This window comes from Phycisphaerae bacterium, from assembly GCA_018003015.1.
Classification (GTDB): domain Bacteria; phylum Planctomycetota; class Phycisphaerae; order UBA1845; family PWPN01; genus JAGNEZ01.
Map to the genome: position 1 here is coordinate 1 of JAGNEZ010000025.1, position 57,671 is coordinate 57,671.

Sequence of the window (57,671 nt, forward strand, 5' to 3'; positions counted from 1 at the left end):
ATGGTGAAATACTCGCTGTTGAGTCTAGTGCACTACTAACAGACGGAAGGCGCCGACCCTGTCGGGCGTGTGGAATCTCCGCCGCGGGTGTTAAGCCCGCAGGGTTCCGTGGGAATCAAGGCTAGGTCAACCCGCCGGGACCGCCAGGCAAACCCGCCAAGACCACCAGGCAAATGAGTCCAGCGCCCCTAACCAGGCCCGCCAAGCGCGTGTCTAATCCAATAAGGCATGCTCCGTGCTCGCGATTATGACCCCAGGAGATCCACATGAGAACTGTCACACGATTTATTACTACATTGATGACAGTCGCCACGGTCATACCCGCATTCGCCCAGGTCGACACCACTGCGGCTGAGAACAAGCTGCTGAGCATGCGGGCCGCCCAGGCGGACGCCTACCGCAAGCTGGCCGAGGCGATCAAGGGTCTCAAGATCACGTCCGACACCTACGTCAAGGACTTCGTCGCCGAGAGCGACTTCATCCAGGCGGCCATGGACACGTTCATCCGAGGCGTGAAGCTGGGCCAGCCGAGGTGGCTCAGCGACCAGTCCTGTGAGGTGCCGGCCGAGGTGACCGTCTCGCGGCTGATCCAGGAGATCAAGCAAGTCCACGCCCGGCACTACAAGGGTGACCGGATCAAGGGTCACGACATCGAGCACATGAATCAGCACGTTCGGACGGAGGTCATCAAGGTCGTGGGCACCGGCGCCCCGCGCCCGGATCTGCCGCCGAACCTGCCGGCCGGCGTCGAACAAGTGATCGAGAAGGGTCCTCCTCCCCCGCCGACCCCGCCGCTCCCGCCGCTCTGGCAGAAACTGGGTCCTCAGGCCCGGATGATGGCTGTCCGGGCGGCCCGACTCGTCGCCTTGAGGAATCTCGCCGAGCGGATTGGCGGCCTGCGGGTCACCTCGAACACCCTGGTTCGCGATTTCGTGACCCAGTCGGACGAGATCACCGCCGTCACCGAGCAGATGTTGGTCGGGTTCAAGGTCACCTGCGAGTACCTCCATTCCAACGAACCGATCGCCGAGGTCACGATCGAGGTGCCGATGGAGTCGGTGATCAACGTGATCAAGGAGCTGCACAGCCGCAGCATCCAGGGAGACCGCATCAAGGGAACGGACGTCACCGAGGTGACCAAGCAAATCCAGCGCCAGGTCTTCGAGGCCTCCGGCATGGGTATACCCCCGCCGCAGTGCGTGAAGCAGGCGGAGGCCGCGTTGCAGACCACCTATCCTCCGTGGGCGACCGGGTGGATCACGATGGACGGCCAAGGCATGGCTCCGAATGACAAGCGGGGCACGCCGCAGGGCAGACTGCTCGCGGCCCGGGCCGCGGAACTGGAGGCCAAACGCAAGCTGGCGGAACACGTGATGGGCCTGCGCATCGAATCGAACCTCGTGGTCGAGGACTTCATCGCCCAGCACGACGAAATCCGGAGTTCGGTCGATGCGGTGATCGTGAACTCGCGGGTCGAAAGGACGACCTTCGACGGCGACATCGCCACGGTGACGGTGGTCGTTCCGGGCATGCAGGTCTGGGAACTGATTGACGGACGGATGCGGGCCGGCCAGGGCGGCTAGTCGGCAAACGGGACGGACGGTCGAGCAGGAAGGAGAGTCTGACATGCAGCGTTTCACGATCGCCCTGGCGTTGGCGGTCCCGGCCTGGACACTGGCCACCTTGACCGGCTGCGGGAGCGAAGTTCGGAGCTACCAGAGCAGCGAGCGAATTGAGCAGGCCGAGCCGAGGATGGTATCTCCCGGCAGCGAAGCGCTGGTGCCTGATCGCGTTGAGCAGACTGAACCGAGGATGGTGTCGCCGGGGACGGAGGTTCTGGTGCCCGACCGAGTGGAATGACTCGGGCAGTTGACGCGTGGTCAGCGACGGCGTGGGGCGGGTGTTGGCGAGCGGCCGGCACCCGCGTTTTCATGCGCCGGCGGCTGGAGTATGATGCGATCATGTCGGTTTCCGGGTCCATGGTTGACCGCTCTCGGCAGAACTCTGGGGCTGAGGGCCGGTCGGGGTGTGGGCGTGTCGTCGCCCTGAGCCTGCTGGGCTGGGCCGCCCTGGTCATGGTCGGCACCGTGGCCCTGGCACAGGAGCCGGAGAGCCAGCCGGCCAGCGTCGCCCAGAGGGCGAGTGACCAGGCGTTCCAGCAGCTGGTCGACGAAGTCATGGCCATCCACCTGGCGGGTGGATGGACCGTGGGTGGCCTGCTTGGCGTGGTGCCCGACGCCGATCGCGGACTCCGAGAGAGCCTTTTGGAATCCCGGGTAGAGCGCCGGGCCAGGCCCCTTCCAGGGAACCTGGTCGAGGTCGAGGTCTCGCTGCCGATGGAGCGGCTGGCGGAGATGCTCCAGGACATTGCCGCCCGGTTCTTTCCGAAGGCGGACCGGTCGGTGGTCGAGATCGAGAGCCGCGGCCGGGCGCGTCTCGCGGGCGTCGGCCGGGTCAGGGCTGACGGGAGCGCGGTCGGGCTGCCGGTCGGGTGGCGGCACTGCGACGAGCACCAGTTGGCCCTGGTTCGAGCGGCGGCGGAGACCGATCTGCGGCAGCATCTGCTGGAGCGTATGGGGCAGTGGCGACTGACGCCGACGCAGACCGTGGGGCAGTTGTGGGGCCGGTTTCCGGCGTTTCGCCGGGCGGTTGGGCGGCGGGTTTGCGCCGTGGCGTTGCCCAAGGCGGTCTATGAGCCGGCAGGCATCTGTCGCGTGTCGGACGAGATCGGCCGGACCGACGTGCTCCAGATCCTGATCCGAGGGGCGGAGGACTCGGGCGATCCGATCGAGGCGGATCTGACGCGGGCGGTGGACCCGGAGTTCCAGGATCCGCTGATTCTGGACGGGTTTGCGGTCGCCCCGGGGATCGCGTGGAGTCTGGCGGGGGCGACCGAGGTTGAGTCGATGACCGGGCGGCCGGTCTGGGTGGAGCGCACGCTGAGCGTCAAGGTCACGGGTCAGCCGCCGGTGAACGTCGCCGGTCGCGAGATCCGGCGCCGGCTGGCGGCGGGGGCTGCCGGGATCGAGGCCAGGCGCCAGCTCTGGCTTCAGATCGAGCAGTTACCTCTTCCAGGTGGCATAGCCCTCGATGGCCTGCTCGCCCACCTGGGCAGGCCGGCGGACGCGCTGTTGGCCATCGAGAACGCCATTCAGCAGACCGAGGGGCCGAGCTTCGACGAGCAGGACAATGCCACGGTCGCGTTCACCGCCCGGCTGGACATTGTCTGGGAGGTAGTCCGAGGCATCTGGCCCGCCAAGGACGCTGGTCGCAAGGCCGGTTGACAAGCCCCCCTGCCCGGCTAGCATGGTTCGCCGGCGACGCGAAGCACCCGCCGAGTGCTTGATTTCACGACTGATGATCGAACGATCGAGGAGGATCGATGGCCGGTTTGAAGGTACGCCAGGACGCATGTGATCTGGACTTTCTTGCCCTTGGGGCGGTGGTTCATCGGCTTGATCCCGGGGTGATTCCGTTCCGCAAGGCCCGCTCGGTGGCCATTCACGTCTCTGGTGGGGAGTACAACGTGGCGGCCGGGCTTGCGGACTGCTTCCGGCTGCGGACGGGGATTGCGACGGCGATGGTCGACTACGGGATCGGCGAGTTGGTCCAGGGCCGGGTGCGTGAGATGGGGGTCAAGCCGTTCTACAAGTGGTTCGAGCACGACGGCGTGCGTGGGCCGAACATCGCGACGGTGTACAGTGACCGCGGCCAGGGTGTTCGCCCGCCGGTGGTGTTCTACAACCGCTCGAACGAAGCCGGGGCGTTGCTGAAGCCGGGCGATTTCGACTGGGTGAAGATTCACGCCGGAGGGGTTCGCTGGTTCCATTCGGGAGGCATTTTCGCGGCCCTGTCGGAGACGACATCGGAGCTGATCCTCGAGGGGATGCAGGCTGCCAGGGCTGCGGGGGCGATCAACTCGTTCGATCTCAACTACCGGGCGAAGCTGTGGGCCCCGATCGGCGGTCTGCCGCGTGCTCAGCAGGTTTTGCGGAAGATCGTCGGCAACGTGGACGCCCTGATCGGCAACGAGGAGGACTTGCAGAAAGGTTTGGGCATCCAGGGACCTGAGGTTGCCTCCAAGTCGAAGCTGGATGCGGACACGTTCTTCACGATGATCGAGCGGGTCGTCGAGCGGTTCCCGAACGTGAAGATGGTGGCGACCACGCTGCGGGAGGTTCACTCGACCAATCGGCATGATTGGGCGGCGGTGTTGTGGTTGGACGGCCGGCGGTACGTCACCCCCACCTGCCAGCTTGACGTTATTGACCGGATCGGGGGCGGCGACGGTTTCGCGGCGGGCCTGCTGTACGGTCTGCTGGCCGGCCGCCCACCGGAGGAAGCCCTGCGGCTGGGCTGGGCTCACGGTGCCCTGCTGACCACGTTCCCCGGCGACGTGACCATGGCGAAGCTCGAGGAGGTCGAGGCGTTCGCCAAAGGCTGTTCGGCGCGAGTGCAGAGGTGAGGTGGAGCGGTCAGGGGTCGGCGGTCAGCGGCCGGCGGTCAGCGGTCAGCGATCAGCGGTCGGCTGCCTGAGCGGCTGAAGGGAGCTTCATAGCCCTGAGTTGGACGGGGGGGCACGGGGCCAAAGCACGCACATCCTTGCGGTTTCCCGGACCAGTTCATCTCACCGTGGCGTCTGCCGGCCAGATCGGAGGAGGGCTTGTCGGGCGGATGGGCGTCAGGGTTTGGGGCGAAACGAACCCAATCGAAGCCTGGTTGTCGGTCGTCGAACCGCGTTATTGATGCCGCCAGAGCGGTTCCTGCCCGGGATCCATGAAAAGCCCGGCGCCAAACGAAGCCAATGTTGCCCCCCCGATGTTGACCTCAAGTGCACCCTGGGAAGCAGGATGTCCGCTTTTGAGGATGTCAAAGAACGCGTTGCGTGGTCGGGGCACGGCCTGGTTACCGGCGGAGGCCGCAGGCACCGCTCGCCATGAAGAACACGGCGGGTGTTCCGAAGGAAGGTCGGAAGCCGGATCGGGGCTCCGCCCTGGCCGGGGTGATGCCTGCCGGCGGGTGGTGGTTGCTGATTGCGACTCACGTTCGCAGGACGGTCTTTCCGTAGGCTCGCGACTCGATGATTTGGTGGTGAGCCTGGGGGGCCTCGGGGAGAGGGATTTGCCAGCCGATCACCGGCGTCAGGGCGCCGTTGGCCAATCCGGCCCGGATGGCCGCGTGGAGCGTGATCTGGTCGGCCTCGGGTATATTGAGCAGGGCCATACCGAGGATAGCGCTGTCGCGGCCCATCGTGGTGCGGGGGTCGATCTCGATTCGGCCGCGGCTGCCGACGACCACGACTCGCCCGTTCTTGGCCAGCAGGGGCAGATCGCGGTCGAGGTTGACGTTGGCCGGTCGTTGTCGCGGGTTCTGTCCTATGGTAGACAATTGCCGGCTCCGGACCAGGGTCATAGAATAGCTCTCGTTTGCCGCCCGGCGCGGCGGGGAGTTGCCCGTGATTCGTCCGGCGACCATGGTCGATGTGCCTGCGATCCACCGGTTGATTACCGGTCATGCCGAGTTCAATCGGATGCTGTTTCGTTCGCACGCCGATCTGTACGAGCACTTGCGGGATTTCTTCGTGGCGGTGGAGAACGTGGACGGGGCGGAGCGGGTGGTGGGTTGTGCGGCATTAGAGCTGGCCTGGCGTGATCTGGCGGAAGTCAAGAGCCTGGCTGTGGCCGAGGGCTGGCAGGGTCGGGGGATTGGCTCGGCCCTGGTCCGGGCGGTGGTAGCGGAGGGTCGCCGGCTGGGCTTGGCCAGGGTGTTTGCCCTGACCCGCGAGGATCGTTTTTTCGGGAAGCTGGGATTCGCTCAGGTTCCCAAGGAGACGCTGCCGCACAAGGTCTGGACGGACTGTGTTCGCTGCCCGCTCCAGGCGAACTGTGACGAGATTGCCGTTGTGTTGAGTGTTGAGTCTTGAATCATGAAGCATGTCCACAAGCGTCGCGGTCGTGTGAAGGCCATCGGGATCGGCATTGCCGCCTTGCTGGTGGGCATCGGCCTGGTGGTTCTGAGTTTCATGATTGCGCCGTCGCCGCAGGAGGCCGGGGCCACTTCTCCGGCAGCCACGGCCCCGGCGAGTTCCGCGCCGGCGACGACCCAGCCCACACGGGAGTCGCAGGAGGAAAACCGGCGTCGGGCCTCGGCCCAGAACATGAGCAACCTGGTCTTCATGTTCGGCACACTCAGTTTCGGGGTGGCCGCGATCTGTGCCGGCTGGGTGGTTTATGACATCCGCCGCTCCCGACCGGCCTGGATGACGCAGACGAAGTTTCCGCGCAAGCGATAGGCTGCGGACGAAGCCGGAAGGCGGACCGGTCTTCAGTGACCGGTCCAGGGATGCGCCTTGAGCGGGAGAGGTTGCCGAGGCGACCTCAGGGTGTCGCGCCCCTCATTGACGTCCGCTGGGCGAGGTTGACCGTCTCAGAGCCTATCTGAGCAGATTTGGTGAGACGGGGAAGCGGCTTGAATCAGCGCCGGCGAGATGCCGGTCGCACACCTACTGAGACAGGGACGAAGGTGTCACGGGCCCGGTTTTGGCCTCCGGGGTTTCGAGTGATGCGGTCGTTCTCTATAATTCCCCCCCGATGAGTCGATTCATCGCTTCCCAGCATTTCGATGACCCGGTGTCGCTGCACATGCGGGCCTGGAGCACTGCCCTTCGCCAAGACATGACCGTGAGCGAGGCGTTGACGGAGCTGCGCACACGTGATCTGAGCGACAAGGTCGTCTACTTGTATGTTACCGATGCTGACCAGCGGCTGGTCGGCGTGGTCTCGACCCGCCGATTGCTGATCAGCCCGCCCTCGGAGTGTGTCCAGGCGATCATGGATACCCAGGTGGTTGCGATCGAGGCGACGGCGACGGTGTTGGAGGCGTGCGAGTCGTTCGGCCAGCACCGGTTTCTCGCCCTGCCCGTCGTTGATTCAGAAGGGCGGCTGGCCGGGGCCATCGACATCGGCCTGTTCACCGACGAGGCGGTCACGGGCTTCGAGCGCCGGCAGGCGGAGCGTGTGTTCCAGCTCATGGGCGTGCACGTGGCCCTTGGGCGCAAGGTATCTCCGTGGCGCAGCTTCGTGGACCGGTTTCCCTGGCTGTTGTGCAACATCATTGGCGGGATTCTCTGTGCTCTGATTGCCGGGCGCTACGAGGCGTTTCTCGACACGGTGATTGTGCTGGCCCTGTTCATTCCGGTGGTGCTGGCCCTGGCCGAGAGCGTGAGCATGCAATCCATGACCCTGACGCTGGTGGGGCTGGAGTCCCAGCGGATTCACTGGCTGCGGTTATGGGGCAATTTACGCAAGGAGTTTGCCACCGCGGCGATGCTGGGTACGGGATGCGGGCTGGTTGTGGGGCTGGTCGCGTTTGTCTGGAAGGGATCGGGTTTGGTTTCGCTCTCCATCGGTGCGAGCATCGCCCTGGCGATGCTCACGGCATGCCTGCTGGGGGTGCTCATTCCGACGACCATTCGCCGGTTCAACCGTGATCCGCGGATTGCCGCCGGCCCGATCGTGCTTGCCTCCGCCGACATCGCCACGCTGGCTTTCTACTTCAGCCTCTCCGGCTGGCTCCTGGGTCGATGACTTGCCCTTCCGGACGGCCGGTTCTCCGCAGGGGTGGGGGGCGCGCATGGCGGACGGGCCGCGGATCAATCGCCAGGCGGGGTCTCGGGAGGTGGATCGTCGCCTGCCGGGGGCGGCAGCTCTGGTCGCATTTCGGTCGCCTGGAGTGTTCGGGGGGTTCGTTCCAAGGGTTCGAGGAGGTTGACATCGGTGCCGGCGGGTGCGGCGTGCAGGTCCTTGAACCGTCGGGCGCAGGGCAGCACCTTGGCTTCCAGTGAGCCGACGGCGTCGTTGTAGGCCCCGACAGCGGTTCCGAGGTTGCGGCCGAGCTTGTCGAAATGTGCGCTCATGGTGCAGATCCGCTTGTAGAGGTCTTTGCCCAACTCGCTGATGTCCTGGGCATTTCGGGCGAGGCTTTCCTGGCGCCAGCCGTAGGAGACGGCCCTTAGCAGGGCGATCAAGGTGGTCGGAGTGGCCAGGATCACGCGTTGATCGACGCCGAACTCGATGAGGGCGGGGTCCTGCTCGAGGGCGGCGCTGAAGAAGGTTTCGCCTGGCAGGAAGAGGACGACGAACTCCGGGGCGGGCTGGAGGTGCTCCCAGTAGGACTTGCGTGCCAGGGCGGTGACGTGGTTGCGGATCTGGCGGGCATGCTCGGCCATTTTCGCCTTGCGTTGTTCGTCGTCGCCGGTCTCGATGGCCTCGAGGTAGGCGGCCAGGGGGGCCTTGGCATCCACCACGATGCTCTTCTCGCCCGGCAGGCGGACCAGGAGATCGGGGCGGAGGCGGCCTTCATCGCCCTCGACGATCTGTTGTTCATAGAAGTCGCAGTGATCGACCATGCCGGCCATTTCGACCACGCGTTTGAGCTGAATCTCGCCCCATCGCCCGCGGACCACGGGGGAGCGGAGGGCCTTGACCAGGTTTGACGTCTCGGACCGAAGCTGGTTCTGGGTATCGATGAGCGACCGGACCTGGCTGCGTAGTGACTCGTAGGCCCCGACTCGCTCCTTCTCGATGCCTTGGATTCGGGTGTTGAATTCCTTGAGCGATTCGGCGACTGGCTTGACCAACTCCCCGATAGCCGCCTGTCGCTTCTCGAGATCGCCTTTGGCGCTTTCCTGGAACTTCTCCAATGAGGCCCGGGCCAGTTCGAGAAAGGACTGATTGTTGCTGAGCATGGCTTCCGACGCCAGGGCCTTGAAGGCGTCGGAGAGCCGGACGCGGGCCTCTTCGAGCAGCTTGAGCTTCTCCTCGGCGAGGCGAGCTTGTTCGGCCAGTCTGGTTTCGAGTTCTGCCTGGGCTGCCTTGAGGGCCTTCTCGGTTTCCTGCAGGCCGGTGACCTGGGCCTCCTTCTCCTTGAGGACGGCCTCGAGTCTGGGGATCTGGCGGCACTGTTCTTCGGCGGCGGATCGTTTGGCGGTTTCCACCTGGGCCTGTTCGCGCATGAGGCCGATGTCGCCGTTCAATCGCTGTGATTCGGCGGCGAGCTCGGCCAGACGCCGTTCGTGGCCCTGGAGTCGCTCCTGGAGGGCGGCGCGTTGGGCTTCCGATTCGGCGCGGCCCAGCTGGATGGCGTCGGCGATGCGGCCGCGGAGCACGAGCCACAGGGCGGCGGCACCGAGGACCAGACCCAGGATCAATGCGAAGACCGGGAGCGTGGAGCCCATGATGCAGACAAGTGTAACTTCGTTGGCCGTCGATACAAGCAGGGTCGGCCGGGCGGGTTTGCCTGGAGGGCATCTGTCCGCGTGGCGATTGGCGTCGAGAGGTATCGCCTGATGACGGTTGCAGCGGATGGGAGCACGTTCCGACCGGGCGATTCGGGTTTCGTTGACATCGTTGCGGCCTGGTTTGTACGATCAAGGAGTGTTTTCCAGAAAGAGGAACGGACGGGTCTCGTCTATCCTCCTGGATGGCCGGTGTGGATCGTCCGCGTGTTTTGAAGGAGGCCTCGCCATGCAACGCCCCAACGGGGAACCCGTGTTTATCGGCATTGCCGGAACGGTTCTGGCCCTGGACCGATCGACGGGTGAGGAGATCTGGCGTACGCCGCTGAAGGGCAGCGACTTCGTCAATCTGGCCCTCGACGGCAACCAGTTGCTGGCCTCGGTGCGAGGGGAGGTATTCTGTCTCGATCCGGCCACGGGCGAGATTCTGTGGCACAATGGGCTGAAGGGTCTGGGTTGGGGGCTGGTGTCTTTCACGAGCCGGTCGATGTCCAGTTCTACGGGATGCGTTATGGCAGCCGAAGGCAGTCGAAGGCAGCAACGAGCGGCGACGGCCACGTGAATCGTGCCCGGCTCGTGCCGACCGACCCGCTTCACGACTTGGTGCGAGGCCATTTGTGCCTGACCGGCGAACCCATCGCGGCCGACATCCCGAGGATGATCGCTTGTTCGCGCCGACGGTCTGGCCGACGCTCTGCCGCGCGGTCGAGGATCTTTCCTGGCTGCTGACGGGCGGATACGCGGAGAAGTCCGCCCTCAAGCTGGTTGGTGATCATTTCCAGCTCAACGAGCGGCAGCGTACGGCGGTGATGCGCTGCGCGTGCAGCGACGCGTCGCTGGCGCATCGGCGCCGGACGGAGGCGGCGGAGGTGGAGGTAGGAGACCAGCCGCTGCTGATTGACGGCTACAACGTTCTGACCAGCATCGAGGCGGCCCTGGCCGGGGGGGTAGTCCTCGAGGGCCGAGACGGCTGCTACCGGGATATGGCCAGCATGCACGGCACGTTCCGGCAGGTGAAGGAGACGATGCCGGCCAGCGAGCTCATCGGGCGGGTGCTGGCCCACCTTGGGGTCGCACGGGTGGTGTGGTACCTGGATCGGCCGGTCTCGAACAGCGGCCGGCTCAGGACGATGCTGCTCGCGGCCGCGGGGCGTCAAGGCTGGTCCTGGCAGGTGGAGTTGGTGGCCAATCCGGATGCGGTTCTGGCGGCCAGCGAGGCGATGATCGCGACGGCCGACAGCGTGGTCCTCGACCGGTGCAGACGCTGGTTCAATCTGGTTCGCCGGGCCATCGCCATCGGGCTGCCGAGTTGCCCGATTGTGCGTCTGCACGCGTGACGCCGGATTTGCCGCGCAGGCCCGATGCCTGGAGAGCGGGCGGAGGCGGTCTCTTTGCCGGTCGGGGATGGGCGGAAGGCGATGGCCCGCCTGCGAAGGGGAGCCGAGCGGGGTGGGAGTTCAGGCGAGGTACCGGGCGCGGACCTGCGTGGTGATCGAGGTTGTTCGGAAAGGGCACGGCAGGCAACAGGGCTCGTCGTGCAGACCCTCAGTGTGGTCCGCAAGGCGAGCCCTGCCAACTGGAAAGGAGCACGGAAACGCTGTGTGGTTACGCCCGGGGGGGGCGAAGCTCTGGTTATCAGACCGATGGTACGGTTCCGCCGCCCATGGTGGTGCTGGCCGGCTGGGTCCCGGAGGTGAACATCGCCTGGATGGCCTGGAAAGCCGTCTCGGTGATGCCCTGGCTGGCGGCGACGGCGGTCTCACCCAGCCCGTTGATCAGGGCGTCGGACACGTCGGGGTCGCAACCTGGGATGGAGAACGCCGCTCCCAGGCCCATCGTCATCAGCGCGATTTCGAGTTTGCGAACCATGGCACGGAGTCTCATACTGTTCCTCCCGGTCTAATTCACCGTGTGGCAATAGGTTATAATGTGCCCGCGAACCGGCGGGCCACAAGCTCCGGGGCTCAGGGTGCGTCGTGGGAAGCCTGGTTGCCGAGCGGCCGGAAGCCGGTCCACGCAGGATTCGCCGTGCGCTCTTGCCCTGGTCCATCCGGTTTATCGGTTGGCGGGGTTATCGGGTTGAGTTAACCGTGGAATGGAGGTGTGACCATGCGAATTCTGACCGTCAACGGCAGTCCCCGGCCTCATGGCAACACGGGCGTCATGCTCAAGCGGGTCTCCTCGGTGCTGGTCGAGGCGGGCCACGAGGTCGACGATCTGTTTCTGGAGGCGTACGACCTGCGACCCTGCGGGGCGTGCATGGCCTGCGCCCGGGAGCGGGACGGGAAGTGTCATGGTCGAAATGACGACGGCAACGCGATCATCGCCCGGACCGTAGCCGCGGACGTGATCCTGCTGGGCTCGCCGGTTTATTTTGGCTCGTTGACCGGTCAGATGAAGGCGTACCTGGATCGGGTTGGCTTCGTCAGCCGGGTGAGCACCCAGTTTCTCAACCGCAAGATCGGGGCGGCGGTGGTTCCCGCCCGCCGGGCGGGGCAGCTGTTGACCTTCGCGGAGCTGAACATGTGGTTTTTGATCAACGGCATGATTGTTCCGGGCAGCACGTACTGGAACGTGGGTCAGGGCATGAAGGAGGGGGACGTGGCCGGGGATGCGGAAGCGATGACGACGCTGGATGAGCTGGCCAAGAATCTGCTCTGGCTGATGGAGAAGACGGCTTGAGGGAGCGGAGGGAGGCGAATCGAGGTGGAACGTGTAGCCACGTTGACGGGCAAGGCCTAGGATCCTACCCTTCCACCGTGAATGAGGGATCACGACCGACGGAAGAGCGATCGCGCTCGACGGAGTCCGGTGCGTCCGAATCGTTCAACGCCTCGGGTCCGTGGGATGCGCGGAAAGTCATTGCGCTGCTTCGTCATCTGGGTCCAGCGGGTGTGCTGGCGGTGATCTCGGCCACGCTTCCGGCGCTGGGCGGTTTTGTGTTGCTGGGGTCTTTGAGCTGGACGGGGAACTGGCTGCGTGGCCAAGGCGACCAGGGGGTGTTCATTTACGTGGTCGGCTACTCGCTGCTGGCGGGTCTTGCCTTGCTGCCGACTTACGCCCAGTCGATCACCGGCGGTTTCTGCTTTGGCCGGTTCACGGGGTCGCTGGCCGCCCTGGGGGGGATTCTCGGGGCCGCGACGCTGGCCTACGTGATTGCCCGCCGGGCCTCGGGCGAGCGGGTGGTGAGGCTCATCGAGGAGCAGCCGAAGTGGAAAGCAGTATATACGGCTCTGGTTGGTGGTGGTTTTTGGAAGACTCTGCTGATTGTCGCGCTGCTGCGCGTCCCGCCGAATTCCCCGTTTGCGATCACCAATCTGGTGATGGCTGCCACCAAGGTGAGCTGGCCGGTCTACGCCCTGGGCACGGTGGTGGGTATTGCCCCGCGGACGGTCTTCGCGGTGTATGTCGGGGCCCAGGTGACCGAGCTGAGCACGGGCAGTTTCTCGTCAACTGGGCAGTGGCTCATCACCCTGGTGGTCGGACTGGTGGTTCTGGCGATCATCGGGGCCATCGCCAACCGGGCGTTGAGGACGGTGACTACGGGCAGCTGTCCGGAGCGATCTGACCGACGTTGAGACGGACGCGGGTGAGGTCCAGGACATTGATTCGCCCGTCTGCGGAGAGATCGGATCGGAAGTTGGCGGCGTTCACCGGCTCGCCCAGGGTGGAGCGTACCTTTCCCATGTCCAGGGTGTTGACGCGACGGTCCGCGTTGACGTCGCCGGACATGACCGTGAAGCAGAGGGTTGCGGAAACCGGGCTTCCCTCCTCTGAATTCACTATACCAGGGAATACCACCTTGAGAGTCTCGCCGTCGTTGACCCCGCTCAGCAGAATGGTGGCCGTGGTTTCGGCGACGACGAGGGCGTCCACCCGGCCGCTGGAGAGGCCCACGCTGGCCACATCGAGGCCGTTGACCGTCTGCACCGGCCGGTCGAACGAGACGATCAGCAGGCTCGGTCCGCCGGCCCGGGGCTCGATCGCGTCTCCGGCCGTCACATCGATGCCGAAATCACCTGCCCCGCCGTGGGTCTTCACCGAGACGGCGCTGGTCAGCTTGGGGGTTGCCGCGTGCACACAGCCCCCGGTCTGGGGGTCGCAGTGGTCCTCGGTTCCGGGATTGCCGTCATCGCAGTAGACGGCTTGGTGAAGACACGCGGACTGCGGGTCGCAGCGGTCGATCGTGCACAGGTCGCCGTCGTCGCAGGATTTGGGCGCGTTCACGCACTCGCCGACTTGAGGATCGCAGCTGTCGTCGGTGCAGACATCGTGGTCGTCGCAATCCTTGGCGATATGGATGCAGCCGTTCTGGGGGTCGTAGCCGTCGGCGGTGCAGGCATCGTGGTCATCGCAGCCGATGTTGACCGTGGGCTCGGCTTCGACGGCATCGCGATAGAAATACCAATCGACGCCCATGGTCACGCTTGGGGCATCGGTGCGGGCGATCTGCCAGGTCAGATCATCCGCGTTGTCCGAGCCGAGCACCTCGAACGGGCCGGGGGGCAGCTCGCCGCCATCCCACCAAAAACGCCCCACGTTTCCGACCCGCCGGAACCGCACGGAGTGGAACGCGTTGATGTCGCCCAGGGGGACTGGCCCGGCGACGGGCACATACCGGGAGCCCCAGCGAAACTGCACTCCACTCTGGGGAGGGAGGCCGCTGTGGTACGAATCGATCCAGGGGCCGTACGAGCCGGAAGCCTGAAGGGCCACGTAGCTGTCTGGATCGACCTTCAAGCGCATGTGGTATTCGTGATCGCGAGGACGAAGGAAGTTGGAGTCCACCCTGGCCCTGGGAATCACCGGCGACTGGGATGCGAATGCCAGGAGATTCGCGACCGAGAGGAGGGTGGTGGCATTCTGGCTGTCGTCGATTGTGAACCAGGGGTGGGGCCACTGGGCGGCGTTGGAGACGAAGTCCCGGGCGCTGCCCCAGAACACGGTTGAGATGGCCGGTGCAGACCGGGGCAGATGGGGGTTCCAGCCGGCGTCGAACCATCGACCCGTGCCGCCGACACCGGGGGTGCTGGATTCGCGGGCGTTGCAGCCGACGTAGATTTCCAGACCCTCGCCCGGCACGTAGAGCATGGACGGGCGATAGGCTCCGATGCCGAACCAGCCGGACGCCGGCTCCAGAACGGTGGGCAGCAGGAGGCTGAAATGCAGCCCGTCCTCCGACCGCAGCATGTAGACGTCGTGTTTGCTGGTCTTGTTCTCCCGGAACGCTCCGAAACTGCCCATCAGCCAGTAGACTCCGCCCTCCCTGATCACGTCGAAATGCCAGGGTCCCCAGAGGCCTTTCGGCAGCCCCATGTCGGCCGTGCCCAGCGTGGTCCAGGTCACCCCGTCCTGAGAGCTGTAAGCGACCATGACCACGGTGTTCGTGCCCAGCAAGTTCATCGCCCACATTCTCAAGCTGCCGTCGGGTTCCTGAATCACGGTCGGGCTGGTGAAGCTGTTGTAGGGGCCCACCAGGCTGGTGGGGTTGAAGGCCGAGATCTGGACGCCCGTCCAGGCCCCGTCGGTCGAGGTCAGGTCGTCAAAGAAGACCGCGTGCCCGACGGAGTTGGTGCGGTGGTACACGCGGAGCGTATCGGTTGCAGGCCCGCCGCTGGGCAATGAGCCCGCCCTCAGGAAGACCGCCTCGGGATCCGAGTTGTTGCCTCCGTCGGGACCCGAGGGCGGGCCGACAATCCAGTTGTTGTGGTACTTCCATGCGGGATTTGTGGCCACGTCCGGTGGCCAATCCCAGGTCAGTCCCCGGTCAGCACTGAGCCAGACCTCGGGGTTCTCGAGTTCGTTGGCGCTCAGGGCCGGGCTGGGATTCTGGGGGAACATGGTGTCCACGAGCACGCGGTTCACCGTCGGCGGCGTCTCAGGGGACAACCGACACATCCAACCTTCGGCCGGTACCACTGTCGGGTGGGTCGTGGTCTTGCCCGGCGGGTCGGTACGGAGAGCGAGACGTATGCCCTCGCTTGCGAGCAGGCGGGCGGTCAGCGTGGAAGGCTCATAGCGTGGTCCTCCAGGCGGCTCGCAACTGTAGGTGATGAAGCCCGAACCCAAAGGCAGCCGCGGCACACGAACCCAGAAGGTGGCGGAGACGCCAGGCTGTTCATCCATCATCCAGAAGGGAATCGGTGTGGCTGCATCCAACCCCTGATAGAACCTCACGCTACCGAAATCAGGAGGAAAACCCCCGAGCTGGACCTGCTCGGCCGTCAGCGTGATCAGCACGGTGTGCTCGACCAGGGGAACGGGGCCGCTGTTCCGGATCTCGACCACCTCGGTTCTCGAGGCCCCGTGGACCGCGAGGCACAAGAGGCCCACCAGCGCGGCGGGCATCAGCACCCCGCAACGGACGCCGACCCGTGCCCAGCCGGGTTCCAGCCGCCAAGCCGTCAGTCGTTTCAGCCAGACGGTCAAGCTCTGAAGATCCATTGACTCCCCGGCACAGAGATATCGCCTAACGCGTCATGGTGCACACCGTGACCTGATACCCTCAGACTCTAGCCCAAGCGCATGAAAAGAAGATGAGGCGAGCATGAAGTTGCCTTTATTGTCTCGAGCCTTCCCGGAGCCTCGCCTTGTGGAATGCCAAGTGCTTTGTTATCGGACTCACGTCATGCAACGACGCGGGCTTCGCAGGACCCACCCGCTGCGCGTTCTCACGGCATCCGAGAAGAGCATCGTCCGCGTACCTCGGCGGGCGTGGTGGGCCTTTGGACCGACCCTCGCATCGTCCAGGGCTCGCGGCGTACGATCCGAGGGGCAGCAGGCCGCGGCCGGGCCGGCGGCCATCTGTTCCGTTCGGCTCCGTGTGCCGATAACACGTGGGGAGCGTTGTTCTCCGAGACGATGACGAGGAACCGTGTTCGATGGACCATGACAAGAGCATTGTCCGGACGTTCTACGAGCATTTCGGCTGGAGCCGGGACGCGACCGGCGTCTACAACGACGTCGTGCTCTTCGAGGACGGCCGGCAAGTGGTCCAATGGTACTACCTGCAGACCAACCGGCGCGTGCAGAGGTACATCCCGGCCAAGGGTCGCTTCTTCCTGGATGCCGGCTCGGGACCGATTCCCCACCCGGAGTACCTTGAGCAATCCGCGGGCTATGATCGCCGGGTGTGCGCGGATTTCTCGTTCGAGGCCCTGAAGCAGGCCCGCGAGAAGCTTGGTGGTTTTGGGTTCTACGTGCAGGCGGACATCACGCGCCTGCCTTTCAAGGACGGTGCTTTCGACGCGGTCGTGGCGGCCCACATCCTCTACCACGTGCCGGCCACCGAGCAGGCCAGGGCGGTTCGGGAGCTGCATCGGGCCACGGCCCCCGACGGTGGCTGCGTCATTCTGTACACACGGAAATACCCGCTCCTGGCGAAAATCAAGCGGCTGTTTCGCGCGGAGCGGTGGTGTGCCACGATTCCGGGCTTCTATCGCCTGCACAAGGGGTGGTCGAGGCGACGGTCGGCCAAGGAGCAAGCCGGCGGGCAAACCGCGACCGCCCGGCCGCCCCTCTACGCCCACGCCTATCCCTATCGCTGGTTTGAGCAGTCATTCCCGAAGAGCTGGCGGCTGCAGGTTCGTGCGTGGCGGGTGATGGGCACGGCGTTCTCGCGACGATTCGTGCCCGACAATCTGCTTGGGGGGCTCTTCGTGAGACTCCTCTACCGCATCGAAGACCTCTTCCCGCGGCTGTTGCTCCGCGTCGGGCGATACCCGATGATCGTCATTCAGAAGTGAACAGCCTGGCGACGTCGGCCGCGGTGACCCCGGTGATCCGCAGGGATTTCCGCGGCGAGCCGTGACCGCTGTCGACGTTCACCTGCTGAGCGCGGATCCCCAGGGTCCTGGCAACGAGGGTGCAGACCGCCTTGTTGGCCGCGCCCTTCTCCGGCGGAGCCGACACCGCGATCTTGAGGGCCCCGTCAAGCTCGCCGACGATCCGGTCGCGTGACGCCTTAGGCACCACCTTCACCGGAAGCAGCACGTCGCCGCCTTGTTGCCTCAACTCGATCACGGGTGTTACCTCGCCCATTCCCGCCAGGGAATCTCGATGCTCACCGACGGCTTATGCCGAGCCCGGCGTCGGCAGACCAGCGTGACCGGGCGGTTCATGGGTAACGGGGCGATTGGCCAGACATGCCCGAAGTTGCCGATTCGCACGATCGGCGTTCGCCGTTCCGGCAGATGGTAGCGCAGCACCCTGCAGGCCGCAGCGGTCAAGTTGTCGTCCTTGTTGTGGAAATCGCCGAGGATGACGCCCTGGGCCCGCTCAAACAGGCCGGCCAGCTTCAGGGCCGCGATCATGCGGTCGATCTTGTCGGCGGGTTCGTTCAGATCCTCGATCGCCAGCCATTTGCCGCGGGTATCGATCGCTCCGGCGAACCGCGAACCGAGCAAGGGCATCAGCAGACTGAGGTTGCCGCCGGTGATGGTGATGCGGCTGCGTGAAGGCAGTGAGCCGGCCAGCAACTCCCCGGCCGGCACGCGCGGCATGCCCCTGCCCTCGACGGCACCGGCGACTTCGCCGAAGAACTCGGTGAACTTCCGGGGGAACTCGGCGGTGGCCCAGCCGGCGGCGAATCCCTGTTGCTCGTCGGCGGACATCTTGGTCGGGTCGACCAGGGTGCTGATGTTCTGGAGGGCCCAGCGTTTCATTCCCGCGAAGATGAAGATCGGTCCCAGATCATACAGACCGACCGCCCGGGGATACTGACCGGCGATGGCCACCAGTGTGGTCATCTCACTGAAGCCGAAGATGTGGATCATGTTCCGGCGGCGTCTGAGCACGTTCCAGTCGATCTGATCGAGCAGCCGGGTGAACCACGCCCCGCCACGGATCGTGACCAGGGCGGCGACGCGGTCATCGGCCAGGACGGACTCGATTTCCCTGGCTCGGGCATCATCGTCCGAACGACCACCCTGGTTATCGACTTCGCTGGCCAGGATCATCCTCGCGTTGGCGGTGACTTCGTACTGGTCGCCGGCACCGGCCTGGGCCAGCTTCGCGAGCCCGGCCACGTTCCTGACGCCCAGGCGCTGGAGGGCATCGGGAGCCGGGCTGCCGACCGCGGTGATGTGAATGCGGGGCTTGACCATGCTATCGACTCCTGGCGGCCTGGACCACCGCTCGGGCCCGGGACGGATCGACCGGAGCGGTGGTCCGGCCATCCTGCTTGATGGCCGTACCGATGATCGCGCCGTCCGCAAGTTGGAGGAGGTCCCTGATGCTGGCAGCGGATGCGCCGCTGCCGACGTAGATCGGGCGATCGGGGACCGCCTGGCGTACGGCCCGAAGGTCCTCCAGACGGGTGGGCTTGCCGGTGGCCGTTCCGCTCACGATCAAGCCGTCGGCCTTGCCGCGATAGGCGGCCTCTTCCGCCGCCTCGGCGATACTCGGATTGGACACGGGCAGGGCGTGTTTGACGTGGACGTCGGCAAGAATGGCGACGTCGGCGTTCAGCCGGCGGCGATAGCGGAGGGTTTCATCCGCTTGGCCCGCGATGATGCCCTGGTCGGTGGCATACACGCCGGTGTGCACGTTGACGCGCACGAAGGCCGCCTCGGTGGCGGTGGCGACCGCCAGGGCGGCCCGGGCGTCGTTGCGAAGCACGTTGATTCCCAGTGGCAGCTCGACCGCGCGGCGCACGCAACGGGCGACGACGGTCATGGCCGCCACGGTGTGCGGATCGGCCTCGGTCGCCCGGAAGGGTGCATCGCCGAAGTTCTCGATCATCAGGGCGTCGAAGCCCGCATCGGCGAGGGCCTTGGCGTCGGCGACGGCCAGGCGGACGATCTCGTCGAGATGATGTGATTCCGAAGGGCTGCCCGGCAGGGGGCACAGATGGACCATCCCGATCAGCGCTCGAGGGGGAAGCGGTCGCGGGGATGTGCGCATGGATGCCTGTCGCGTCAAGAGCGATGCCGGAAGACCGCGACCACGTCGTCAATCGGAACGACGAAGAGTTGGTTGCCCGGTTCGAAGTCCACGGGCACGGAGCCCTTGGGGTTGAACAGCACCTTGTCGTACTGGCGAATCGGGAAGTTGTCGTCCGCCGCAATCTGGGCGGAGACCGAGACCACGCGTCCGGTGATGGTCGGGATCTCGATGTTGTCCGGCAAGGCGATGCCGCCCTTGGTTGCCTTTTTGTCTTCGTCCTTGCGTATCAAGACTCGTTTGCCGAGCGGTTCCACCGTCTCGAACTTGGCCCTCTGGCGACGGATATCCCGCTGCATGTCCTCTCCTTGCGGTTGAAGGTTGGATGCACCGTAGCAATGTCGCGGATTATACCGAGCGATGGGCACAATGCCAGTGAAAAATGTGGATATTGCGATCTCAGGGCTGCCGATCCGGTGACGCTGCCGGATCGCGCGGTGGCGAGCGAGGCGTGCTCTGCGTGCCGCCGGCCCGCGCCTTTCTGATGAAGTCGATGAAACGATCCTTGGGGATGTAGCCGACCTCCATCCGATAACTGCCGTCCGGCTTGACGATCACGAAGGCCGGCGTGCTGTTGACGCCGTACTTGCTGAGGTACTGGGCATACTCGGCCGAGGAGTCCTTCTCCAGAAGGAGATTGATGGTATCCTGCAGCAGGGCTCCGACTTCCGGGGCGGCCACGACTTCGCCGTGCATTCGGTTGGAGTCCTCGTTCATCCACCACTTGTAGAAGATGAACAGGTCCTTGCCCTGCTCGCGAGCCTGGTTTTCGGCGGTTTGATAGTCCCATCGCCAGCGGTAGTCCTGGCAGCCGGCCGCGAGCAGGAGGCTGCAAGCCAGGACTCCGCGCAGCCGGACGGACGCGGCGGCCATGGGTGAACAGATCGCGGAGCCGTGATCACGGGAGACGGTCCTAGGCATCTGGATTCTCATCTGAGGAATGACGTTGGTGCGCGGGTGTCCGCCTACGCAGCCACAATCCGCTGAGAGGGCTGCGACTGCGGGCGGTTGGTAATGAATACGATCTGGAACAGGTCCACCTGGTCCAGCTTGTAACGGAAATCGACTTCCAGGCCGGTCTCCTGGATCAGCTCCTGCAGGCACAGATCGCTCCGCCATCCGAGGTGCTGACAGAGGGGGCAGAGCCACTTCTCGATCAAGCCGATGATGCGGTTGCTGGAGCGGAAGTGGTTGATGATGACCATCTGGCCGCCCGGCCGGGTGACGCGCCGGGTTTCCTCGACCAGTTTCACCGGATCGCTGACCACGGTGATGACGTGGCTGAGGAGTACATGGTCAAAGGCATGGTCAGGGAACGGTAGGACCAGGGCGTTGCCCAGGCAGAGGTTGACGAAATCGAGGTTGTGCTGTTCGATTCGCCGACTCGCCCGGCGGAGCATGCCCTCGCTGAGATCGATCCCAGTGACCTTGGCATGCCGGGGATAGGAGGGCAGGGCCAAGCCGGTGCCGACGCCGATGTCGAGGACCTTCTCACCGGGGCGGATATGCATCTGCTCGATGGCTCGGGTGGTGCGGCGATGGACGATCCCGGGCCAGAGCATGTCGTAAAAATAGGCCCAGACGTTGTAAATGCTGCGCGTCGTTTTTTCTTGCATGGGGCAGCGCCCTCAAGTCCTTGCCATGACCAGAAACTAGCTTAGCCATGGATCGCGGGCCACGCAAGCCGCCGGTCTACCCCGGCGGGGGCGTTTTTCGGGCGGCGAGAACGCGGGTGTCGGTCCCCCGGCAGCGGCCCGGCGGCAAGAAACGGGCTTCGCAATGGGGCGCGCATGGGGGTGTGGCGCTGCTTATCGGACATCAGGCCGGGGGCTGGGGGGGGTAACCGACTCACCGGGCATACTTGACAGTGCAACCATACGGTTCGGTGCGGCTCTTAGCCACATCCCGGCCGGCGAGCAAGTCTTCGACAGCCGCCCCGACGAAGTTCTTTTCGCCCTGGTCGTCGATTGCCCCGGTGTAGGCCAGCTTTCCGGTCTTGTCGATGACGAAGAGATGGGGCGTTTTCGTGGCGACGAAGGCGTGTCCGGTTTTTCCGTCCGGGTCGAGGAGCACGGGGAAGTTGAGTCCGGTTTCGGCGGCATAGACGCGGTTGGCCTCGGCCTTCTGGCCGGCGGTCGAGTCCACGCCGAGCCAGATGACGCCCTTGGCGGCGTACTTGGCGTAGGTTTTCTGCATCACCTGGTCGACCTGTTTGCCCCGGCTTACCGGACAGCCGGGATTCATCCACTCCAGGACGACGATCTTGCCCTTGAACTCGGATAGGGTAAATGCCTTGCCGTAAGCATCTTTCAGGTTGAAGTCCGGCGCCGGCTTTCCGATCTCGGCGGTTTTGGCCACCTCGGCTTTGGGCTGGTTCTCACCAGCGGACGCCGCCATGCTCGCCGCGAAAGCTGCAGCGGCTGCCAGGGCGATCCCGAGCGGTCCGTAGAGACGCATTGTGTTCACGTTTGATCTCCTTTCGTTCTGGTCAGTGATCGTTTGACTCATCGTCCGATAGCTTATAGTCACGGGGAGGATTCCCGACCAGGAACAGAGCTAACTCGGAAGACTGGTTGCTGTCGTGTTTATTGATGCGTGATGGCCCGAAGCGTTCGCGGAATCGTGGTTTCGCTGATTGAACGCCCCGGCTATCGGGCCTATGATTGAATGGGGAGCGCGAGTTCTAGGGTCTGACGAGGAATCAGGCCGTACTACCAGGCGTGAAGACGGGCAGGGTGTACCATGGCAGCCAAGGATCTCAAGTGGGTGACTGACGGCTGGCCCTATGTGTCGGGCCAAGTCAGCGTCCGCCGTGTCCGCGGCTCGGACAACCGCATCAAGATTCAGATGCGCGTGGACCTGGGCGTCCTGCAGATGGAGACGTTCGGGCGCCCGGACGGCAGTCGCCCGTACGACCACGAATCGCTTCTGGAGTATCACCGGGATCGACTTGAAGCCTCTCGGCGAGCGAACGGCAACGATCTGGGTTTCGCCCTGGACAGCGACGAGTGTCGCGACCTGCGCGAAGAGGCATTTCAGTACTACCAGCGTTACCTGGCCAATTTCGTGCTGGAGGACTACGAGGCTGTCGCGAGGGACACGCGTCGCAACATTGAGGTCCTGGATCTGTGCCGCACCTACGCAAGGGACGACGAAGACCGCTACTCCCTCGAGGCGTATCGGCCGTACATTGTCATGATGAACAGCCAGAGCCAAGCTCTCGGGGCTATGCGACTGGGCTCGTATCGCACGGCACTGAAGCACGTTGAGGCCGGGATGCGGGCCATTCGTGACTTCTTCCGGCGAGCCCGCCAGCCCAAGGCCTTCCGCGAGTCGAGCGAGGTTGAGGTCCTGCGCACGCTCCGGAAGGAGATTCTGCGCCGGCTTCCGGTGGACCCGACCCGGGTGGTGCGTCGCAAGCTCAAGAAGGCGATCGAGCAGGAGCGATACGAGGATGCGGCCCGCTATCGGGACCAGCTCGAAGCCCTGCTGGGGCACGACCGTCCGTCGGTCGAGTGAGTCCGCCGGCCCGGGGTTCCTGTCGCCCTCCCTCTCGCTGGACAAGGCATTGCCACGTGCTGACGCCGGTCGATCGTGCCGACCGGTCTTTCCTGACGCGTACCGACCATTTGACAGCCGAAGCACTTTGCCTGACAACAGCGCGTGCGACACCGGGCTGTCGTGAAGCGAGGGACGACGCATGCCGGCGGAAGGTGCTGTGCTGATCCGTAACGCCATGATCTACGACGGCTCGGGCCAGGCTCCCGACCGGGGCGAGATTGCGATCGAAGGCGACACCATCGCCGCGGTGGGGCGGTCGCTCGGTGTTCAGGCGGGTTTGGAGATCGACGCCGAGGGCCTGGCGGTAGCGCCCGGTTTCATCAACATGTTGAGCTGGGCCAACGAGTCGCTCATCCACGACGGGCGATCGCAGAGTGACATCCGGCAGGGAGTCACGCTCGAGGTGCTCGGCGAGGGCAGTTCCATGGGGCCGTGGAACAGCACGATGAAGAAGGAGGAGCGCGACCTTCAAGCCGACATCAAGTACGACATTGAGTGGACGACGCTGGGTGAGTTCCTCGATTACCTGGTTGCCCGCGGCATCTCCTGCAACGTGGCCTCATTCGTCGGGGCGACGACGGTGCGGGTGCACGAGCTCGGATATGCGGATCGGCCGCCGAGCCCGGTGGAACTGGAGCGGATGTGCAGGCTGGTGCGCAATGCGATGGCCGAGGGGGCGATGGGAGTTGCCTCGGCGTTGATTTACACGCCGGGCTTCTTCGCCAAGACCGACGAACTGATCGCCCTGGCGGGAGCGGCTGCCGAGTACGACGGCCTTTACATCTCGCACATTCGCAACGAAGGGGACAACATCATGGAGGCCCTGGGCGAGTTCCTGACGATCGCGAGGGAAGCGGGAGCCCGCTCGGAGATCTATCATCTGAAGGCTTCGGGCCGGGCCAACTGGGACAAGATCGAGGGGGTCTTCGAGAAGATCGAGGCGGCGCGGGCCGGCGGCCTGCAGATCACGGCGGACATGTACCCTTACCACGCCAGTTCGACCGGCCTGGACAGCATCATGCCCCCGTGGGTCCAGGAGGGTGGTCACCGGGCCTGGGTTGACCGGCTGAAGGACGCGGCGATCCGCAAGCGGGTCAAGCGTGAGATGCGCATTCCCAGCACCGGGTGGGACAATGGCTGGCTGTCTGCCGGATCTCCGGAGAACATTTTGCTGGTCGGTTTTCGTTCCGAGCGACTGAAACCCTTGGCCGGCCGGACGCTGGCGGAAGTGGCGGCGGCGCGGGGTTGCTCGCCGGAGGACACGGCCATAGATCTGGTCATCGAGGACGACAGCCGGGTTGGGGCGTCGTTCTTCAGCATGTCCGAGGAGAACATCCGGAAGGAGATTTGCCGGCCGTGGGTCAGCTTCTGTTCCGATTCCGGGTCGCTGGCCACGGAGGGGGTTTTTTTGAGGAGTCAGCCTCACCCGCGGGCCTACGGCGCGTTTGCCCGGCTGCTCGGGAAGTACGTTCGTGACGAGAAGTTGATTCCGCTGCAGGAGGCCGTTCGCCGGCTGACATCGCTGCCGGCGGAGAACCTGCGTATCCGGGGCCGGGGCCGCCTGGCACCCGGCTATTTCGCGGATGTGGTGGTCTTTGACCCGGCGGCGGTCCACGATCACGCGACCTTCCGGCAGCCTCACCAGTATGCCACGGGCATGGTTCACGTCCTGGTCAACGGCGTGCAGGTACTCAAGGACGGCGAGCACACCGGGGCCACGCCCGGCCGGGTGGTACGTGGCCCGGGATGGCGGCGCACGGTGTGCTAATGCTGGTGTCCCGGCCGATGGCCGCGGCGATGATGCACCCACAGGCCGATGAGGCCCGCGATGGCGACGAAGAGGACAATAGCCATGAAGATGATGGCCGCCTGCCGTGCGTCGATGGGCTCCAGGGGAGCGGGGTAATAGGGATAGAGAGGCATAGCCCACCTCCTCTCGCAACGTCACGTGAATCACCCACGACCCCGCGGACGCCGACAAATTCTAGGCCGGGCGAGTTCAGGCCTCCAGAATGCCCATGGGCGGGGTCGTCTTCCAGCGACCGCGGGTGAAATCGGGGAAGTCCGCCGGGCGGGAGCGGTTGGCGACCGAGCGGGCGGTGAGTTCGACCGGAGCGCTCCAGGCGGCGGCGTCGTAGACGTCCTGATCGGGGTACTGGCCGGTCCGGAGGGCCCGGATGAGGCGGAAGTCCTCGATGAAGTCCATTCCCCCGTGGCCGGCGCCCTTGGAGCGATCCTGCATGGTCTTCCAGAGCGGATGATCAAACTCCGGGCGGTACTTGTCGGCCGGTTCCCAGTCGTGGCCGTCGGTTCGGCCCTCGAGGTGAATCTGGTCGGGGAAGCCGCGGAAGATGCCCTTGGTGCCCTGGACGACGAGCAGACGGCTGTAGGGCCGGGGCAGGTTGGTGTCATGCTGGAGGAGAATCGTGAGGCCTTTCACGGTCTTGATCAGGGTAGAATTGACGTCGCCGAGCACGTACTTCTCCTTGCGCCGCGGGTCGTCGGCCGGGAGGTGCTCGGCCGCGTAGGCCTGCAGTCCCTTGGAGGGTCCGCTCATCGAGACGAGGAAATCGAAGCGGTCGCCGCGGTTGATGTTCATGTACTGGGCGACGGGGCCCAGGCCGTGGGTGGGATAAAGGTTGGCATCCATCTTCATGGCGTGGACCCGGCGCCAGAGGCCTTCACCTCCTTTACTAAACTTGATTCCTCTCAAGTCGTGCATGTAGCCGCACTCGGCGTGGAGCAGCTCGCCGAACAGGCCCTTGCGGACCATGTTCATGATCATCAACTCGCTGCGGTCGTAGCAGCAGTTCTCCATCATGACCGCGTGTTTGCCCACTTTCTCCGCGGTCTCGACCAGTTGCCAGCAACCCTCGAGGGTCAACGACGCGGGCACTTCCGTGGCGGCGTGTTTGCCGGCCTTGAGGGCGGCCACGCACACCGGCACGTGCCACTCCCACGGTGTCGCGGTGTAGACCAGGTCCAGTTCCTCCTGCTCGCACAACCGCCGGAAATCCTCCGGCCCCTTGGTGTACGCCGTCGGCTTGGGCTTACCCGCCTTGGCGCACATCTCCTGTACCCGGGCGGCCTTCTCGGGCACGACGTCGCAGACCGCCTTCAGCTCGACGCCCTCGATCTTGAGGAGGTTGTTGACGTGGCCGGTGCCCATGCCGCCCACACCGACGAAACCCACCCTGATGGTCTCGCGGGCTTTCGGGGCGGGAATGGTTGTGGCCACGCTCATCCGGGGCATCTCGGCGCACCCTTCGGTCGCCAGCGCGGCGAAGACCGTGCCCGCCGAGGCCAGGGCGGTGTTCTTGAGCAGATCACGACGGTTCAGGTTGACATTCGATTGGCCAGCGGATTGGTTCATCATCATGCATCCTTACGGAGGGACCAGCGATCGGGTGGGCATCGACACACCCATTCCGCACACAACCGGGGAGCCAGTGTACGAGACGATGGCCGGCCATGTAAAGACCGGCTGTGACCGGGCCCTCTCGACTTCGACGCGGGCTTGCCGGCGTGGAGCCCGATGTTCGGCGCCGGTCAGGGATCATCGCGGGCCCTGCCAACGGACCCGGGGGCAGGCTCAGTGGAAGCCGGGCGGCCGGTTCCGCCGCCTCTTCCATCGGATACCGGTGCATTCTATCATGGCGACCGCAGATCACGACCTGATCAGCCGGAAGGAGCCATCCTGCATGCTGGAGCATCCTCTCGCCCCATCGTCGGTCGCCTCATCGGCGGCGATCGAGCATCTGCGTTGGTCGCTGACGCCGGAAGTGGGACCGGTCCTGTTCGGGCGGCTGATTGAGTGCTTCGGGTCCGCCCAGCAGGCTCTCGTGACGTCGGCTGCTCAGCTGGAACGGGTGGACGGGATCGGGGCGACGACGGCGGACAAGATCGCGCGGGGGCGCGAAGCGGCCGAGGTGGAGGCGGAACTCGAACTGGCCGCCAGGCACGGGGTGCGGATCATCTGCCGGGACGACGCGGAGTACCCCCGAGCTCTGCTGCACATACCCGACCCGCCCATCTGCCTGTACGTTCGCGGACAGATCCAACCGGAGGATGCCGTGGCCATCGGGATCGTTGGCTCGCGGCGGTGCACCCTGTACGGACGCGAGCAGGCCAACCGGTTCGGTTATCAGCTGGGCTCGCAGGGAATCACCATCGTTTCCGGTCTGGCCCGGGGCGTGGACGGCGAGTCGCACAAGGGGGCAATCGCGGCCGGCGGGCGGACGCTGGCGGTGCTGGGCAACGGATTGAGCATGATCTACCCGCCGGAGCACCAGGACCTGGCGGATCGAATCGTTCACCAGGGTGCGGTGCTGAGCGAGCTGCCGATGGCCACCTCCCCGAACTCGGGCAACTTCCTCCCGCGGAACCGGCTGATCGCCGGACTGTCGCTGGGGGTTCTGGTCGTGGAGGCGGCCCGACGAAGCGGGTCGCTGACCACGGGGCGACTGGCCAGCGAGTACAACCGGGAGCTGTTCGCGCTGCCCGGCCGGGTCGATTCCGAGTATTCCCAGGGGACCAATGCCCTGATTCGCGATCAGCACGCCAAGTGCGTGACCTGCGCCGAGGACATACTCGAGGAGCTGGGCGAGGTAGGCAAGGCGCTCTCATCCGGGAATGGTATACCCGCCAACGAGGCGGCGGAGATCGCGCCGGCGGCGGCAGGACTCAAGCGGGAGGAGCAGCTCTTGTGCAGTGTCCTCAGCCGCCAGGAGCAATCCATCGAGATGCTGGCGGAGGCCACCTCGCTGCCCGCGGGCCGGATTGCGTCCATGCTGATCACCCTGCAGCTGCGCGGTCTGGCTCGGCAACTGCCGGGCAACCTGTTCGTGCGAGCGAGAGGTCGGTAGCCGTGCCCAGGGCATGATCGTGCCGAGGCCGCCAGCGAGCGGCGTTCGGGGCCGGCTCTTCCGGGCGACGGCCGAGTCGGTTTGGCGATCGATCGCCGGTCCCGTTAAGCTACCCGGGATGGCGTCCGCACCCTTGCAGCAAGCGCGTTTGCGGCTGACCGCCCGGGTGGGCGGGCAAGTTGTCGTCCGCTTCGAACTGGCCGAGGGGGCGCAACTGATCCTGGGGGCCTCCTCCCAGGCTGACTGCCCCTGCCCGGGTGAGAAGTACCTGAGTCGCCGCCACGTGGTTCTTCGTCCTCACGGCGGGCATCTCCAGGTCGAACGCCTGAGTGGTTCCGCCAATCCGGTGTTATTCAAGGGCGGTCACCATGATCGGTTCGTCATGGCGGACGGTGACTACTTCGTGATCGGGACCACGGAGTTTCACCTGGATGCGGCCGGTCTGGTGGACGCGCCCGGCGACGACAGGGCCGAGCTTCGCCCCCAGGAGCAGTTCACGCTCGGGGCTCACGAGCTGCGACTCACCGGCGACACCAACGACCGGCTCCGCCTGCTGGACCTCATGACCCTTCCGGAGATACTGCGGACTCGGAGCCGCAAGGAGTTCTACATCTACGCCTGCGGGGCTTTGCGGATGGCCACCGGGGCCCGCTGGGTCCAGGTGTTAGCGGTCGAGGATCATGCCCCGCGGGTGCTCTGCGAGGACGCCGGGCTTGACCAGGGTGCCCCGCGGGGGCAGAGCCGGGAACTGGTCAAGTTCGCGCTGGCGGAGGCCCCCCGCCCAGTGACCTACCGCTGGCAACAGAACGGTCGCGGCGAGCTGGCGGCCACGGTTTGTGAGGGAATCGACTGGGCGGTCTGCTGCGCCATGCCGGTCCCGGGCGAGACACCGGTCCTGTTCTACCTGGCAGGCTCGATGAGTGCGGCGGAACCCGGACTGGGCTCGGTACTCGGGCTGCGCGACACCGCACGTCTGGTCGGACTGGTGGCCGACGCGGTGGGACGGGCCCTGGCCATGTACAAGCTTGAGGACTGGCAGGCCAAGCTCGGGCACTTCTTCTCCGGCAAACTGGTGTCCAAGATCCTCGAGTCGGAGGACCCCCGTCAACTCGCCCCGAGCATCCGGCAAGCCACGGTGATGTTCTTCGATATTCGCGGCTTCTCGCATATCGCGGAAGGCAACCTGGCGCGGATCCTCGAGTGCCAGAGCGAACTCAAGCAGGTGATGACCGCCATGACCCAGTGCGTCTTCGACCATGACGGCGTGGTCATCCGGTACATGGGCGACGGCATCCTGGCCTGCTGGAACGTGCCCTATGATCTGGTGAACCACACCGAGCGGGCCAGCCTGGCGGCCCTACGCATGGTGGGGCTGATGAACGAGGTCTCGCCAGGCTGGGGCTGCGGCATCGGGCTTGGGGCGGGTGATGTGGTCGCGGGCTCGCTGGGATCGGAACAGGTCTACGCGTACGACATCCTTGGGCCGGTGGTCAACCAGGCCGCCCGCGTGGAAGGCATCACCAAGGAAGTGGGCGTGCCCATCCTGGTCACCGCGGAAGTGGCTCGAACGTTGGAGCCGGACCGGGTCATGACCCGTCGGGTCGCCCGGTTTCTGCCGGCTGGGGTGCAGACGGAGGTGGATCTTTACACGATCGAGGAGACCCCGGCTGATGCCGCCGCACGACGGGTCATCGAGCAGCGGCACGGCGTTCACGCCGAGGCCTTGGCCGCGTTCGAGCAAGGCGACTGGGAGAAGGCCTTTGATCTGCTTCACCCCATCGTCAAGGAGGACGTGGCGGCGCGGTACGTCTACACGCTGGCCCTGCAGCGGAAGCCGCCTCGCGACTGGCGGGGCGTGATCGAGATGACCCACAAGTAGGGCGTCGGCCGGAGAGCGGAGTTCCGGTTGGCAGGGCAAGATTGAGTCGTGGCGAACCGATAAGACAACCATGACGAAGCGAGCCTTGGGGCGGGTGCGATTGACTTGCGCCAGCATCGTGCTGGTTGGCCCATGGGCAGTATTGGCCCTGCCGGCGGGCGAGCTGCCGGACGGCCGGGGCGACCCGGCGGCGCTGCAGGCCGCAGTGCTGCTCGAAGGCTGGGTCGCGGCGGTGAACGCGGCCGGGGCGGAGGGCACGTCCGACTATCCGGACTGGGCGTTGACCGCCCTGCCGGCCGGCGGATCGTTCGACCGGGCGGAGGCCCGGGGGCAGGCGATCATCGCCTACCTGTCGCTGCCCGACGAGTTTCTCCTCTGCCTCACGGCCGCCCAGTGCGAGGTGGCGATACGGGCGAAGATCGGACTGCTTCGATCGATCGACGGCCTGACCGGCGTCGCCCTGTTCGCTCGACCGATTGGGAAGGTGGACGCCGACTACCGACCGCTGTCCGCCTACCTGCCGCCCCCCGAGCCGATTGTCAGGAAGGCCGAGTCGGCGGCGGTCACCGACGCGGACTCGACCGAACCGGGCGCGGCGATCTCATCCTCGGAAAAGGCGGTCGCCGCCGAGACACCTCGCACCGAGGCGGGCGGTCTCCCAACCTATAATCCGGGTCGACCGCAGGGAGCCTTGTCGGGCAAGACGGTCTTCCTGAGTCCCGGCCACGGCTGGCTATACAACACCACCTACAAGACCTGGATGACTCAGCGGGGCAACAACTACAACCTGATCGAGGACCTGAGCAACGGGGAGGCGGTCCTGAACCATCTGGCCCGCTACCTGCACAACGCGGGGGCCGACGTGTGGCCCTGCCGCGAACGGGACTTCAACACCAACATGGTCATCATTGACAACCAGGACGCGGCCCCGGCCTTCAGCGTCACCGGTTCCTGGCCGACGAGCACCGGAGCGGGCACCTGGAAGGGCGACCACTACCAGTATGGCACGGTCAGCACGACGGAGACCGGCGTAGCCACCTACCTCCCGAGCATCCCGACCGCCGGCTACTACGCGGTCTATCTCTGGACACCGTCGGCATCGAACCGTTCGACCGACGCGAAGGTCCGCGTTCGCCACGCGGGTGGCGTGACCGCCCACGCAGTCAACATGCAGCGCGACGGCAACACCTGGCGTTTTCTGGGCAGCTACTACTTCAATGCCGGGCGGGACGCGGCCCGCGGAGCGGTTGAGATTTCGAACCAGGGCTCGGATACCGGCAAGATCGTGGTGGCCGACGCGGTCCGGTTCGGCGGGGGCATGGGTGACTACGACGACGGCGGGGGCATCAGCGGCAAGCCGCGCTGGGAGGAGTCGGGCAAGTACTTTCCGGTTTTCATGGGCCAGCCGGACACCCCCAAAGGCAGCGTGGATTCCATGCCCCGCTACGCGGCGTGGGAAAGCGAGGACTGGGAAGACTCCATATACCTCTCATGGCACAGCAACGGTGGCGGCGGCAGTGTGCGCGGCACGGACGTCTACGTCTACGCCTCCGGGCAGTCACCGGGGGTCTCGGGCAGTTTCGAGCTGTTCGACGGCGTCCAGGGCAGTGACACGCTGGCCGTGCGCATCCTCGACGAGGTGATCACCGACATTCACGCCGGGTGGGATCCCGCCTGGATCGGCCGGAAGTTCGGTGCCTGGCTGGGCGAGGTCAATCCGAACAACAACGATGAGATGCCCGCCTGCCTGATCGAGGTCGCCTACCACGACAACCCGCTCGACGCCCAGTCGCTGGCCGACCCTCGGTTCCGCGATCTCGTATCCCGGGCGATCTACCAGGGGGTCGTCCACTGGTGGTACCGCGACCACGACGGGCCCTCGACCACGCCGATCGCCGTCGAGACGCTTTTGCCGGAGCCGCCGACGCACCTGGCCGTCCGCCATACCAGCCCCGGCACGCTGCGGGTCAGTTGGCACGCCCCGCCGTCCAACAACGGCGACCATCTGCTGGGGGATCCGGCCACCGGATACCTGGTCTGCCACAGCACCAACGGGTTCGGCTTCGACGACGGCGCGCCGACCGTCTCGACCACCCTAGAGTTTACCGGGCTGGCGCCGGGCACGATCCACTTCTTCCGGGTCATCGCCACGAACGCCGGCGGCCAGTCGTTTCCCAGCCCGATCGCCGGGGCCATGGTCGCCGCCGATGGGGCTGCCCCGATCCTGGTGGTCAATGGCTTCGACCGGCTCGACCGGGCCATGATGCTGGTCGAACGCGATCCGGTGAGCGGCAAGGACCTGCTTCGCGAGCGGCTCGACCGGATGAACGACTTCGGCTACATCCGCATGTTCGCGGCCGCCGTGGCGAGCACCGGGAACGCCTTTGACTCCTGCGCCCACCAGGCGGTGCGCGACGGCGATGTGCCCCTGGTCGACTACCGCCTGACCATCTGGGGATGTGGCCGTCAATCCGAGGCCGATCATACGTTCGATGCCGCCGAGCAGGCCCTGGTTGCGGCCTACCTGGTCGGCGGCGGGCGGCTGTTCGCCTCCGGAACCGACATCGGCTGGGATCTGGATGCCCGCAATCACGGGGCCGCGTTCTATCACGACTACCTGCGAGCCACGTTCTCGGCCGACGACGCCGCGACCTACAGCGTTACCCCGGTCTCCGGATCCCTGTTCGACGGCGTCGGAGCGTTCGCCTTCGACAACGGATCGACCATCTACAACGCCAAGTCAGCCGACGTCATCATTCCTCGAAACGGGGCGACTGCGGTGCTCACCTACGTCGGCGGCAACGGCGAGGCTGCCGGCGTATTCTACGACGGGGCGTTCAAGGTAGTCACCTTCGGGTTTCCGTTCGAGACGATCACCTCGGCGGCCACACGAACGGCCGTCATGCAGCGAATCGTCGAGCGACTCCTGGTTCCGTCGTGTACCCAGAGCCCTGATCTGGACAACGATAACGACGTGGATCAGTCGGACTTCGCCCTCCTGCAGGCGTGCTACAGCGGGAGAGGCGTCACCCAGTCCGACCCGGCGTGCCTCTGCTCGGATCTCGACAGCGACGGGGACGTCGACGCGAACGATACGACCATCTTGCGCCAATGCATGTCCGGCGCGGGCATCGCCTGGGACTCGAACTGCAGATGACCGCGGTGTCTTCTCTTCTGACCCGCCGGCACCCCACCGGCCCAACCCGCGATCCCCTACGCCTGCCCGCCCTGCTTGGCCTTGCGCAGAAACTTGAGCAGCTCTTTCGCGTTGGCCTTGGCCATGTCGCTGGCCCCGTGCTGAATCGGGGACTCGCTCACGCCCTCGACGAACACAACACCCACGGCCTCGCCGGTGGAGTTGTCGGCCAGCGTGACCAGCCAGTCGAGCCGGCCCTCGCCGCCGATCATGCCCTTCTCCTTGAAGAACCGGCACAGAACGTTGATCTTGAGCGCTCTGCCGCCGCCGGGGAACACTCTGCGGACATCCTCCCCCGCGAGCGTCTCAGCGAACTCGCGACGCACCTTCGCGAGCATGCCGCTGTCGCAAATCGGAGGAACGTCGGTGGTGACGTCGCCGGGCAACAGCGTGTCGTAGACCGCCAGCCGCGAGGGGCTGAAATCGCCGTGGATCAGGGTCGCATCCGCATCCGCCCCCTTGACCGCCTGGAAGGCCATCCCCGCCGCGTGACCCACCATCTGCACATTGCTGCAGCCGGCCGCAGCAAGCAGCAACCCTCCCGCCAGAACCACCGCCATCACACGCATCATCGAGCTCCTGTACCTTCGAGACCCCGAAAGAAAGCCGCCAGACGTCATGAACGCGAGCATTCCCGTCAGGTCAGCGACCACGGCTTGCGCATTGGCCGGACCTTGCACATCGCGTTCGCCTGATCGTCGTCGGCGAATCGCTCCGCCTTCGGATCCCACCTGAGCTTCCGCCCCAGCTTGATGGCGATGTTGGCCAGGTGGCATACCGAGGAGACGCGGTGGCCGATGTCCACCGGGAAATACGGATCCTTGCGGCTCTTGACGCAGTCGAGGAAATCGCGGTGCTCACCGGCCGGATTGGCGGTCACCCGAAACTCCTCCGGGCCGATCTTGGCCTTGGCGATCTCCGGTGAACTCGCCTCGAGGGGTGCGTCCCAGCCGGTGTTGCCCACCCAGCCGTCGGTCCCGGTGAACCGGATGCTTGGATTGCCCGGCTTGCAGGTCATGACCACCCCGCTGGCGTAGCGGTAAGTGACGTCGTACTCCTTGACCGTATCATACAACCCCCCTTCCCAGTAGGTGCCCTTGCCCTCGATCTCCGCTGGTCCGCTCCGCTCGACATCCAGGGCGTACTGGGCGGTATCGAACAGATGGGTACCCCAGTCGCAGATGATCCCGCCGGAGTAGTCCTGGATCCACCGGAAGTTGAAGTGGACGCGGTCCTTGTTGTACGGGGCCTGAGGGGCCGGGCCGAGCCACATGTCGTAGTCGAGCTCGGGCGGCACCGGCTGCGGCGTTGGATCACCGGGCGAGGTCGGCTGCCTCGGCAACACCACCTCGACCTTCTGGACCTTGCCGATCCGGCCGTTGCGGACCAGCTCCACCATCCGGCGATAGACGCCCAAGGAGCGGTCCTCGGTACTGGTCTGGAAGACCTTCCTGTTCTTGCGGACAACGTCGACGAGGATCCTGCCCTCGTCGATGGTCAGCGTCGGCTTCTCGCACTGCACGTCCTTGCCCGCCCGGACGGCCATCACGCTGATCAGCGTATGCCAGTGATCGGGGGTGGAGATCATGACCGCGTCGATGTCCTCGCGAGCCAGGACCTCGCGGAAATCCCCGGTCATCGCGCAGTCTTTGTTGCCGTACTTCTGGTCCACCATGGCCTTGGCGTTCTTCATCCGGTTGGAGTCGACGTCGCAGACCACGAGCACGCGGGCATCGGGCTGCCTGAGGTATTGCACCAGGTTGCGGTCCGTCCCGTGCGAACCGGTCCCGATGAAGCCCACGGTGATCTTGTTGCTGGGTGCGTCCTCTCCCCGCAGACGAGAAGAGACGATTGTCGGAAAGGCCACTGCCGCGGATGCCGCCCCGATGAACCTGCGTCGAGACATGGTGTCCATGCTGCGCATCTCCTTCCGGCAAGGATGTTCCGGCCGGACCCCTGCGATCACTCGCCGGGCCGAGCCCATCATGTGGGAAACCATGCTACGGCGGGAACGGCGAGCCGTCGAGTCTGACCCGCCGGCGCAAGCCTGGTCTTCGCGTGCCTTGACGCTCACTCCACGCCACGCTCTACTGGCTTCCAAGCCTCGCTCCGGCAGCGCCCTTCGTGGGACCGCTGGCGACAAGGCCCCCTGGCTGTAACCATCGGCCAAACCCCAGGCAATCTCGAAAGGACGCTCCATGAATACCCGCAGTGCTTTGACAGGCAGCCTCTCCGCCTTCTTGCTCGTGGCTTCGTGGGCTCCAGCCGTATCGGGCGCGGACTTCATCTGGATCGAGGGCGAGCAGACCAACACGGTCAATCTGAAGCCGGACATCAACGGGAGCGGGCGGCCGCAGCTCGTTTCCGACGGCCGGTGGCTGACCGTACACCTGGACCCGGGCGAGATCGAGAAGCAACTGCCTGCCGAGGGGGCGCTTCTCTCCTACGTGTTCACCGCGGAGCAACAGGCCGCCTACACCCTCTGGGGACGCATCGGCTACGAGTTCGCCCGATCGCCCTTCGACTGGCGGATCGATGGCGGCCAATGGAATCGAATCGCCCCGGACACCGTCACCACCGACCTGACCGAACTGAGCTTCTTCACCGAGGTCGCCTGGCTCAAGTTCGGGCCGCAGGACCTGGCCGCCGGCAACCACACGCTCGAGATTCGGATCCGGTCCCACAAGAACGGAAAGGGCGAGCTCCAGCGTGTACTCTTCGGGCTCGACGCCCTCTGCATCACCCGCGGTGAGTTCTTTCCCAACGGCAAGTTCAAACCGGGCCAGGAATGGCGCGACGAGCGCGACCGCAAGGCCGGCCAGACGGTGTTCGAGCTGCCCGAGGCTCCCAGGAACGGGGAGCAGACGGCCGTCGCCCTCAGCGGTTTGTGGGAGATCTGCCGGCACGACGAGGACCTGCCGGGCAAGGTGGCCGAGCCGATCAAGGAGCGGCCCGATCACCCGTTCTGGCGGGCCATCGAGGTCCCCGGCGACAAGAATTCGCTTCGCGAGGACATGATCTTCGCCCACCGCATCTGGTACCGCACTCGGGTCAACGTTCCCGAGTCTCAGAAAGGCCGGTCGTTCTACCTGCTCTTCCCGCAGAATAACCTCAACACCACGGTCTACGTCAACGGAGTGCTCTGCGGTTTCGCCAAGCACCCCTACGCCCGCTTCCAGATCGATGTCACGAGAGGCGTCAAGACCGGCATCAACGAGGTCTGGGTCGGCATCCGCGACGCGTGGTACGGCTACACCGCCAGCCCGACGAACCCGATGAAGCTGCGGCGGGCGTTCAATTTGCCACTGCAGTTCTCGCGCAATGGCTTCCAGGACTTGTCCTATCCGGTCTGGGCCGCGTTCCAGTCAGGGATTCTGGTGACGCCGTCGCTGGTCTCGGCCGGCCCGGCCTACGTCTCCGATGTCTTCTGCAAGCCCTCGGTCGCCAAGATGGAATTGGCCCTGGAGGTGACGGTGAGCAATCCGTCGGCCGGGGACATCGCCGGCCAGGTGGTGTGCGAGGCCGTCGAAGCCAAGAGCGGCGCGGTGGCCAAGACCTTCGCTCCGCTGCCCTTCCACGCGCCGGCCGGCAAGGAACAGGTGCTGCAGACAGTGGAAAAATGGGAGAAGCCCAAGCTCTGGTGGCCGGACGAGCCGAACATGTACGTGCTGCGAGCGACCGTCAGGATCGGCGATGCGGCGGCCGACGTGGCCAAGACCTCGTTCGGCTTCCGTGAGTGGGGCGTGGACGGTAAGCACTTCACGCTCAACGGATATGTTTGGCACGGCTGGAACATGGGCATTCCCGGGACCACGAAGGAGGAGTACCTGGCGAGCTACCGCAAGCTGCACCAGACACAGATGCGCATGGCCGGCGCCGCCCAGGGTGGCAACCGCCCGTTTTTCGGCATGTCCCCGGACGAGGCCCTCGATTGGTGCGATCAGAACGGTGTGGTCGTCCGCCGCTGCGGCCCGCTGGACGGCGAGGCCATCGGCTACTTCGCGGTCGAAAACGACCCGGAACTGCGGAAGCTGCACAACTCCGAGATCAAGATGGACCTGCTGAACGAGTGGCGTGAGCAGATGGTCGCCCAGGTCAAGGGTGAGCGGAATCACCCCTCGGTTCAAATCTGGTCGATCGAAAACGAGTGGCTGTACATCAACTGCATCAACCTCTACGGTGGGCTGATGGACCAATTCGAGGCCCAGACCTACAAGACGGCCGAGGCGGTGAAGGCGGTCGATCCGACCCGCCCGACCATGGCGGACGGCGGCGGGGCGGGCAAGGCCCAGGGCATGCCCGTGCACGGCGATCATTATGTGGCCGACGCCGACCTCACCCGCTATCCCGCCCTGGCCTATGCGGCCAATGTCACCGGCGGCGGGCGCGGGCGATGGACCTGGGATCAGAAGCGGCCGCGGTATCTCGGCGAGGACTTCTACTACACCGGGAACCACCCCGAGCTGTCAACCGTCGGCGGCGAGGTCGCGTTCGGCGGCAAGAGCGTCACGCTCCAGGCCTGCGGGCTCATGCTCCAGATCCTCCAGCAGGGCTACCGCTGGGCGGACTTCGGGGCGTGGAACTTCTACTGCGGCGAGAACGACGCGGATAACTCTCAATGGAAGTATATGGCTCCACGGGTGGTCCTCTGCCGGCAGTGGGACTGGTCGTTCGCCTCCGGACAGCAGGTCAAGCGGACCTTGGCCATCTTCAACGACACCCACGACGCCGACCCGATCGAGTTCGCGTGGAATCTGGAGATCGCCGGCCGGCCTATCGCGGGGGCGAAGAAGGAGTACGCCGTCACCCCGGGCGGGCGGGCCGAGTTCGAGTTGACCCTGCCGATGCCCAAGATCGATGCCCGCCAGGAGGGGCGTTTCACGCTCACGCTCTCCGTCAAGGGGACCGAGGTGTGGTCGGACAGCGAGGCGGCCTCGGTATTGCCCCCACCTGCGGTGAGCAAGGACGTAGCGTCGTTGGGTGCGAACGGCCTGTGCGTCTACGACCCGGCGGGATCGGTCAGGGCGTTCCTCACCGCTCGCGGCATCGCCTTCAGCACGCTCAAGGACCTCAGGAAGCTGCCCGATTCCGCGAAGGTCCTGCTGATTGGCAAGGATGCCCTGGATCCCGCCGAGAGCACGTCGAGCCTGCTGGCCGCCTGGGCCTCCGCCGGCCGATGTGTCATCGCCCTCGAGCAGGACAACCCGCTCAAATACCAGGCCATCCCCGCCGAGATGGACGCTGCCACCAACGAGGGGCGGGTCGCATTCGCTGAGGACCCCGGCCACCCGGTCTTTGCCGGCCTCGCCCAGAAGGACTTCTTCACCTGGTCACCGGACGAAATCATCTTTCGCAACACCTACAAGAAACCGGTCCGCGGAGCCAAGAGCCTCATCCAGTGCGGCCAGCTGCTCGCGAACTCGGGGCTGGTCGAGGTCCCCGCGGGCAAGGGTCTGCTGCTGCTGAGCCAGATCGTGATCGGCGAGAAGCTGGCCGACAATATCGTCGCCCAGACGCTGCTGGAGAACTTGCTCGCCTATGGTGCGGCCTACAAGCAGGTCTTCCATCCGGTTGCCGCGGTGGTCGGCGAGGGCACACAGTTGGCCCGGGCACTCGACGCCATGGGTCTTCAGTACACCCGGACGGCCGATCCCCTGGCCGCCCTGACCACCCCGGGCGGGGTCGCGGTGATCGATGCCAGCCCCGCCAACCTCAAGGCCCTGGCCGACAACCTGGCCGCAGTGGAGCAGTTGACCGGCAGCGGCGGCTTCATCATCTTCAATGGCCTGGGGCCCGAGGGGCTGGACAGCTACAACAGGATCGTCGGCTTCGAGCACATGATCCGGCCGTTCAAGCGTGAGCGGGTAGTCTTCCCGGCCGTCCGCGACCCACTCACCAGCGGTCTGACCACCGGCGACGTGGCCCTGTACTCGTCGCAGAGGATCTTCTCCTGGACGGAGGGCAACTACGTCGTGTCCGACGCCTTCAGCTACGTCGTGGATTACGACGAGGTGGCTCCTTTCGGCCAGTCGCCGTTCTTCGCCTACGACAACATTGTCAACGGCTTCACCAACGCCGACGGTTGGCCGCTGATCATCAACTTCGAACTGAACAAGGACAACTCGCCGTTCGACGTGCCGATCACACTGCCCAAGGCCCAGACCATCGCCGAGTTCACCTGGATCGGGAACACCAACTACTACCCGCAGACCAAGGTGAACCTGATCTTCGACGGCGACAAGGCGAGCATGGTCTCGTACGACGTGAAGCCGACCGGCGATCCGCAGACGCTGCCGGTCAACCCGCCGCGCATCGCGAAGCAGATCACCGTGCAGATCGCCGGCTGGCAGGAGAAAGCCGGCTCGCGGCCGCTGATCGGGATCGACAACATCTTCTTCAAGGCCGCGCGCCCAGCCGAATTCCGCGAGAAGGTCAAGCCGATGCTCAATGTCGGCGGCATGGTGCATTACATCCGCGGGCCAGGCGGCATCGTGCTGTGCAACCTCAAGTTCCAGGACAAAGAGGAGGTCCCCGCCAACGCGGTCAAAAAGCAGAACATTCTGGCGACGATCCTGCGCAATCTCAAGGCCCCGTTTGCCGGCGGCAAGTCGATCATCGCGGGTGCCGGCCTGGACTATCAGCCCATCGATCTGGCCAAGCAGGCCACGCAGTACCGGGACGAAAAGGGCTGGTTCGGCGACAAGAACTTCACCTTCCGCGACATGCCGGTTGGCAAGCAGACCATGGGCGGCGTGCTCTTCGACATCTACGAGTTCCCCACCTCGCCAGTGCCGACGGTCATCATGCTGGAAGGCTCAGGCGTACCCAACCAGTTGCCGAAGGAGGTCCGGGGGATTCCGGTCAACCGCAAGGCGGATGCCCTGTTCTTCCTGCAGGCCGCGAGAATCGACCAGCGCACCAACGACCAGCAGCGCCGTGATAAGAAGCATTTCGAACTGTTCCGATACGTGATCCGCTACGCGGACGGCAAGACGGAGCAGGTCCCGGTGTACTCCGAGATCGACGTCGAGGACTACAAGCAGGAGGGCAGTCCCAAGGCCGTCCCGGGCGCTCAGATCGCCTGGACCCGGCAATACCCCAACTCGTCCTTCTGGGCGGTCGCCTACAGCAAGCAGTGGAACAACCCCCGGCCGGACGCGGCCATCTCGACGCTCGACGTGGAGTACCCGAAGGAGCGTCGCGGTGTGCCCGCGATCCTGGCGATCACGGCGGCATCAGCGGTGGAGAGCAAGTGAATCATGCGCCACCACAGCAACAGGACGTCCCCAACACCGGCGACGCCCTCATCGATGAAGTCCGGCGGCTACGGCGAGAAGTCTGCAGCCAGTGTAGCAACGATGTGGACCGACGCTGCGACCATTTGCTGGAGGTCCAGCAGGACTATGCAGCCCGCCGTGGCCCGTTCGCGGCGGTGAACCACGAGGCGGCCGCCGCAGTAGCAGCAAACTGGGGCGAGCAACACGTTCGTGAAGCAGCACCATCGAACCCGGGCCAGCACCTGGACGGCGCCAACCGGGCAGGGTCCGGTTGATTCGCAGTATTCTCGTCTACTTCACCTCAACGCTGGCCGCACTCTCCAGCCGCACCGGTCCGATCAACCCTGACTCGCGCGGCGCCTCGTCCTTCTTCCACAGCCGCCAGCTGGTGAAGGTGTACCGGCCGGTTGGGCTCGGCTTGCCCTCTTGGAGCCACTTGGGCCATGCCTTGAGCGTGCCGTCCGGATTGCGGGCGCTGTCCTCGGGCAGTTGCTCGTCGCCGATCATGCGGTTGATCCACAGGTTGACCACTCTGACCTCCAGGGTATTCTCACCGGCCTTCGCGACCTCGCTGATATCCACGCGATACGGCGGCTTCCAGAGCGTGCCGAGCGACTTGCCGTTCAACGTGACCTCGGCCATGACCGCCACCTTGCCGAGATCAAGGTGCAACCGGCGATCCTTGGCGAGCAGATCGGCCGGGACGGTAAACGTCTTGGCGTAGGTGGCCGTCCCGGAGAAGTACTTGATCCCGGCATCGCTGTTGTCCGTCCAGGACGCGAGCTTGTCCAGCGTCACCTTCTCGGGCGGGCCCCACTTCGGCGGGAAGCGGAGCTCCCACGGCCCGGCGATCTGCTGAGCCACCGGCAACGCGGGAACCGTCACCTGCCTTGTGGCACCGGACGCGGTCTTGATCTCGTACTTGCCCGGCTGCCAGGCCTCCGCCTTCAAACCACCGTCCACCCCGGCAGCCAACGTGATGATCTTCTGCGAGGCGGGAGCTGGCGGAGCCAGATCGATCAGCTGGGGATCGGTGCCTGTCGCGGTGTATGACTCGTCGCCGGCCGTGCAGTCTACGACCAGCGTCTTGACCACGCCGAACGCCGGATCATCGCCCTCGGCCATGCGGGCCACGACGAAGCTGGTTTGGCCGGCGTCCACCAGCTTCTGGGCCTTGGCGGTCACGTCACGGGTCCGGGCGGCGTCGCCGGGCGGTCCATAGTGAGCCTTCGTGACGACGATCCTCTTCGGCGGAACGGTCGCCAGCGAGATGATCGGTTTGCCGTCGCGCGAGACGGCCACCGCGGCATCGCCCTTCTGAGCGGCCTTGCGGAACACCACAAACACCGATCCGCTCGGTCCCAGGGGCAGCAAAACGCGCGTGCCCCCATCAACCTCGGTGAAGACCGAAGCTGATTCGATCCGGCCGGAGTCCGGCCACCAGAGCTCCGGCGCCTTGCCCTTCACCCGGAACGTGCCGGTAACCGCCACATCGCGCGGGTGGGCGTTGGCGACGAAGTAGATATCCGTCTCGTCGGCGGCACGATGGATGTACCGGATCCCTGGCCCGCCGATGAAGTCCGGGGCCACGCCGTCCGCGGCCAGCACCTGGTCGGGGGCCATGCCCCACACCGCGCGGCCCTTGCCGTGGTGATGCTCCTTGACTGTGGTCCCGCTGCCGTCGCCCCACAGCTCATCCGCCAGGCGCTTCAGCTCGCCGTCGCATGCCGGGTAGTCGGTCAGACCCGGCGTCTTCGGCGGGCGCGGCCCGACGACGGTTGCGCCTGCCTGAACCAGTTCGCTGATCTTGCCCAGGAGCTTGACGGTCATCGGCTGCCCGTCGGGCAGAACCAGTGCCCGGTAGCTCATCCCATCCGGCAGCACGATCCGCCCGTTCTTGACGGCCATACGCGTGAGCACGGCCTCGGCGGAACAGCCGTCGTAGTCATAAGAAGAAGGAGCATGCCCGGCGAGTCCCTGCGGCGACGCCTCCGGCTGCAGGTAACACAGGTCGGCCACGAACAGCCCCTGCCGAAGGAGGAACTGGCACCGGGCCAGATACTGGTGCCACGCCGGCGTCCAGTCCCACCAGGTCGAGGTCCGCTCGTAATGAAGCCCCCACGGACCCATGGTCATGCCCGGCACGCGATCAAGCCACGGCTGCATAGCGTAACGATGGAACACAAACCGGCTGATGCCGTCGCAGAAGGCGCGATCGCCCAGGGCCTTGATCGAGCCCGGCCACTCCTGCCATCGCTCGCTGTCGTTAGCGGTGAAGGCTTCCGCGCCGAGGATCGGCTTGCCGTAAATGTGGGCGGCCGAGGCCATTTCCTTGATCGTGTTGAACGCCCCCCCGCCAATCCAGAACTCGCACATCGGCTCATCGGCCCGCCCCGCGTAGGGAAGGTCGTCGGTCGGCCCGCCGTAGGCCTCGATGGACAGCTTGAGCCCGTGCTTCCGGGCGAGCGTCCGCATGTGGTCCGCGTAGTTCTCGACAACCAGGTCGGAGATGGTCTGCCGCAGATCCCACAGGAATCGCTCGGAGATCTCCAGGCTGTCAATCACGCGCCCTCCGTAGGTCGGCAGGAACGGCATCATGTCGTAGCCGCGGCGGGCCTTGAACTCCTCCCGCATGCGGGCGGTCCAGTTCTGTGAGCCATTCTCCCAGCTGTCGATGTGGGTGGTCACCAGGGTCTTGCCGGCCGCCGGCCCCACGTCCGCGATCAGCTTGGCCATCATGCCGGCGAATGCCGCCTCGATCCCCTCCTTGCTGAGCTTGTCGCATTCCAGCCCGCGCCCGGTGGCCGGCGCGGGCGCATTCTCGACACCGGTGCAGGTGTGGCCGTAGCGGACAATCGTCCACTTGCCCGCGGGCACGTCCCAGGCGAGCTTGCCGCCCCTGTCCATCCTGGCGGTCAGATCAACGATGCGCTTGCGATGGATGACCATCTCGGCGGGCAGGTCCTTGACGACCGCCGGCCCCACCCCACCGACCTCATAGCCGGCCTTGACCTGGATGCCCTCAATGCGATACGCCCCCGTGGCCGGAAACGCGAGCACGGCGATGTCGCGATAGTAGCCGGCCACGGCCTTCGGCTGGGCGAGCAGGCCTTCGAACACCTTCCCGCCTTCGACGTCCACCTCGGTCCAGACCACCTTCTGCATGGCCTGCTCCGGTCGGATCCACGGCCCGCCGCTGCCGTTCCACCCGGCGTCGTCGTTCATATTCACTTCAAGCCCCAGCCGCTCGGCCTCGGCTACCACGAACTTGAACAGCTCGCGCCACTTCGGGCTCATGAAGTCGATCGGCCCGACCGGCGCCCCCTGGTCCACTTCCATGATCAGCACGCCGCCAATTCCCACCCGCTTCATGGCCTCGAGATCAGCGGTGATCCCTTCCGGGGTGATATTGCCATTCAGCCAGAACCAGTACACCCATGGCCGAGCGGAATCCGGCGGGCGCAGGAAACCCTGCTCGATGTCCGCCCCCGTCTGGGCGACGGCGACACCGGCGACAAGAACGAAGGCCAGCAGTGATCCGGCCAACTTGACCGCACCAGCGGCAAACAGGCTTCGACTTCCCATGCTCGCGCTCCCTTTGGACTGAGTTTGACCAGGTGGTGGAAGCAGCCGTACGGCGTCCACGCTCCAGAAGGTAGCCGAGCCCGAGACCGGGTGCAATCGCCGACGACTCGGACGTCGCTCGTGCAAGCCGCGAGCGGCTACACCCGAGCCGTGAACCAGGGATGGATCGTCTGGCAAACACCACTCATGCTTCACGCTCCCCCCGACTCCGCAACGCCCGGTTGCCCAACTGCCCGCAAGCGGCCATGTGTTCGCGGCCCTTGGTCAGCCGCCGCTTGCAGACCTGGCCGGCACCCTGGAGCCAACCCAGGAACCGCACCACCGACTCCTCAGTCGGCGCGGGCCACGGGGAATCCCGCCGCGGGTTGTACGGGATCACGTTCACCACCGACTTCACCGGCCGAAGGTATTCGACCAGTTCGCGGGCATCCTCCTGGCGATCATTGACCCCTGGGATCAGCACGTACTCGATCATGAAGAACTGGCACTTGCGCAGCGGGTAGGCCAGCAGGGCCTCGCGAAGGGCGGCCATCGGCTCCAGCCGGTTGACGGGCATGATCTGATGCCGAATCTCGTCATTGGGAGCATTGAGTGAGATAGCCAGGTTGATCCGCCGCCAACCCAGAGACGCCAGCTTGCGGATGCCCTCGGTCCGCCCCACCGTGGAAATCGCGATCCGCTCGGCCGCGAATGACAGCCCGGAACGGTCCAACAGCACCCGGACCGCCTGGATCACGCTGTCGAAGTTGTCGAAGGGCTCGCCCATCCCCATGAAGACCACGTTGCGGACCCGCACGCCGAACTCCCGCCGGGCGGCCACGACCTGCCCGACGATCTCACCGGCGGTCAGGTTGCGGAGGAAGCCCAGCTGCCCCGTCTCGCAGAACAGGCAACCGCGGGCGCAACCGATCTGAGAGGAGACGCAGAGCGTCTTCCACTCACGGCCGTACCGCTGCATGGGAACCATGACGCTTTCGATCTCGAGGCCGTCATGGGTGCGCTGGATGAACTTGGTCAGGTCGCCGTCCTGGATGTGCCGAACCACGGGCAGCAGGTCGGCACCGATGGCTTCAAACGGGGGGAGGGAATGGTCAGGACAATCGATAGTCTCGACCGGTTGGCAGGTCAGGAGTCCGCGATACTCGGCTCGTAGCGTCCTCACATGCTGCGGCAACGGCCGGCGGCGCTCCAGCACTTCCTTGAATGTCAGCCCGAGAACGTCCACCACTCCCACCGGTCCGATGGCCCGCGGCAGCCCGGGTGGCACCAGCGGCCCAGGCTGCAGTCGGGGCCGTTACAGCATTCCCTTCGACTTGGCGTAGGCGAAGATACCCCCCGCCTCGATGATCGGGGCCACGTCACCCAGCGCCCGCAGGGGATATCGCTTTCCGCTCTTGGTCCCCACCAGGCATGGCTCGGCGGTGTGAATCTCGACCTCTTCGCCGGTCTCGAACTGCTCGACCAGCCGCCGCCCCGTCTCGAAGGGCACGAGGTAGCCGCCGTTCACCGAGTTGCGGAAGAAGATCCGGGCATAGAACTCAGCGATGACCGCGACGACGCCGGCCTCGGCCAGGGCCAGGGGCGCGTGCTCGCGCGAGCTTCCACAACCGAAGTTCTTGCCGGCAATGATGATAGAGTAAGCGCTGTGCGTGTTGGCGGGATCCTTCTGGTCGACGAAGGGAATACCGCCGCCGGGCAGGCCAGCCTGAGGCGTGGGCACCCCGCACAAGGCGTGACGCCCAAACTGCCTCCGCTCCTCCGCGATGGCCGGATTGTAGACCAGAAAATGGGCCGGGATGATCTGATCTGTGTCAATGTCGTCACCGAGAACGTAGACCTTGCCGCGGATCACCTGTTCCATGGTCTCACCTTTCGCTGGGGCAAAGGAAGCGGGCGAATCGAGCCGGATGCCGATTCGCCCGCGTGATCGTCGTTTCAGATCCACCCGACGGTGACCGCCGGGGCGGCCCCGTCCCTAACGGGCCTTCTTGGCAGCGGGCTTCGTGCCCACTTCCACAATCGACTGGGTCTTCAGGATCGTATAGTCGGCCGGAAAAGCGTGGAACGCCTGCACGTGCAGTTCGCGGTTCCGAAGCTCCCAATCGACGAACGAAAAGGGTACCAGATTGTCGTCGTCTGTCCAATCCTCGAACCTCACCAGCAGGCCCCGGGAGCCTGCGTAGTTGAGCAGATCGCGATGCGAGGCGTGGAACAGGTTCCGATTCATCTTCTCCACTTGAGTGGACAGAATGTAGTGCAGGCCGTCATCGAACTTCTCGTGGTGGTCGCGCTCGCCCCGGAACTGGAACGAGGTCACCAGGCCGTTCTGAGGAAGAAGGTCGACGTCAGTGGTCGTGACTTCAGTCACGCATCGGCCGCCAGACTGCAACGAAACCACATGGGAGAGTCCCAAGATCCAGATGTCCGCCTGGTACGCCGCTTGCTCCAGATGGCGATTCTGGTAGATCGTGAACAGCTCAGGATGGAGTGGGCGGCGATATAGCGCGAACTTCAGATCCGCTACACGCTGTAATGTCTGACCAACTTCCACGGTCATTCCCTTCAAAACCCCATGCAGACCCAGACCCTTCGGTACAGGCTGTACAAGCCTCCTACCGGCTTGCGGTTGCTGCTGATCCCGCCTCTTTCTTCTCCAGGATCACCCGACTCGGGTGTCCACCCGCCACGGCTGCTACTCCCCTCCGGGCAGGCCTCAGGTAGGCGTCGTCTTGGCTCATTCTACCGGACAGCAAACCCCGTTCCAAACAAAATCTTCCCAAAAGCAGAGCTTCTGTCGTCAACCATGAGTCTTATACCCCGCTTGGCCCAAAAAGTTCCCAACATTCTAAAACACCGAATCATAACGGCTTCTGCAATGACCGGTGTTTCGTGTAATACCAATTCTATGTCAGCTTAAGTGTATTCTGAGGCCCCTGGTTGCTTGAGCTCGACTTGTTCAACCCTCCTGGAATCCTGCACAGACGGAAAACCGACTCGCCTACAATACTAGCGTTTGGGCGAGACACGTAGCTCCCCGTACAATCCCCCCGTCAAACGGACCGATACGGTCGGGCGTCTTGTCTCCAAGTTGAAGAAGGAGGAATGCGATGCGACGGCTTTGGATCATCGCAGTGGTCGGACTGGCCTTTGTCCTGAGCGGTGCCTCATGTCCGCTGTATCACCCCCGTACTGCCAAACCAAGGATTGCCGGGCTGAAGGGTTTTGGATCGGCCGAGGAACTCCGTCAGTTCCTGGTGGATCAGGCCAACGAGCGGCTTTCCGGGACGGGTCAGAGCTACGGCACGGGCGACCCCTTGTTCGACCTGTTCTTCGGGTGGGGCGGCATGGCCTCCGCCCCCACGGCCGAGCTGAGCAACGCCGATACCGGGGGCCGATCCGAGGGAGCCACCACCTCGCATTCGTCGACCAACATCCAGGAAGAGGGCGTGGACGAGAGCGACGTCGTCAAGTGCGACGAAGAGACCATCTACTGGCTCCGCGGCGACACGATCCACGTGTGCCGAGCATATCCGGCGACCCAGCTGGCCGAGCTTGCCACCGTGAAACTGGATTCAACCGGCGAGTCGCTCTACCTGCGCGGCCACCAACTGATCGCCCTTTCCAGCCGCTGGTCGTACGGCTACTACCGGTACGGCTGGGGTGTCTTCGCGGCGGAAGCGGAGGCCCCCACCCCGGGAGGGACGAGTTCAACCGATTCCTCTTCCCTTGTCGGCGGCAGCTGGAACGACGGCGGCCAAGTCACCGTGTCCATCATCGACGTCAGCGACCCGGCCCACCCCACGACCACCGCCACAGCCAAGTTCGAAGGCCAGCTGGCTTCCAGCCGGATGATCGACAATCATCTGTATCTCGTCGTGACCACCACGCCGCGGCTGCCGGACAACCCGGTGCCGTTGACGCTCGAGGGCATGACCCTCGACGAATGGCTGCCCGACTACGAGATCACCATCAGCGGCGGAGCCACCCAAATTGGCGACATGATCTCCTGGCAAGGCGCCTTCCGGCCCGAAGTCGGCGACGGCTACAACATCACCACCGTTGCAACGCTCGACGTCGATAACCCGACCGGCGGCTTCGCCTCGACGGCCATCACCGCCGACGCGGGAACCATCTACGCCAGTACCGCCGCCCTGTATGTCACCGACACCCAGTACGACTGGTACATGGGCGGCTCGCGGACCGACACCATTGTCCACAAGCTGGCCTTCACCCAAACCGGAACCGACTACATCGCCAGCGGCATGGTGCCCGGCCGGCCGCTCAACCAGTACTCGCTCGGCGAGTATGACGGCCACCTGCGCATCGCCACCAATCAGGACGAGTGGTCGATCGACGGCGCCGGTCTCAAGAACGGGATCTACGTCATGAAGGAGACCGGGACGACGTTGGACATCGTCGGCCGGATCGACGACATCGCCGTCGGCGAGCAGATCTATGCCGCCCGCTTCATCGGCCCGCGCGGCTTCCTGGTCACCTTCAAGCGAATCGACCCGCTCTTCACCGTCGACCTGAGCAATCCGACCAACCCGCGGATCGTCGGCGAGCTCAAGGTGCCGGGCTACTCCGATCACCTTCAGCTGCTGGACCAGAACCACATCCTGGCTATCGGGAAGGACGCCCAGGACACCGGCTCGTTCGCCTGGGTCCAGGGCGTGCAGCTCTCCATGTTCGATGTGAGCAACCTGGCCAACCCCCAACTCATGTTCAAGGAAATCATCGGCGGTCGCGGTACCCACAGCGAGGCCAACAACAATCCCAAGGCATTCATCTACTACGAGCCCGACGAATCCGGCCCAGGATACCTGACGTTCCCGATCGATCTGTACAGCACGGGCACGACCGGCCCGGAGTGGGGCACGCACCAGTTCACCGGCATCCTGGTCTACCGCGTGGATCCGCAGACCGGCTTCTCAAGGCTGGGGTCCATTTCGACCTTGCCCGAAGGCAAGTCACCCAACGGCTGCAACTGGTACTACTACGGCGCCACCCGCGGGCTCTTCATCGGCGAGAACGTGTACGCGGTCTCCGATCTGGGCGTGAAGGCGGCAGGGCTGAGCAGTCTCGGCACACTGTCCGGAAGCGTTTCATTCACCGGGGCCAGCGCCTTCGAGGACTGCTACTATGACGACCTGCCGGAGATCCTGCCGGCCGTTTCGGAAGGCCTGCGGTAGACCCTTCGGCTCATGAGCCCTCCGGCGCGTCGTCCAAGGCAACCAGCAGGTCCGCGACCAGGCCGCGCAGGTCCTCAATACGATAGGGCTTGGTCAGCACCGCGGACCTTGCCGGGAGAGGAGCCTCCACGCCCGACGTCGCGCCGGGGGCGATCAGAATGACCGGTGTCTGCCGTCCGCCGTCCCGGATGGCCCGTAGACATTCGAGACCGCTGCGTTTCTCGAGTTCCATGTCCACAACGAGCAGACGAACTCTGGTGCCGAGTTCCTGGAACTTGGTCAGCAGTTCGAAGCCGTCCCCGGCCTCGACGACCCGGTAGCCGGCGGCAACGAGGGTCGACACGAGAATCGAACGGACGTGGGGATCGCCCTCCGCCACCAGCAGCAGATCACCTTGTCCCTGGTGGGGCGAGGCCCGACCCCCGGAAGCGGACAGAGCGTCGGCGCTCACACAGGGAAACACCAAGGTGAACGTGCTCCCCTTGCCTTCCGTCGAGCTGAACTCGATCCGCCCGCCGTGATCCCGGACGATGCTCTGCACCACCGCCAGACCAAGCCCCGTGCCCTTGCCACGCTCCTTGGTGGTGAAGAAGGGTTCGAAGATCCGACCGCCGATCGCCGCGGGGATGCCGCACCCGCTGTCTCGGATTTCGACGACCGCGTACGTTCGCTTCGGCTCCAGGTCGGAGAAACGAGCCAGATCCTCGGCCTGGGCGGCGCGGAGAACAACGTCGAGACGGCCGCCGTCCGGCATCGCGTCCTTCGCGTTGATCACCAGGTTCATCAGGGCCTGCTGCAGTTGGGTGGCGTCCGCATGAACAACGAGACCGGTGCTGACTCCGAGATGTTCGGTCACCCGGACGCTCGAGGGCAGCAGCCGTCGACAGAGGTGGCACCATTTCGGAAAGTCCACCGCCAGATCGATCAGCTTCTTCTGCACCGGCAGCCGCCGGCTGAAGGTGAGCATCGACCTGGCCAGGGCCATCGCATCCTGGGCCGCCTGCTCGATCATGTCCAGGGATTCCCTCGCGGTCGCCTGCCCCTCCAGGCTGCCGCGAAGGAGGGCCACATTGCCGAGGATCACGGTGACCAGGTTCCCGAAATCGTGAGCCACGCCGCCGGCCATCTGACCGAGAGCCTCCAGCCTGTGAGTCTGACGCAGCAAGTCCTCCAGCCGGGCTCGCTCTTCCTCGAGACGCTTGCGCTCGGTGATGTCCTGCATCACCCCGACGAAGCGATCCGGCCGCCCGCCCCGCCCCACTGCGAGCAGCCCGCGGTCCAGCATGCGAACGTAGTGCCCGTCCTTGTGTCGAAAGCCGTATTCGCATTCGTACGGCGTGCCATCGCGGAGGGCAACTTCAAGAACACCCAGGGCTTCGGCGCGGTCCTGGGGATCGATCCGTTCCGCCCATTGTTCGAAACCGCCCTTCATCTCGGACAGGGCGTATCCCAGAATCTGCTCGATGCTCCCACCCCAGACGAGCTTCTTGGTCGCAAGCTCGCCATCGTAGACGATCTGCCGAGCCGCCGAGGCCGCCAGCTCATACCGCTGCCGCCAATTCACGCGGCCCCTCGGCGTTCTTCCCCGCCTGAGCGGCCCGCCACGCCTCGTTCGCCGGCCGGAGTCACCGGACATGACCAGTCCCTCATCGCCGCAACAGGGCTTGCGGCTTGGGTAGCCCTCTCGCGAGAACACCAGTATACGCCAGCATGGCGGCGCCGGCCAGCAGCTCCGGGGCCACCGCGGCTGCCCCCCTCGACGGGCGGGCAACGGTTCCCGGCGCAAGCAAACAGCGGACCTGGCCGCCCGTGAGGCAACCAGGTCCGCCGTATGTCTAGCACTTCCCGCTACACGGGTGTGGGAAGCGAGTTACTGCGGCATGTCGAGGCAGCCTGCGTCCGCCGCGATCGCCGGACCAGCGTAACAGTTCTGGAAGGCGGCCAAATCCTCCGCGGCCACATAACCGTCACCGTTGGTGTCCGCACAAGCACACACCGAACCGGTCAGCGGTGCGACCGTGCCCGTGAAGCAGGCCTGGAAGAGCCCGAAATCGACCTGGTCGACGTCACCGTCCGTGTCCAGGTCCAGTCGCGGGGCGGCACAGGCGGAGAGCCCGCCGGTCATGGCCGCATACTCCGCAGCCACCCACTCGGCCGAGCGGGCAACGCCGGAAAACCGGATTTCGTCAACCAGACCGCTGTACCACCCGTTGGTATCGGCACCGATGGCGTCGATGACGCCGGTTCCGATCTTGGCGGTGTCGCCTGAGGAGCCCTGGTTGGTGATGTTCTCCAGGGCGACCTGACCCGCTTCGACGCCGTCCAGGTAGATCACCAGGCTCGTGGCGTTGCCGGTCATGACCACGTAATGCCATTCGCCGGTGTTGTAGGCGTAGGGGACGTTGATGCCCGGCCAGGTCCCGCCGGCACTGACCCACGCCTGCAGGTTGGCCCCGCCGTGGAAACCGAACTCGATCAGGTCATTCTGGCCGAACAGCGGCATCCGATCGCCGAAGGCCGCTGCCTCGGGAGCGATCCAGCCGCTGACCGTGAACTCCGCCAGGTTGCTCAAGAAACTGGCGTTGAGGTCAACGTAGGCATCGGTTCCGTTGAACCCGCGCCCCAGGCCCAGCCGGCCCGTGGCGCTGGTCGAGTTGTAGATGGTCCCGTCGTGGTCATTGGCCGTCGAGTCAATCACCGTGGCCTCATCGGCAAAGTGGTAGACGGCCAGGTAGCCGGCGGTCCACACGCCTTCCGCATCCTGCCCGGCGGGCACGCCTGGATTGTTCCAGTGCATCCAGACGGTGGTGGCCTGATCAAGCTGCGGAACCTTGACCCAGATGAGCGAGGTGCCGGCCGCATCCCACCGCTCGATTTCGTACGGCAGGAGGGCCGTCTGGTCCTTGTTGGTGAAGCGGATGTCCGAGCCGTCGGCCGCAAAGCCGGCGTAGTTGTCGACCTTGTCCGGCGTGAGCGTCACCAGAACCGGGAACTCCGCCAGCGGCGTGGCTCCCATGTATCCGCTGAACGAAACCCGCATGCTGTTCTTCCAGTCGGCGATCGAGTCGATATCCTGGATCGTCACCGTCGCCGAAGCCTCGCCGGCGACATCGTAAATGGCCCGCTCCTGGAGAGTCAGGATCACGGTCTCCTCGCCCTCGAGCGGCAGCCAGTCCTGAATGGCGCTGACCGTCAGATTGATCTGGGTCTCGCCGCCGGCGAAGGTGACCGGGATGGGCAGGGCGGTATAGTCCTTGCCGGGCGTGGCCGTTCCCTCCACCGTCAGGTAGACGGTGAGCGGCCGGCTGGTATTGCCGCCCGAGCGGGTGAGGGTGAAGGTGCCGGTGTCACCCAGCTCGGTCGCGGCGGCGTCGGCGGCAACAAGCTGCACCTGAGCGACGACCCCGCCGAAGGCGATCAGGTTGTCGACCATGGACGCGGCCTGGTTAGCGACCCAACTCTCCGACTTGGCCACGGAAAGAACCTGAACCTCATCGATGGTGCCGCTGAAGTACTGGGCGGCGGCAGCGTGGCGGGCGAACTTGAGGGTGTTGGTTTCCACCTCCGGGATGCCCAGGGCCTCGGTGTTCTGGGTGATCAGAACGCCGTCGCGGAATCCCTTCAGCGAACCTCCTGCTTCAGCGGCACCGTCGTAGGTCCCCGCCAAGCAGTACCAGGTATTTGCCTCGAGCGGGTTCATCGTGGCACCCCGCCAGCCACCGGCTGTCGAGTTGACCGCGATAGCGCCATTGAACTCCGGTGTGCCGTGGCCCCAGTTGATCTGGTAGTTGCTCTCGCGATGGACCGGGCCGGTGGCGGTGGCGCCCTCGGAAGCGGCGGCGGTTCCACGCACGTAGGTCATCACCGTGAAGTAGGTGATGTTCTCGGTGTTGCCGGTGTCAACGTAGTTTGAACTGGCGGCATCGAAGCTCAGCGCCCCGCCGATCGCGCCTTCGACCGGGCTGGCCCCGTAGTTGGTGCCATCGTTGCCGTGGCCGGTGGAGTCGTAGTAGAGCCCTTCGGCGGTGGTGGTATTCAGGTGCCAGACACCCAGGTAATCGGGCGTCCAAACCGCCTCCCCACCCTGAGCCAAGACGGAGTTCGTGTTGCCCCAGACCAGGGTGATGGCATCGGTGGGCGCGGCGATCTGCGGGACCTTCACCCAGACGTAGGACGATCCCGCCGGATCCCACTTCTCCACCTCGTAGGGCAGGCTGAGGTCGCCACTTCTGAAGCGGAGGTCCGAACCATCGGCATTGAAGCCGGCGTAGTTGTTGACGCGCTCGGGGGTCAGCACGACCAGAACCGGGAACTCGGTCAGGATCTCGGTGCCGGTGTACCCGGCGAAGACCAGGTCCAGGGACTTGGTCCAGTGGCTCCAGGATCCGTTGTCTGCGATCGTGGCCGTGGCCGAATCGGGTGCCCCGGCCACATACTGCGGATCGTTGGACGTGATCGTGACCATGACCGTCTCGTCCCCCTCGGTTGTTCCGTCCTCGTAAGGCGTGACGGGTACGGCCACGCTGGCCTGACCGGCCGGAATGACGACCTTGCCGCCCAGATACGCATAATCGGCTCCGCCGGTCGCGGTTCCCGACACGGTGTAGTTCAAGGTCAGCGGGAAGAGCGTGCTGCCCGTGCGGGTGAAGGTGAACGTACCGGTATTGCCGGCCACTTCGGCAGCGGCGGAGTCGGTTGCCTCGACGGTGATGGTTGCGGTGACATCCTCGCTGATCAGGTTGATTTGTGCATTCGATGGTTCCCCGAGCTCGTAGGTGGGTGCCGTGGTCAGTGCGACCGTGACCGTCTCATCGACCTCGACCTCGCCGTCATCGATTGGCGTCACGGTGATGGTTGCGGTCGATTCGTTGACAGGGATGGTCACCATGCCGGACAGCGTCGCAAAATCAGTGCCGGCCGTGGCGGTGCCATCGAAGTTGTAGTACACGTCAAGGGCTTTGGAGGTGTCGCCGCCGGCTCGGGTCACGGTGAAGGTGCCTTCCGTCGCCGGTTCGGCGGCACTGGTGCCGGCCGCGATCGTTACTGTGGAGGGTGGGTAGGTCGCGATGATCTGGACGGCATTGATCTGGGAGCGGAAGGTCTGCTCCTCGCTCCGAATGATGATCTGGTCGGCGGTCAGGCCGGTGAACACGATGTAGTTGCCGATGCCGGCGGTTTCCAGGGTGTTGGCCGTGATCGGTACCTGAGTGAACACCGGTGCCGCGGCGGTGAAATTCACCGAGTCCTGGAGGAAGACATGGGGAGTCAGAACGGAGCCCAGACTGTCCGGCGGCATGGCCGTGCTGGTGGTCTCCTGAACCCAGTATTCACTTCTTCGGCCTTCGGTGGCGTCGCCGTCGCTGTAGATGACCACGCTATAGCCGGTGGCACCCGGCTGGGCGGCCAACCACGCGGCGAGGCCCTTGACGAAGACCTGCGGGACGTTGGCGGTCGTTATGTTGCCAGTCCAGAACTGGTAAGGCGTGGTCACATCGTCGTTTGGCTTGCCGGGGGCGTCGATGTAGCCGTGCATGAGCTTGCAGTTGGGGGTCGACGTGCCGGCTCCGTCGTTCCAGATATTGGGGGAGTCCCAGGCGCAGACGATGGTCACGCCGGTGAACGTCACCTTGTTGCTGAACTTGCTGAGGGTGATGTTGCTGCCCCATCGCCCGAGGTTGTTCCAGTTGTCCTGGGCGTATCCGGGAGCTCCGGCAACTTCGTCTACTCCCAGCGAGTCGCCGCTGGTTTCCTGGATGCCGCTGCCGCTGTTGGCGACGAAGTTGATGCCGATGGACTGGGCGGGGGCAAGGCCCGCGGAAACCCCGATCAGAATAAGTCCTAACGCGACGGTCAAGCGAAAACCGAGCTGGGACATGGACTGGGCCCTCCTCAATGGCCGAACGGACAACCGGGCGACAATCCCGCGATTCCAATAGCGCGAGCGCCCGCGACAGAGGCAGGAATCCAACATGGAAATTGCTCCTTTCCCACGACAATTGTCGTGGAGCCACACCAGACAACCGACATGAAGACTGATCCGCAGACGTGCATGCGGGCCGGGTCAGACACCTTCGACAGACCCCCCGATGCTACAACGCAGTATACGCCGAAACCACCGGCCATGCAAGCCGGAGTTGGTGACGAGATAAGCCTTCTAGGAGGCGGAGACCGCGAAGCGCACTTCGATGAGACAGGCCTATGTAAATACCCCATCGTCGGCCCGGACTTGATCCTCCCCCCCGGTTTGCCATAGACTATCGCTATAGAGGGTCGCAAGTCTCGTTCCTACGATCATAGGGGAGGAGGGCGTTCCGTGGTGAGCACCCCAACGTCTATATGCAGCCGGTCTGTCGGCTGTTTCCTGGCCATGCTGGCTGTGTTCCCTCTTGCGCCAGCCTCGCTCCAGGCCCTCGTCCTCACGGAACTCATGTTCCATCCCCTGGGGGACAATCCGGATGAGGGCGTCCACGGCGAAGAGTACATCGAGTTGTGGAACGAGACGTCGGGCTCGATCGATCTGAGCGGTTATCGGTTCACCCGCGGGATCAGCGGGGCCAACGGGGAAACGGACTACACGATTCCCAACGGCACCGTCTTGCCGGCGGGACAGTACTTGGTGGTGGCTCGAGAGCCGGCAGCCATGGCCGCCCGGGGGGTCTCCGGGATCATCGGACCCTACGGGGGTAATCTCAGAAACTCGGGTGAGCGGCTGACGCTAGTGGATGCGGCGGGAGAAACGGTTGTAGACGTCGCTTACAGCGATCGCGGCGACTGGCCGGCGGCGGGTGATGGGACGGGTCACTCCATCGTACTCAAAGACATCACCGAGGATCCAGACATGGGTCGACACTGGCGTCTGAGCCAGTTGAAGGGCGGCTCGCCCGGTGCGGCCGACGTCGTCAAGCCTCAGACCCTTTACCTGGTCTACGCTCCCGAGCTGAAAAGCCACGGCTGCGCGACCGACTGCTCGCGGCAGCGGTACTTCAAGGGCACCGTCGAACCGCCGGCAACCTGGAAGGATGTCACCTTCGATGACTCGAGCTGGTTGATCGGCTGCGGCGGATGGGGGTACGGCGACGAGGACGATTGTACCCTGCTCAGCGACATGTACAACTACTACCTCTCCGTGTATGCCCGGGTCGGTTTCGACCTGACCGCCGATCAGATCGCCAACATGAAATCCCTGACGTTGGAGGTCCGCTACGATGACGGCTTCGTCGCTTATCTCAACGGTCATGGCGATCCGGTCGATCGGGCCAACGTGAACGGCACGCCGCCGGCGTTCAACCAGCGGGCGTCCTCCAGCATCGAACCGACCACGCAGACGAAGGACCTGACGTCCAAGATCGGTCTGCTTCAGGCCGGGCCCAACGTGCTGGCGCTCCAGGGACACAACTACCCGAGAAACAGCAGCGACCTGTCGTTGATCCCCCGGCTGACCGCAGTCATCGAGCCGCCGTCCAGCTCGAACGATCCCGCCCGCCAGCTCCTGATCAACGAGATCTTCGCCGACGGCTTCGGAACCGAGTGGTTCGAGCTCTACAATCCGACCGATCAGGCGGTAGCCCTGGACGGGGTGTGGCTGAGCAACAGCGAGGACAACCTGGCGATGCAAGCCCTGCCCTCCGGAACCACAGTGCCAGCCAGGGGTTTCCTCCAGCTTCAGCAGGGCGTGGATTACAGCACCTTCAGTATTCGGACCAGCACGACCAGCGGCCAGATCTTCCTCACCGCCCCGTCGCAGGCCTACGTGCTGACCGGCTACTGTTTCGGTACCCAGCGCACCGGATGGAGCATCGGCCGCTATCCGGACGGCGGCGACGACTGGTCCCCGATGGATACCCCGTCGCCGGAGACGTTCAACACCCGCCATCGGCTCCGCCAGGTGGTCATCAGCGAGCTCATGTACCATCCCCTGCTGGGCGACGATGCCGGTTACGTCGAACTGTACAACACCGGCACGACCATGGTGAACATCTCCGGTTGGGAGTTCGACGGCATCGGCTACCGGTTCGGCGACAACAAGACGCTCCCGCCCGGCGGCTACGCGGTGGTCTGCGACAACCGGACGGTAGCCTCGGCGGCCTACGGGCTGGTCTACAGCACGCTATACGGCAACTACCACGGGAACCTGGCCCGCGGTGGCGAGAAGGTCGTCCTGCTGGACGAGAACGACCTGGTCGTGGACTGCGTGACCTACACCGACGAGCCGCCCTGGCCGGTGACCCCGGACGGCACCGGAGCCTCGCTCGAACGCCGCTGCGTCAGTGACAGCTTCGAGCAGCCCTCGGACTGGGTCGGCTCGGTGGTCGGCGCTCCCACGCCGGGCGGTCCCAACCGGATGTCGGACTGCACGGTTCCGCCCACGCCGGCGGTGGTCATCAATGAGATCATGCAGCATCCCTTCGCCGATCTGCACGATGACGCGAAAACCGAGTTCATCGAAATCTACAACAACTCCGGCGCCGCGGTGAATCTGACGAACTGGCGCTTGGGCGGTGACATCCAGTTCGCCTTCCCGGACGACTATTCGATCCCCGCCGGCGGCTACCTGGTCCTCTCGTCGGACGATGCCGCCGGTCGTGCCGGCGAGGGCGGACTGTACCGGGTCTACACCCACCTTTCCGACGCCAACACGCTTGGCCCGTATGCGCCCGAACTGCCCAACGGCAACGGCGACGTGTGGCTGATCGGTGAAGACGGCCGGGTCGTCGACGCCGTCACCTACTCCGACGATTTCCCCTGGCCCAGCCTGCCGGACGGCTATGGCACGGTCGAGGGTCGAGGCTATTCGCTCGAGCGGCGATGCATGACGGCGCCCTCGGCTTCGCTGGCCAACTGGGAGGCGTCGCCCGCCGACGGGGCCACGCCCGGGGTGG

42 protein-coding genes (1 of these 42 running past the window's edge) are annotated in these 57,671 nt (G+C 65.1%); 21 read left to right on the forward strand and 21 right to left on the reverse strand.

Translation table 11 applies throughout. The features are described 5' to 3' along the window. Positions 1 to 266 precede the first annotated feature (266 nt). From KA354_12560 to KA354_12575, 4 genes are all read left to right on the forward strand, one after another. Positions 267 to 1,583, forward strand: a complete 1,317-nt coding sequence (locus tag KA354_12560; GenBank protein ID MBP7935469.1) for a hypothetical protein — start codon at positions 267 to 269, stop codon at positions 1,581 to 1,583. Positions 1,584 to 1,626: 43 nt separating this feature from the next. Next, on the forward strand, positions 1,627 to 1,860 hold the full coding sequence (locus KA354_12565; GenBank protein ID MBP7935470.1) for a hypothetical protein: 234 nt from the start codon (positions 1,627 to 1,629) through the stop codon (positions 1,858 to 1,860). After that, positions 1,857 to 3,284 (forward strand): hypothetical protein, encoded by a 1,428-nt coding sequence (locus KA354_12570; protein ID MBP7935471.1) that lies wholly within the window; start codon positions 1,857 to 1,859, stop codon positions 3,282 to 3,284. The genes KA354_12565 and KA354_12570 overlap by 4 nt, the downstream gene beginning before the upstream one ends. A 98-nt stretch (positions 3,285 to 3,382) precedes the next feature. Further along, entirely contained in the window at positions 3,383 to 4,465 is a 1,083-nt protein-coding gene (locus KA354_12575) for a sugar kinase (protein ID MBP7935472.1), read from the forward strand. Positions 4,466 to 5,040: 575 nt separating this feature from the next. Here KA354_12575 and KA354_12580 read toward each other — a convergent pair. Beyond that, positions 5,041 to 5,475, reverse strand: coding sequence for a zinc-binding dehydrogenase (locus KA354_12580; GenBank protein MBP7935473.1), 435 nt, complete (start codon positions 5,473 to 5,475; stop codon positions 5,041 to 5,043). Between KA354_12580 and KA354_12585 the strand changes: the two genes are divergently transcribed. From KA354_12585 to KA354_12595, 3 genes are all read left to right on the forward strand, one after another. Beyond that, on the forward strand, positions 5,474 to 5,923 hold the full coding sequence (locus tag KA354_12585) for an N-acetyltransferase (GenBank protein ID MBP7935474.1): 450 nt from the start codon (positions 5,474 to 5,476) through the stop codon (positions 5,921 to 5,923). The two genes, KA354_12580 and KA354_12585, sit on opposite strands and share 2 nt — an antisense overlap. Before the next feature lie 3 nt (positions 5,924 to 5,926). Then, a complete protein-coding gene (locus KA354_12590; GenBank protein MBP7935475.1) occupies positions 5,927 to 6,292 on the forward strand; it encodes a hypothetical protein in 366 nt (121 codons plus the stop codon). A gap of 298 nt (positions 6,293 to 6,590) precedes the next feature. Beyond that, on the forward strand, positions 6,591 to 7,586 hold the full coding sequence (locus tag KA354_12595) for a magnesium transporter (GenBank protein ID MBP7935476.1): 996 nt from the start codon (positions 6,591 to 6,593) through the stop codon (positions 7,584 to 7,586). Between the two features lie 65 nt (positions 7,587 to 7,651). Here the strand turns inward: KA354_12595 and rmuC are convergent, their stop codons facing one another. Beyond that, positions 7,652 to 9,235, reverse strand: a complete 1,584-nt coding sequence (gene rmuC / locus KA354_12600; protein ID MBP7935477.1) for a DNA recombination protein RmuC — start codon at positions 9,233 to 9,235, stop codon at positions 7,652 to 7,654. 289 nt (positions 9,236 to 9,524) lie between these two features. Here rmuC and KA354_12605 point away from each other — a divergent pair, with 289 nt between their 5' ends. Then, complete coding sequence (locus KA354_12605) at positions 9,525 to 9,857, forward strand: PQQ-binding-like beta-propeller repeat protein (GenBank protein MBP7935478.1); 333 nt, start codon at positions 9,525 to 9,527, stop codon at positions 9,855 to 9,857. Between the two features lie 103 nt (positions 9,858 to 9,960). Beyond that, entirely contained in the window at positions 9,961 to 10,632 is a 672-nt protein-coding gene (locus KA354_12610; GenBank protein MBP7935479.1) for a DUF434 domain-containing protein, read from the forward strand. Between the two features lie 298 nt (positions 10,633 to 10,930). On the opposite strand, the gene KA354_12615 is transcribed toward KA354_12610, so the two are convergent. Beyond that, positions 10,931 to 11,179 (reverse strand): hypothetical protein, encoded by a 249-nt coding sequence (locus KA354_12615; GenBank protein ID MBP7935480.1) that lies wholly within the window; start codon positions 11,177 to 11,179, stop codon positions 10,931 to 10,933. A 225-nt stretch (positions 11,180 to 11,404) separates the two neighbouring features. Here KA354_12615 and KA354_12620 point away from each other — a divergent pair, with 225 nt between their 5' ends. Both KA354_12620 and KA354_12625 read left to right on the forward strand, forming a co-directional pair. Continuing rightward, positions 11,405 to 11,977 carry a flavodoxin family protein gene (locus tag KA354_12620; GenBank protein MBP7935481.1) on the forward strand — a complete coding sequence of 191 codons (573 nt, stop codon included), beginning with the start codon at positions 11,405 to 11,407 and terminating at the stop codon, positions 11,975 to 11,977. A gap of 77 nt (positions 11,978 to 12,054) precedes the next feature. Further along, positions 12,055 to 12,873 carry a TVP38/TMEM64 family protein gene (locus KA354_12625; GenBank protein MBP7935482.1) on the forward strand — a complete coding sequence of 273 codons (819 nt, stop codon included), beginning with the start codon at positions 12,055 to 12,057 and terminating at the stop codon, positions 12,871 to 12,873. On the opposite strand, the gene KA354_12630 is transcribed toward KA354_12625, so the two are convergent. Continuing rightward, the gene (locus KA354_12630) at positions 12,836 to 15,739 is read right to left on the reverse strand and encodes a hypothetical protein (GenBank protein ID MBP7935483.1); all 2,904 of its coding nucleotides are present in this window, start codon (positions 15,737 to 15,739) and stop codon (positions 12,836 to 12,838) included. The two genes, KA354_12625 and KA354_12630, sit on opposite strands and share 38 nt — an antisense overlap. Positions 15,740 to 16,176: 437 nt before the next feature. Between KA354_12630 and KA354_12635 the strand changes: the two genes are divergently transcribed. Continuing rightward, positions 16,177 to 17,040 (forward strand): class I SAM-dependent methyltransferase, encoded by an 864-nt coding sequence (locus tag KA354_12635; protein ID MBP7935484.1) that lies wholly within the window; start codon positions 16,177 to 16,179, stop codon positions 17,038 to 17,040. On the opposite strand, the gene KA354_12640 is transcribed toward KA354_12635, so the two are convergent. The 7 genes from KA354_12640 to KA354_12670 form a co-directional block, all read right to left on the reverse strand. Continuing rightward, complete coding sequence (locus KA354_12640; protein MBP7935485.1) at positions 17,027 to 17,335, reverse strand: DUF167 domain-containing protein; 309 nt, start codon at positions 17,333 to 17,335, stop codon at positions 17,027 to 17,029. The genes KA354_12635 and KA354_12640 overlap by 14 nt on opposite strands. Continuing rightward, positions 17,323 to 18,399, reverse strand: coding sequence for an LD-carboxypeptidase (locus KA354_12645; GenBank protein MBP7935486.1), 1,077 nt, complete (start codon positions 18,397 to 18,399; stop codon positions 17,323 to 17,325). The genes KA354_12640 and KA354_12645 overlap by 13 nt, the downstream gene beginning before the upstream one ends. A 1-nt stretch (position 18,400) precedes the next feature. After that, positions 18,401 to 19,198: a BtpA/SgcQ family protein gene (locus tag KA354_12650; protein ID MBP7935487.1), complete on the reverse strand. Its 798-nt coding sequence runs from the start codon at positions 19,196 to 19,198 to the stop codon at positions 18,401 to 18,403. A gap of 14 nt (positions 19,199 to 19,212) precedes the next feature. Next, positions 19,213 to 19,536 carry a co-chaperone GroES gene (locus KA354_12655; GenBank protein MBP7935488.1) on the reverse strand — a complete coding sequence of 108 codons (324 nt, stop codon included), beginning with the start codon at positions 19,534 to 19,536 and terminating at the stop codon, positions 19,213 to 19,215. 100 nt (positions 19,537 to 19,636) lie between these two features. Further along, positions 19,637 to 20,158, reverse strand: coding sequence for a thioredoxin family protein (locus KA354_12660; GenBank protein MBP7935489.1), 522 nt, complete (start codon positions 20,156 to 20,158; stop codon positions 19,637 to 19,639). Positions 20,159 to 20,202: 44 nt separating this feature from the next. Continuing rightward, on the reverse strand, positions 20,203 to 20,853 hold the full coding sequence (locus tag KA354_12665; protein ID MBP7935490.1) for a methyltransferase domain-containing protein: 651 nt from the start codon (positions 20,851 to 20,853) through the stop codon (positions 20,203 to 20,205). Between the two features lie 232 nt (positions 20,854 to 21,085). After that, positions 21,086 to 21,703: a redoxin domain-containing protein gene (locus tag KA354_12670; protein MBP7935491.1), complete on the reverse strand. Its 618-nt coding sequence runs from the start codon at positions 21,701 to 21,703 to the stop codon at positions 21,086 to 21,088. A gap of 276 nt (positions 21,704 to 21,979) precedes the next feature. Between KA354_12670 and KA354_12675 the strand changes: the two genes are divergently transcribed. Then, a complete protein-coding gene (locus KA354_12675) occupies positions 21,980 to 22,756 on the forward strand; it encodes a UvrB/UvrC motif-containing protein (GenBank protein ID MBP7935492.1) in 777 nt (258 codons plus the stop codon). A gap of 181 nt (positions 22,757 to 22,937) precedes the next feature. After that, on the forward strand, positions 22,938 to 24,566 hold the full coding sequence (locus tag KA354_12680; protein MBP7935493.1) for a D-aminoacylase: 1,629 nt from the start codon (positions 22,938 to 22,940) through the stop codon (positions 24,564 to 24,566). Here the strand turns inward: KA354_12680 and KA354_12685 are convergent. Together KA354_12685 and KA354_12690 are read right to left on the reverse strand one after the other, a co-directional pair. Then, the gene (locus KA354_12685; GenBank protein ID MBP7935494.1) at positions 24,563 to 24,721 is read right to left on the reverse strand and encodes a hypothetical protein; all 159 of its coding nucleotides are present in this window, start codon (positions 24,719 to 24,721) and stop codon (positions 24,563 to 24,565) included. The two genes, KA354_12680 and KA354_12685, sit on opposite strands and share 4 nt — an antisense overlap. 76 nt (positions 24,722 to 24,797) lie before the next feature. Continuing rightward, positions 24,798 to 26,171 carry a Gfo/Idh/MocA family oxidoreductase gene (locus KA354_12690; protein ID MBP7935495.1) on the reverse strand — a complete coding sequence of 458 codons (1,374 nt, stop codon included), beginning with the start codon at positions 26,169 to 26,171 and terminating at the stop codon, positions 24,798 to 24,800. A 328-nt stretch (positions 26,172 to 26,499) separates the two neighbouring features. Here KA354_12690 and dprA point away from each other — a divergent pair, with 328 nt between their 5' ends. The 3 genes from dprA (at position 26,500) to KA354_12705 (ending at position 32,699) form a co-directional block, all read left to right on the forward strand. Then, entirely contained in the window at positions 26,500 to 27,663 is a 1,164-nt protein-coding gene (dprA, locus tag KA354_12695; GenBank protein ID MBP7935496.1) for a DNA-processing protein DprA, read from the forward strand. Positions 27,664 to 27,796: 133 nt separating this feature from the next. Then, positions 27,797 to 29,542, forward strand: coding sequence for a hypothetical protein (locus KA354_12700; GenBank protein ID MBP7935497.1), 1,746 nt, complete (start codon positions 27,797 to 27,799; stop codon positions 29,540 to 29,542). Positions 29,543 to 29,612: 70 nt separating this feature from the next. Continuing rightward, positions 29,613 to 32,699, forward strand: a complete 3,087-nt coding sequence (locus KA354_12705) for a fibronectin type III domain-containing protein (GenBank protein MBP7935498.1) — start codon at positions 29,613 to 29,615, stop codon at positions 32,697 to 32,699. Between the two features lie 56 nt (positions 32,700 to 32,755). On the opposite strand, the gene KA354_12710 is transcribed toward KA354_12705, so the two are convergent. Together KA354_12710 and KA354_12715 are read right to left on the reverse strand one after the other, a co-directional pair. Further along, a complete protein-coding gene (locus tag KA354_12710) occupies positions 32,756 to 33,310 on the reverse strand; it encodes a hypothetical protein (protein MBP7935499.1) in 555 nt (184 codons plus the stop codon). 65 nt (positions 33,311 to 33,375) lie between these two features. Beyond that, on the reverse strand, positions 33,376 to 34,653 hold the full coding sequence (locus KA354_12715; GenBank protein MBP7935500.1) for a Gfo/Idh/MocA family oxidoreductase: 1,278 nt from the start codon (positions 34,651 to 34,653) through the stop codon (positions 33,376 to 33,378). A 283-nt stretch (positions 34,654 to 34,936) separates the two neighbouring features. Between KA354_12715 and KA354_12720 the strand changes: the two genes are divergently transcribed. Both KA354_12720 and KA354_12725 read left to right on the forward strand, forming a co-directional pair. Continuing rightward, positions 34,937 to 39,994, forward strand: a complete 5,058-nt coding sequence (locus KA354_12720; GenBank protein MBP7935501.1) for a hypothetical protein — start codon at positions 34,937 to 34,939, stop codon at positions 39,992 to 39,994. Next, a complete protein-coding gene (locus KA354_12725) occupies positions 39,991 to 40,290 on the forward strand; it encodes a hypothetical protein (protein MBP7935502.1) in 300 nt (99 codons plus the stop codon). The genes KA354_12720 and KA354_12725 overlap by 4 nt, the downstream gene beginning before the upstream one ends. 16 nt (positions 40,291 to 40,306) lie before the next feature. Here KA354_12725 and KA354_12730 read toward each other — a convergent pair whose 3' ends face one another. The 4 genes from KA354_12730 to KA354_12745 all read right to left on the reverse strand — a co-directional run bounded on the left by KA354_12730 (position 40,307) and on the right by KA354_12745 (position 46,157). Beyond that, positions 40,307 to 43,600: a hypothetical protein gene (locus KA354_12730; protein ID MBP7935503.1), complete on the reverse strand. Its 3,294-nt coding sequence runs from the start codon at positions 43,598 to 43,600 to the stop codon at positions 40,307 to 40,309. 184 nt (positions 43,601 to 43,784) lie between these two features. After that, positions 43,785 to 44,828 (reverse strand): 23S rRNA (adenine(2503)-C(2))-methyltransferase RlmN, encoded by a 1,044-nt coding sequence (locus KA354_12735; GenBank protein ID MBP7935504.1) that lies wholly within the window; start codon positions 44,826 to 44,828, stop codon positions 43,785 to 43,787. Positions 44,829 to 44,894: 66 nt separating this feature from the next. After that, the gene (locus KA354_12740) at positions 44,895 to 45,461 is read right to left on the reverse strand and encodes a 3-isopropylmalate dehydratase (protein ID MBP7935505.1); all 567 of its coding nucleotides are present in this window, start codon (positions 45,459 to 45,461) and stop codon (positions 44,895 to 44,897) included. 114 nt (positions 45,462 to 45,575) lie between these two features. Then, complete coding sequence (locus KA354_12745; GenBank protein ID MBP7935506.1) at positions 45,576 to 46,157, reverse strand: DUF2617 family protein; 582 nt, start codon at positions 46,155 to 46,157, stop codon at positions 45,576 to 45,578. Positions 46,158 to 46,707: 550 nt separating this feature from the next. On the opposite strand from KA354_12745, the gene KA354_12750 reads away from it, so the two are divergent. After that, on the forward strand, positions 46,708 to 48,792 hold the full coding sequence (locus KA354_12750) for a beta-propeller domain-containing protein (GenBank protein MBP7935507.1): 2,085 nt from the start codon (positions 46,708 to 46,710) through the stop codon (positions 48,790 to 48,792). Positions 48,793 to 48,802: 10 nt separating this feature from the next. On the opposite strand, the gene KA354_12755 is transcribed toward KA354_12750, so the two are convergent. Then, positions 48,803 to 50,356, reverse strand: a complete 1,554-nt coding sequence (locus tag KA354_12755) for a PAS domain-containing protein (protein ID MBP7935508.1) — start codon at positions 50,354 to 50,356, stop codon at positions 48,803 to 48,805. A gap of 306 nt (positions 50,357 to 50,662) precedes the next feature. Then, positions 50,663 to 54,667 (reverse strand): DUF2341 domain-containing protein, encoded by a 4,005-nt coding sequence (locus tag KA354_12760; GenBank protein MBP7935509.1) that lies wholly within the window; start codon positions 54,665 to 54,667, stop codon positions 50,663 to 50,665. A gap of 438 nt (positions 54,668 to 55,105) precedes the next feature. Here KA354_12760 and KA354_12765 point away from each other — a divergent pair, with 438 nt between their 5' ends. Next, positions 55,106 to 57,671: the 5' portion of a lamin tail domain-containing protein gene (locus tag KA354_12765; GenBank protein MBP7935510.1), read on the forward strand. Its footprint extends 2,762 nt past the window's final position; the window shows 2,566 of its 5,328 coding nt (coding positions 1-2,566); its start codon is at positions 55,106 to 55,108; its stop codon lies beyond the right edge, outside the window.

Bases quoted from the DNA above. Each gene is read 5' to 3' on its own strand.
- KA354_12590 (MBP7935475.1), top strand. From the start codon at position 5,927: ATGAAGCATGTCCACAAGCGTCGCGGTCGTGTGAAGGCCATCGGGATC.
- KA354_12690 (MBP7935495.1), bottom strand. From the start codon at position 26,171: ATGAACCAATCCGCTGGCCAATCGAATGTCAACCTGAACCGTCGTGAT.
- KA354_12620 (MBP7935481.1), top strand. From the start codon at position 11,405: ATGCGAATTCTGACCGTCAACGGCAGTCCCCGGCCTCATGGCAACACG.
- KA354_12645 (MBP7935486.1), bottom strand. From the start codon at position 18,399: ATGGTCAAGCCCCGCATTCACATCACCGCGGTCGGCAGCCCGGCTCCC.
- KA354_12560 (MBP7935469.1), top strand. From the start codon at position 267: ATGAGAACTGTCACACGATTTATTACTACATTGATGACAGTCGCCACG.
- KA354_12635 (MBP7935484.1), top strand. From the start codon at position 16,177: ATGGACCATGACAAGAGCATTGTCCGGACGTTCTACGAGCATTTCGGC.
- KA354_12580 (MBP7935473.1), bottom strand. From the start codon at position 5,475: ATGGTCGCCGGACGAATCACGGGCAACTCCCCGCCGCGCCGGGCGGCA.
- KA354_12715 (MBP7935500.1), bottom strand. From the start codon at position 34,653: ATGGACACCATGTCTCGACGCAGGTTCATCGGGGCGGCATCCGCGGCA.
- KA354_12595 (MBP7935476.1), top strand. From the start codon at position 6,591: ATGAGTCGATTCATCGCTTCCCAGCATTTCGATGACCCGGTGTCGCTG.
- KA354_12585 (MBP7935474.1), top strand. From the start codon at position 5,474: ATGGTCGATGTGCCTGCGATCCACCGGTTGATTACCGGTCATGCCGAG.
- KA354_12675 (MBP7935492.1), top strand. From the start codon at position 21,980: ATGGCAGCCAAGGATCTCAAGTGGGTGACTGACGGCTGGCCCTATGTG.
- KA354_12630 (MBP7935483.1), bottom strand. From the start codon at position 15,739: ATGGATCTTCAGAGCTTGACCGTCTGGCTGAAACGACTGACGGCTTGG.
- KA354_12745 (MBP7935506.1), bottom strand. From the start codon at position 46,157: ATGACCGTGGAAGTTGGTCAGACATTACAGCGTGTAGCGGATCTGAAG.
- KA354_12605 (MBP7935478.1), top strand. From the start codon at position 9,525: ATGCAACGCCCCAACGGGGAACCCGTGTTTATCGGCATTGCCGGAACG.
- KA354_12655 (MBP7935488.1), bottom strand. From the start codon at position 19,536: ATGCAGCGGGATATCCGTCGCCAGAGGGCCAAGTTCGAGACGGTGGAA.
- rmuC (MBP7935477.1), bottom strand. From the start codon at position 9,235: ATGGGCTCCACGCTCCCGGTCTTCGCATTGATCCTGGGTCTGGTCCTC.
- KA354_12650 (MBP7935487.1), bottom strand. From the start codon at position 19,198: ATGCGCACATCCCCGCGACCGCTTCCCCCTCGAGCGCTGATCGGGATG.
- KA354_12685 (MBP7935494.1), bottom strand. From the start codon at position 24,721: ATGCCTCTCTATCCCTATTACCCCGCTCCCCTGGAGCCCATCGACGCA.
- KA354_12720 (MBP7935501.1), top strand. From the start codon at position 34,937: ATGAATACCCGCAGTGCTTTGACAGGCAGCCTCTCCGCCTTCTTGCTC.
- KA354_12760 (MBP7935509.1), bottom strand. From the start codon at position 54,667: ATGTCCCAGCTCGGTTTTCGCTTGACCGTCGCGTTAGGACTTATTCTG.
- KA354_12750 (MBP7935507.1), top strand. From the start codon at position 46,708: ATGCGACGGCTTTGGATCATCGCAGTGGTCGGACTGGCCTTTGTCCTG.
- KA354_12575 (MBP7935472.1), top strand. From the start codon at position 3,383: ATGGCCGGTTTGAAGGTACGCCAGGACGCATGTGATCTGGACTTTCTT.
- KA354_12565 (MBP7935470.1), top strand. From the start codon at position 1,627: ATGCAGCGTTTCACGATCGCCCTGGCGTTGGCGGTCCCGGCCTGGACA.
- dprA (MBP7935496.1), top strand. From the start codon at position 26,500: ATGCTGGAGCATCCTCTCGCCCCATCGTCGGTCGCCTCATCGGCGGCG.
- KA354_12640 (MBP7935485.1), bottom strand. From the start codon at position 17,335: ATGGGCGAGGTAACACCCGTGATCGAGTTGAGGCAACAAGGCGGCGAC.
- KA354_12740 (MBP7935505.1), bottom strand. From the start codon at position 45,461: ATGGAACAGGTGATCCGCGGCAAGGTCTACGTTCTCGGTGACGACATT.
- KA354_12665 (MBP7935490.1), bottom strand. From the start codon at position 20,853: ATGCAAGAAAAAACGACGCGCAGCATTTACAACGTCTGGGCCTATTTT.
- KA354_12660 (MBP7935489.1), bottom strand. From the start codon at position 20,158: ATGCCTAGGACCGTCTCCCGTGATCACGGCTCCGCGATCTGTTCACCC.
- KA354_12705 (MBP7935498.1), top strand. From the start codon at position 29,613: ATGACGAAGCGAGCCTTGGGGCGGGTGCGATTGACTTGCGCCAGCATC.
- KA354_12615 (MBP7935480.1), bottom strand. From the start codon at position 11,179: ATGAGACTCCGTGCCATGGTTCGCAAACTCGAAATCGCGCTGATGACG.
- KA354_12680 (MBP7935493.1), top strand. From the start codon at position 22,938: ATGCCGGCGGAAGGTGCTGTGCTGATCCGTAACGCCATGATCTACGAC.
- KA354_12570 (MBP7935471.1), top strand. From the start codon at position 1,857: ATGACTCGGGCAGTTGACGCGTGGTCAGCGACGGCGTGGGGCGGGTGT.
- KA354_12710 (MBP7935499.1), bottom strand. From the start codon at position 33,310: ATGATGCGTGTGATGGCGGTGGTTCTGGCGGGAGGGTTGCTGCTTGCT.
- KA354_12730 (MBP7935503.1), bottom strand. From the start codon at position 43,600: ATGGGAAGTCGAAGCCTGTTTGCCGCTGGTGCGGTCAAGTTGGCCGGA.